Annotated in this window: 51 protein-coding genes and 1 pseudogene (2 of these 52 running past the window's edge); 19 read left to right on the top strand and 33 right to left on the bottom strand. The window is 67.9% G+C overall.

What is annotated here, in order from left to right; genetic code table 11:
• Together ACFPMG_RS34775 and ACFPMG_RS34770 are read right to left on the bottom strand one after the other, a co-directional pair.
• Positions 1-997 carry the 5' portion of an MFS transporter gene (locus tag ACFPMG_RS34775; protein ID WP_377000681.1) on the bottom strand. It extends 350 nt beyond the left edge of the window, so 997 of the gene's 1,347 nt are visible here — the first part of the coding sequence; the start codon lies at positions 995-997; its stop codon lies beyond the left edge, outside the window.
• Between the two features lie 154 nt (positions 998-1,151).
• Complete coding sequence (locus tag ACFPMG_RS34770; RefSeq protein ID WP_377000679.1) at positions 1,152-2,108, bottom strand: dihydrodipicolinate synthase family protein; 957 nt, start codon at positions 2,106-2,108, stop codon at positions 1,152-1,154.
• A gap of 183 nt (positions 2,109-2,291) precedes the next feature.
• On the opposite strand from ACFPMG_RS34770, the gene ACFPMG_RS34765 reads away from it, so the two are divergent.
• Positions 2,292-3,092, top strand: a complete 801-nt coding sequence (locus ACFPMG_RS34765; protein ID WP_377000677.1) for an IclR family transcriptional regulator — start codon at positions 2,292-2,294, stop codon at positions 3,090-3,092.
• Between the two features lie 363 nt (positions 3,093-3,455).
• Here the strand turns inward: ACFPMG_RS34765 and ACFPMG_RS34760 are convergent, their stop codons facing one another.
• From ACFPMG_RS34760 to ACFPMG_RS34750, 3 genes and pseudogenes are all read right to left on the bottom strand, one after another.
• Complete coding sequence (locus ACFPMG_RS34760) at positions 3,456-3,698, bottom strand: helix-turn-helix domain-containing protein (protein ID WP_377000866.1); 243 nt, start codon at positions 3,696-3,698, stop codon at positions 3,456-3,458.
• Positions 3,684-4,115 (bottom strand): annotated as a pseudogene (locus tag ACFPMG_RS34755) (recombinase family protein); the annotation flags it as partial. The gene ACFPMG_RS34760 and the pseudogene ACFPMG_RS34755, both read right to left, overlap by 15 nt.
• 424 nt (positions 4,116-4,539) lie before the next feature.
• On the bottom strand, positions 4,540-5,736 hold the full coding sequence (locus ACFPMG_RS34750) for an MFS transporter (protein WP_377000675.1): 1,197 nt from the start codon (positions 5,734-5,736) through the stop codon (positions 4,540-4,542).
• A 101-nt stretch (positions 5,737-5,837) separates the two neighbouring features.
• Between ACFPMG_RS34750 and ACFPMG_RS34745 the strand changes: the two genes are divergently transcribed.
• Positions 5,838-6,800 carry an AraC family transcriptional regulator gene (locus ACFPMG_RS34745; RefSeq protein WP_377000673.1) on the top strand — a complete coding sequence of 321 codons (963 nt, stop codon included), beginning with the start codon at positions 5,838-5,840 and terminating at the stop codon, positions 6,798-6,800.
• A 180-nt stretch (positions 6,801-6,980) separates the two neighbouring features.
• Here the strand turns inward: ACFPMG_RS34745 and ACFPMG_RS34740 are convergent, their stop codons facing one another.
• From ACFPMG_RS34740 to ftsE, 8 genes are all read right to left on the bottom strand, one after another.
• A complete protein-coding gene (locus tag ACFPMG_RS34740) occupies positions 6,981-7,634 on the bottom strand; it encodes an IS630 family transposase (protein WP_377000671.1) in 654 nt (217 codons plus the stop codon).
• Positions 7,586-7,894 (bottom strand): hypothetical protein, encoded by a 309-nt coding sequence (locus ACFPMG_RS34735; protein WP_377000875.1) that lies wholly within the window; start codon positions 7,892-7,894, stop codon positions 7,586-7,588. Before ACFPMG_RS34735 ends, ACFPMG_RS34740 begins: the two co-directional genes overlap by 49 nt.
• A 238-nt stretch (positions 7,895-8,132) precedes the next feature.
• Positions 8,133-10,406: an adenosylcobalamin-dependent ribonucleoside-diphosphate reductase gene (locus ACFPMG_RS34730; RefSeq protein ID WP_377000669.1), complete on the bottom strand. Its 2,274-nt coding sequence runs from the start codon at positions 10,404-10,406 to the stop codon at positions 8,133-8,135.
• A 118-nt stretch (positions 10,407-10,524) separates the two neighbouring features.
• Complete coding sequence (locus tag ACFPMG_RS34725) at positions 10,525-11,508, bottom strand: alpha/beta hydrolase family protein (protein ID WP_377000667.1); 984 nt, start codon at positions 11,506-11,508, stop codon at positions 10,525-10,527.
• Positions 11,508-12,290 (bottom strand): lysophospholipid acyltransferase family protein, encoded by a 783-nt coding sequence (locus ACFPMG_RS34720; RefSeq protein ID WP_109070317.1) that lies wholly within the window; start codon positions 12,288-12,290, stop codon positions 11,508-11,510. Before ACFPMG_RS34720 ends, ACFPMG_RS34725 begins: the two co-directional genes overlap by 1 nt.
• Positions 12,291-12,303: 13 nt before the next feature.
• Entirely contained in the window at positions 12,304-12,939 is a 636-nt protein-coding gene (locus ACFPMG_RS34715; RefSeq protein ID WP_377000665.1) for a YdcF family protein, read from the bottom strand.
• A gap of 35 nt (positions 12,940-12,974) precedes the next feature.
• Positions 12,975-13,877 (bottom strand): cell division protein FtsX, encoded by a 903-nt coding sequence (locus tag ACFPMG_RS34710; RefSeq protein ID WP_137105488.1) that lies wholly within the window; start codon positions 13,875-13,877, stop codon positions 12,975-12,977.
• 22 nt (positions 13,878-13,899) lie between these two features.
• Positions 13,900-14,580, bottom strand: coding sequence for a cell division ATP-binding protein FtsE (gene ftsE, locus ACFPMG_RS34705; protein ID WP_014198283.1), 681 nt, complete (start codon positions 14,578-14,580; stop codon positions 13,900-13,902).
• A 219-nt stretch (positions 14,581-14,799) separates the two neighbouring features.
• On the opposite strand from ftsE, the gene ACFPMG_RS34700 reads away from it, so the two are divergent.
• Positions 14,800-15,474, top strand: a complete 675-nt coding sequence (locus ACFPMG_RS34700; RefSeq protein WP_377000662.1) for a zinc-ribbon domain-containing protein — start codon at positions 14,800-14,802, stop codon at positions 15,472-15,474.
• 23 nt (positions 15,475-15,497) lie between these two features.
• On the opposite strand, the gene ACFPMG_RS34695 is transcribed toward ACFPMG_RS34700, so the two are convergent.
• The gene (locus ACFPMG_RS34695) at positions 15,498-16,118 is read right to left on the bottom strand and encodes a TetR/AcrR family transcriptional regulator (protein WP_353860343.1); all 621 of its coding nucleotides are present in this window, start codon (positions 16,116-16,118) and stop codon (positions 15,498-15,500) included.
• A gap of 291 nt (positions 16,119-16,409) precedes the next feature.
• Between ACFPMG_RS34695 and ACFPMG_RS34690 the strand changes: the two genes are divergently transcribed.
• The 3 genes from ACFPMG_RS34690 to ACFPMG_RS34680 all read left to right on the top strand — a co-directional run bounded on the left by ACFPMG_RS34690 (position 16,410) and on the right by ACFPMG_RS34680 (position 19,890).
• A complete protein-coding gene (locus ACFPMG_RS34690; protein ID WP_377000660.1) occupies positions 16,410-17,516 on the top strand; it encodes an HlyD family secretion protein in 1,107 nt (368 codons plus the stop codon).
• 63 nt (positions 17,517-17,579) lie between these two features.
• A complete protein-coding gene (locus ACFPMG_RS34685; protein WP_377000658.1) occupies positions 17,580-19,268 on the top strand; it encodes a DHA2 family efflux MFS transporter permease subunit in 1,689 nt (562 codons plus the stop codon).
• Positions 19,269-19,371: 103 nt separating this feature from the next.
• Entirely contained in the window at positions 19,372-19,890 is a 519-nt protein-coding gene (locus tag ACFPMG_RS34680) for a hypothetical protein (protein ID WP_014198289.1), read from the top strand.
• Positions 19,891-19,896: 6 nt separating this feature from the next.
• Here the strand turns inward: ACFPMG_RS34680 and ACFPMG_RS34675 are convergent, their stop codons facing one another.
• Both ACFPMG_RS34675 and ACFPMG_RS34670 read right to left on the bottom strand, forming a co-directional pair.
• Positions 19,897-20,280, bottom strand: a complete 384-nt coding sequence (locus tag ACFPMG_RS34675) for a hypothetical protein (RefSeq protein WP_014198290.1) — start codon at positions 20,278-20,280, stop codon at positions 19,897-19,899.
• Positions 20,281-20,376: 96 nt separating this feature from the next.
• Complete coding sequence (locus ACFPMG_RS34670; RefSeq protein ID WP_377000655.1) at positions 20,377-22,893, bottom strand: sensor domain-containing protein; 2,517 nt, start codon at positions 22,891-22,893, stop codon at positions 20,377-20,379.
• A gap of 204 nt (positions 22,894-23,097) precedes the next feature.
• On the opposite strand from ACFPMG_RS34670, the gene recO reads away from it, so the two are divergent.
• From recO to ACFPMG_RS34655, 3 genes are all read left to right on the top strand, one after another.
• Positions 23,098-23,820 (top strand): DNA repair protein RecO, encoded by a 723-nt coding sequence (gene recO / locus ACFPMG_RS34665; protein ID WP_377000653.1) that lies wholly within the window; start codon positions 23,098-23,100, stop codon positions 23,818-23,820.
• Positions 23,821-23,838: 18 nt separating this feature from the next.
• Positions 23,839-26,109 carry a DNA topoisomerase IV subunit A gene (gene parC / locus ACFPMG_RS34660; protein ID WP_377000651.1) on the top strand — a complete coding sequence of 757 codons (2,271 nt, stop codon included), beginning with the start codon at positions 23,839-23,841 and terminating at the stop codon, positions 26,107-26,109.
• Positions 26,110-26,585: 476 nt separating this feature from the next.
• Positions 26,586-27,683, top strand: a complete 1,098-nt coding sequence (locus ACFPMG_RS34655) for a TRAP transporter substrate-binding protein (RefSeq protein WP_377000649.1) — start codon at positions 26,586-26,588, stop codon at positions 27,681-27,683.
• A gap of 117 nt (positions 27,684-27,800) precedes the next feature.
• On the opposite strand, the gene ACFPMG_RS34650 is transcribed toward ACFPMG_RS34655, so the two are convergent.
• The 6 genes from ACFPMG_RS34650 to ACFPMG_RS34625 form a co-directional block, all read right to left on the bottom strand.
• A complete protein-coding gene (locus ACFPMG_RS34650; RefSeq protein WP_377000647.1) occupies positions 27,801-29,312 on the bottom strand; it encodes a TRAP transporter large permease in 1,512 nt (503 codons plus the stop codon).
• Between the two features lie 20 nt (positions 29,313-29,332).
• Positions 29,333-29,872, bottom strand: a complete 540-nt coding sequence (locus tag ACFPMG_RS34645) for a TRAP transporter small permease subunit (protein WP_377000645.1) — start codon at positions 29,870-29,872, stop codon at positions 29,333-29,335.
• Between the two features lie 224 nt (positions 29,873-30,096).
• The gene (locus tag ACFPMG_RS34640; protein ID WP_377000643.1) at positions 30,097-30,837 is read right to left on the bottom strand and encodes an arginyltransferase; all 741 of its coding nucleotides are present in this window, start codon (positions 30,835-30,837) and stop codon (positions 30,097-30,099) included.
• Positions 30,838-30,931: 94 nt separating this feature from the next.
• Entirely contained in the window at positions 30,932-31,909 is a 978-nt protein-coding gene (locus ACFPMG_RS34635; RefSeq protein WP_377000641.1) for an alpha-E domain-containing protein, read from the bottom strand.
• A complete protein-coding gene (locus tag ACFPMG_RS34630) occupies positions 31,906-33,372 on the bottom strand; it encodes a circularly permuted type 2 ATP-grasp protein (protein WP_377000639.1) in 1,467 nt (488 codons plus the stop codon). The genes ACFPMG_RS34635 and ACFPMG_RS34630 overlap by 4 nt, the downstream gene beginning before the upstream one ends.
• Before the next feature lie 231 nt (positions 33,373-33,603).
• The gene (locus tag ACFPMG_RS34625; protein WP_377000637.1) at positions 33,604-34,665 is read right to left on the bottom strand and encodes a flagellar motor protein MotB; all 1,062 of its coding nucleotides are present in this window, start codon (positions 34,663-34,665) and stop codon (positions 33,604-33,606) included.
• Positions 34,666-34,893: 228 nt separating this feature from the next.
• Between ACFPMG_RS34625 and ACFPMG_RS34620 the strand changes: the two genes are divergently transcribed.
• On the top strand, positions 34,894-35,373 hold the full coding sequence (locus tag ACFPMG_RS34620; RefSeq protein WP_377000635.1) for a flavin reductase family protein: 480 nt from the start codon (positions 34,894-34,896) through the stop codon (positions 35,371-35,373).
• Positions 35,374-35,385: 12 nt separating this feature from the next.
• On the opposite strand, the gene ACFPMG_RS34615 is transcribed toward ACFPMG_RS34620, so the two are convergent.
• From ACFPMG_RS34615 to ACFPMG_RS34600, 4 genes are all read right to left on the bottom strand, one after another.
• Complete coding sequence (locus ACFPMG_RS34615) at positions 35,386-36,627, bottom strand: threonine ammonia-lyase (protein ID WP_377000633.1); 1,242 nt, start codon at positions 36,625-36,627, stop codon at positions 35,386-35,388.
• On the bottom strand, positions 36,624-39,044 hold the full coding sequence (locus ACFPMG_RS34610; RefSeq protein ID WP_377000631.1) for a penicillin acylase family protein: 2,421 nt from the start codon (positions 39,042-39,044) through the stop codon (positions 36,624-36,626). Before ACFPMG_RS34610 ends, ACFPMG_RS34615 begins: the two co-directional genes overlap by 4 nt.
• Before the next feature lie 106 nt (positions 39,045-39,150).
• A complete protein-coding gene (locus ACFPMG_RS34605; RefSeq protein ID WP_377000629.1) occupies positions 39,151-39,537 on the bottom strand; it encodes a c-type cytochrome in 387 nt (128 codons plus the stop codon).
• Positions 39,534-39,716: a DUF3553 domain-containing protein gene (locus tag ACFPMG_RS34600; RefSeq protein WP_014198307.1), complete on the bottom strand. Its 183-nt coding sequence runs from the start codon at positions 39,714-39,716 to the stop codon at positions 39,534-39,536. The genes ACFPMG_RS34605 and ACFPMG_RS34600 overlap by 4 nt, the downstream gene beginning before the upstream one ends.
• Before the next feature lie 244 nt (positions 39,717-39,960).
• Here ACFPMG_RS34600 and ACFPMG_RS34595 point away from each other — a divergent pair, with 244 nt between their 5' ends.
• The 6 genes from ACFPMG_RS34595 to ACFPMG_RS34570 all read left to right on the top strand — a co-directional run bounded on the left by ACFPMG_RS34595 (position 39,961) and on the right by ACFPMG_RS34570 (position 46,693).
• The gene (locus ACFPMG_RS34595; RefSeq protein ID WP_377000627.1) at positions 39,961-40,605 is read left to right on the top strand and encodes a histidine phosphotransferase family protein; all 645 of its coding nucleotides are present in this window, start codon (positions 39,961-39,963) and stop codon (positions 40,603-40,605) included.
• Positions 40,606-40,935: 330 nt separating this feature from the next.
• Positions 40,936-43,701 (top strand): hybrid sensor histidine kinase/response regulator, encoded by a 2,766-nt coding sequence (locus ACFPMG_RS34590; RefSeq protein WP_377000625.1) that lies wholly within the window; start codon positions 40,936-40,938, stop codon positions 43,699-43,701.
• Positions 43,698-44,198 carry a chemotaxis protein CheW gene (locus ACFPMG_RS34585; RefSeq protein WP_014198311.1) on the top strand — a complete coding sequence of 167 codons (501 nt, stop codon included), beginning with the start codon at positions 43,698-43,700 and terminating at the stop codon, positions 44,196-44,198. Before ACFPMG_RS34590 ends, ACFPMG_RS34585 begins: the two co-directional genes overlap by 4 nt.
• Positions 44,199-44,246: 48 nt before the next feature.
• The gene (locus ACFPMG_RS34580) at positions 44,247-44,612 is read left to right on the top strand and encodes a response regulator (RefSeq protein ID WP_109070292.1); all 366 of its coding nucleotides are present in this window, start codon (positions 44,247-44,249) and stop codon (positions 44,610-44,612) included.
• Between the two features lie 138 nt (positions 44,613-44,750).
• Entirely contained in the window at positions 44,751-45,851 is a 1,101-nt protein-coding gene (locus ACFPMG_RS34575; protein WP_377000864.1) for a protein-glutamate methylesterase/protein-glutamine glutaminase, read from the top strand.
• The gene (locus tag ACFPMG_RS34570) at positions 45,848-46,693 is read left to right on the top strand and encodes a CheR family methyltransferase (protein ID WP_377000622.1); all 846 of its coding nucleotides are present in this window, start codon (positions 45,848-45,850) and stop codon (positions 46,691-46,693) included. The genes ACFPMG_RS34575 and ACFPMG_RS34570 overlap by 4 nt, the downstream gene beginning before the upstream one ends.
• 16 nt (positions 46,694-46,709) lie before the next feature.
• Here the strand turns inward: ACFPMG_RS34570 and gcvA are convergent, their stop codons facing one another.
• Positions 46,710-47,615, bottom strand: coding sequence for a transcriptional regulator GcvA (gene gcvA / locus ACFPMG_RS34565; protein ID WP_377000620.1), 906 nt, complete (start codon positions 47,613-47,615; stop codon positions 46,710-46,712).
• 134 nt (positions 47,616-47,749) lie between these two features.
• Here gcvA and ACFPMG_RS34560 point away from each other — a divergent pair, with 134 nt between their 5' ends.
• Positions 47,750-47,989: a DUF1127 domain-containing protein gene (locus ACFPMG_RS34560; RefSeq protein ID WP_377000618.1), complete on the top strand. Its 240-nt coding sequence runs from the start codon at positions 47,750-47,752 to the stop codon at positions 47,987-47,989.
• A gap of 70 nt (positions 47,990-48,059) precedes the next feature.
• Here ACFPMG_RS34560 and ctrA read toward each other — a convergent pair whose 3' ends face one another.
• On the bottom strand, positions 48,060-48,791 hold the full coding sequence (gene ctrA / locus ACFPMG_RS34555) for a response regulator transcription factor CtrA (protein ID WP_377000616.1): 732 nt from the start codon (positions 48,789-48,791) through the stop codon (positions 48,060-48,062).
• Between the two features lie 277 nt (positions 48,792-49,068).
• Between ctrA and fliI the strand changes: the two genes are divergently transcribed.
• The gene (fliI, locus tag ACFPMG_RS34550; RefSeq protein WP_014198319.1) at positions 49,069-50,415 is read left to right on the top strand and encodes a flagellar protein export ATPase FliI; all 1,347 of its coding nucleotides are present in this window, start codon (positions 49,069-49,071) and stop codon (positions 50,413-50,415) included.
• Positions 50,412-50,849: a flagellar FliJ family protein gene (locus ACFPMG_RS34545; RefSeq protein WP_145627200.1), complete on the top strand. Its 438-nt coding sequence runs from the start codon at positions 50,412-50,414 to the stop codon at positions 50,847-50,849. The genes fliI and ACFPMG_RS34545 overlap by 4 nt, the downstream gene beginning before the upstream one ends.
• 13 nt (positions 50,850-50,862) lie before the next feature.
• On the opposite strand, the gene ACFPMG_RS34540 is transcribed toward ACFPMG_RS34545, so the two are convergent.
• The 5 genes from ACFPMG_RS34540 to ACFPMG_RS34520 all read right to left on the bottom strand — a co-directional run.
• Positions 50,863-52,497, bottom strand: a complete 1,635-nt coding sequence (locus ACFPMG_RS34540; RefSeq protein WP_377000613.1) for a diguanylate cyclase domain-containing protein — start codon at positions 52,495-52,497, stop codon at positions 50,863-50,865.
• A 116-nt stretch (positions 52,498-52,613) separates the two neighbouring features.
• Positions 52,614-52,976, bottom strand: a complete 363-nt coding sequence (locus tag ACFPMG_RS34535) for a hypothetical protein (RefSeq protein WP_377000611.1) — start codon at positions 52,974-52,976, stop codon at positions 52,614-52,616.
• A gap of 14 nt (positions 52,977-52,990) precedes the next feature.
• Positions 52,991-55,051, bottom strand: a complete 2,061-nt coding sequence (locus tag ACFPMG_RS34530) for a hypothetical protein (protein ID WP_377000609.1) — start codon at positions 55,049-55,051, stop codon at positions 52,991-52,993.
• 7 nt (positions 55,052-55,058) lie between these two features.
• On the bottom strand, positions 55,059-55,853 hold the full coding sequence (locus tag ACFPMG_RS34525; protein WP_014198325.1) for a MinD/ParA family protein: 795 nt from the start codon (positions 55,851-55,853) through the stop codon (positions 55,059-55,061).
• Positions 55,850-56,110: the 3' end of a flagellar biosynthesis protein FlhF gene (locus tag ACFPMG_RS34520; protein WP_014198326.1), read on the bottom strand. 801 nt of this gene lie beyond the right edge of the window; the window shows 261 of its 1,062 coding nt (coding positions 802-1,062); the start codon falls outside the window, past its right edge; its stop codon occupies positions 55,850-55,852. The genes ACFPMG_RS34525 and ACFPMG_RS34520 overlap by 4 nt, the downstream gene beginning before the upstream one ends.

Raw genomic sequence — 56,110 nt, 5'->3', positions numbered from 1 at the left:
GCGTGGACAGCAGGAAGCAGGCAGCGAAGGCGATGATCGGGATCGCCGTGTAGCGGCGGCGGTTCATCGAGCGGTCGGAGAGTTGGGCGAAGGCATAGAGGCCGAAGATCATGGCGATGTACGGGAACATCGATAGCAGCCCGATGCCGGTCATGCCGGTATTGGTCAACTCCTTCAGCAACGTCGGCAGCCACATGGCGAAGCCGTAAATGCCCACCTGATAGCAGAAGTACAGCAAGATCATCTTCCAGAGATTGACGTCCTTGAATAGCTCAGAGTAGGACGTCTTCGCTGAGTCACTCGATTTGAGGCTCGCCTGCTCTTCCAGCAACCGGGTAACGATGTAATTTTTTTCCTCTTCGGAGATCCACTTGGCCTTTTCCGGGCTGTCGCTGATCAGCGGCCACCAGACGAAGATCAGCAGCAGCGACAGCAGACCCTCGCTGATGAACACCCAGCGCCAACCGAAGCTGCTGATGATCCAGCCCGACAGCGGGCCGGTGATGATCGAGGCGATGGCGATGTTCATGATGAAGTAGGCGTTCGCCCGGCCGCGTTCCTCGTTGGGGAACCAGTGGCTGAGGATCACCAGCATGGCCGGCCAGACGCCGCCTTCGGCGACGCCGATCAGGAAGCGGATGGTCAGCAACTGCCACGCACTCTCCACGAAGCCGCAGAGGATCGACAAGCCACCCCAGATGAAGATGGAGGTGCCGACGAACATCTTAGCGCTGCGATGCTCGGCCCAGTGGCCGGCGGGCGCCTGCAGGATGACGTAACCCACGAAGAAGATGCCGGCGGCCAGCCCCGACATGGAGGCGGTCATCGACAGGCTCTCGTTCATGCCGCCGGCCATCGCAAAGCCGATGTTGGTGCGGTCCATGAAGGAGAAGATGTAGACCAGGATCGCCGGGGGAATGATCCGCCACCAGCGTGCGGCCGGGATGTCCGGCTTTACAGCAGCATTCATGGAAGTATCCTCCTGGCGCCGCACCATCCTTGTGGCGGGGCGCGTGGGTTGCTTTGGCGTGCAGGAGGCTGTCCCGCGTCCGGAAGGGCGCGCGGCAACACTGCAGGAGGCTGTCCCGCGTCCGGAAGGGGGCGCGGCAACACTGCGTTTCAGCGTCTTGCGAAGCGAGAGGGAGCCTCTCCTAGTCGGCGGCCTCGGCCCGTTCCGGCTTCGGCGGTACCGCCAGGGGCGCGGGCAGGACGCCGGAGCGGACCAGGACGTCGGCGAGTCGGTCCTTGATCGCTTGGCCGGGCTTGGTGAAGGGCGGGACCACGCCGGTGGAGATATCCGAGCCGGTCATGCGGATTGCCTCCTTGACGACGCCGGCGAACGGCGTGTCCAGGTTGTAGATCGCCGACAGCACCGCCAACCGCTTCATCAGTTCAGCAGTCCGCCCGTAGTCCTGCGCCAGGAAGGCGTCATACAGGCCACAGGTGATCTCGGGGGCGAAGTTGGAGGTGGCCGGAATGGCGCCGTCGCCGCCCAGCATCAGCGTGTTGATCAGGTACTCGTCGTAGCCGGCGAAGACCAGAAAGTCGGGCCGCGCCGCCTTCACCTCGGTGATCAGCCGCCGGGTGTGGCTGGCGCAATCCACCGTGTCCTTAATGCCAACGATGGTCGGGCAGTCGCGGGCTAGGCGCGCCACCAGTTCGATGGACAGGTCCTGCCCGGTCATGCCCGGGAAATTGTAGAGCAGGACCGGCAGCTCCACGGCCTCAGCCACCGTGCGGTAGTGGGTGTACAGCCGCTCCTCGGTGAGCGGCGCGTAGTAGGGATTGACGACGATCACCCCGTCGGCGCCGATGGCGCCGGCGTGGCGGCCGAGCTCGATCACTTCGGCGGTGCTGCACGCGGCGGTACCGACGATGCACGGCCGGCGCCCGGCAACGCGCGCCACGCAGAAATCAGAGATGGCCTTGCGGGCCTGGGTGGGGAACTGGAAGAACTCGCCGGCGCTGCCGAGGAACAGCAGGCCGTTCACCTTGCTCTGCAAGAGTCGGTCGATCAGCACTGCCATGCCGGCTTGGTCGAACTGGCCATCGTCCTGGACGATCGTCGGGACGGGGGTGATGATGCCGCGAAACACGCCTGAGGACATGACGCTTTCTCCGAAGCACCAAGTTCCACACACAGCGAATTCCATATGAGGAACTTGATTTCTGTATATGGACATGCTACCCATGGTCGGGATGGAGATCAAGGAAGGCTGCGGCAGTGCTCGAGAGCTGCGCCGACTTGTCACAGGGGTCCTCTCAACACGACTCGGCGGCGGAGGTGCGGCATGACGGACATCGACACGGTGAAGGAGGCCGGCCAGGAGAAATCCGCGGCGCCGGCGCTGACCAAGGGCTTTTCTATCCTTGAGCTGGTCGCCAGCGAACCGGGCCTGGGGTTCGCCGCGATCCGCTCACGCCTGGGGCTGCCCAACAGCAGCTGCCACCACCTGATCAGCACGCTGTGCCAACTGGGTGCGCTCCAGCTCCGCTCCGACCGCGGCTACATCCTCGGGCTACGGCTGCTGGAGCTGGGGACCATGGCCGCCGGCCAGCGCCAGATCGATCACCACGCGCTGCCTTTCCTGCGCACACTGGCGCAGGAGACGCAGCTGACCTGCCACCTCGGCGTGCTCGAAGGGCACGCGGCGATCTACCTGATGAAGGTCGAGGGGCAGCGGGAGATCCGCGTCAACACCTGGGTTGGCAAACGGCTGTCGTTGCACAGCTCGTCGCTCGGCAAGGTGTTGCTGGCGTCGCTGCCGGAGCCGGAGTTGGAGGAGATGCTGCGCCACATCGAGTGGCGGGCGAAGTGCCCGAACACGCTGACCGACCCCGAACGCTTCCGTGCGCATCTGCGCGAGGTGCGGCACCGCGGCTGGGCGCTCGACAACGAGGAGGACCTGCTCAATATCCGCTGCGTCGCCGCCCCGGTCAATGATGCGCAAGGCAAGGTGGTTGCTGCGATCAGTGCCGTTGGTACAGTACTGGACATCAGTCCTGAGCGTCTCGATGCGCTGGCTGGGCAAGTTTGCGCCACCGCACAGGACATCTCTCACGAACTCGGGTACCCAGAAAGGGGCAAGTAGGGGCTCTGTTGTCGCGTCGGTGTTGGCGTGATTCCGTCCTGGGCCACTGCCGATGGGGACATCGACGCCGCATTTCGCCAAATAGCCTCTACTCTCATCTGCTGGCGCTTCGTTCAGAGATAATTCAGATAAGGGCTAAGCTAGGAGTTTTCCGTGTCCCGCCCGTCCAGCTCACGCGCGACGCCTTTGAACGTCGTGCCATCGTCTTTGACCTCCATAAACTGGCCGGTGCGTTCATCGCGCTGGAACTGCGTCCGCCCGGTTACCGCGCCCCGGCGGTAACCATTGCTTGTGTTTTTTCGCCATGCCGAGAACTTCATTTAATGGGTTGTAAGCTCTGCGGGATTCAACTAAGGCGGGAATTTAGCGCTTTTTCGAGTCACGCCTTGGTGACGAAACGGCACTTTCACTCCCGGGCCGTGCGAGCGCGTGTTCTCGAAGGGCACGGTACATCGTCGTGCGATCCACCCCGAACTGCTCAGCAATCTGCCGGGCCGTCTGTCCTCTATGGCGGTTCCTGAGCAAGGTCTCGATCATTGCGCACTGCTTGTCGGTCAGCTTTCGAGGCCGCCCAAGGTGAACGCCTCGGGCTCTCGCCGCCTCCATTCCGGCAATGGTTCGCTCGGAGATCATCGTGGCTTCGATCTCAGCGACCGCCGCAAGCACCGCGAAGACCAGAGCCCCGGCCGGGCCACTGGTGTCGATGCCTTGCGTCAAGCTGCGCAGGCCAACGCCCTTCCGCTTGAACTGGTCGGCGATCTTGAGCAACTCCAGGGTCGAACGCGCCAAGCGGTCGAACTTCCACACCACCAGCACGTTGCCTAGCTACACCGCCTTCAGCACGCCAGCCAAGCCAGGGCGCGCGACCGTCAGACCGGACGCGGTATCGCTCCAGATGTCCTCGGACTCCACCCCCGCCCTAGTCAGGGCGTCGATCTGCAGATCCAACCGCTGATCGTCGGTGGACACTCGGGCATATCCAATCAGGTGTGGAGTGGTGCGTGTGGCAGCAGCCTTTCCCATGCCCTTTCAGCACAGAGTTTTGCCACAACTTTCGCAACACACCTCCAGGGGCTCAGGTTCCTAGTCGCCGGCGTGGCAAAAGGCGGCGCCATCGCTGTGACTGGGTCCGCTTTGCGCCAGGAGCTGAAGTTAGTTGGCTTCCATAAAGCGGAGCGAACGGGTCCGCCGACCGCGGAAGGAACCGCGTTCCCGGCAGTACGGAACCACCACCGAGAGCTTGGCACCTAACCCGCGACACTGAACCGAGCCCGATCGTCTAAACTTCCTTGTGTCGACAATCACGAAGGATCGATGTCGCGGGCTATCAATCCGATCGAGGGGTGGTTTTCCGGGTACGATGCGGTGGTGGTGGCATGGGGACCCGCGGTCCCGGAGACGGAGCGCGACAGCGGCCGGTCCATCCGCGGGCGCCTAACGGAGGTGATCAGGGCGCGACAGCGACTGCCCGCGCCCGCACGCCTCCCAGCACGACCAGCGCCGCCAGCAGCAGCACGATGCCGCTGACGCCGAAGACACCACCGGCGCCGGTGATTCCAAAGATGGCGCCCCCCGCTGCCGCGCCGGTGGCGATGGCAAGTTGCACCGCCGCGACGAAGAGGCCGCCGGCGCTTTCCGCCTCGTCCGGTACGGTGCGGGTGATCCAGGTGGACCACGCTACGGGCACGGCGCCGAAGGCGACGCCCCACAGTGCGATCAGCACAGACGCAATGACCGGCGAGCCGCCCAGCGCTGCCAGCCCGAGCCCGAGCAGCCCCATGGTCAGGGGCATGACGGCCAGGGTCAGCCGCATGCTGCGCTCCAGCAGCGCGCCGCCGAGGTAGGTGCCGGCGAAGTTCGCCACGCCAAAGCCCAACAGGATGCCCGAGACGCCGCCGACGCCGACGCCGGTCACCGTCTCCAGGAACGGCCGCACATAGGTGAACAGCGCGAAATGCCCGGTGAAGACGAGGATGATCGACAGCATGCCGAGCCCGACCCCCGGCCGCACCAGCACCTCGCCCAACGTCCGGAGGCTGGTGTGGCCGTTCGGCGCCATGCGCGGCAGCGTGAGGAACTGCGCCGCCAACGCCACCAGCCCCAGCCCGCCGGCCATCAGGAACACCGCGCGCCAGCCGAGCAAGTCGCCGAGGTAGCTCCCGACCGGCGCCGCGAAGACCGTGGCCGCCGACACGCCGCTGAAGATCATCGACAATGCCCGCGGGATCATCGCCTCCGGCACCAGCCGCATGGCGATCGCGGCCGACATGGCCCAGAAGCCGCCGAGCGCCACCCCCAGCAGCACCCGCCCGACCAGTAGGGACAGCAGGTCGGGGGCAAAGGCGACCATCAGGTTGGACACCAGCAGCAACGCCGAAAAGGCGAGCAGCACGTGACGCCGGTCGATTCGGCGCGTCGCGGCGGAGATGAGCAGGCTGGCGACCAGCGCCACCATAGCGGTCGCGGTGACCGCCTGTCCGGCCATCGCCTCGGTCACGTGCAGGTCGGCCGCCATTGGCGTCAGGAGGCTGGCCGGCAGGAACTCCGCCGTCACCAGCCCGAACACGCCGAGCGTCAGGGAGAAGACTGCTCCCCACGCGGGCTCCGTCGGCGCGGCGCTGGCCGGCCTCGCAGGTCCCATCATGTTCTGTCCTCGCTGGAAGATTATGTTGCGACGCAGAATAGGGTGGAGCCGCCGGACGATCCATGCCATATAGTCCGCATGTTTTGATCCATCGTCCGAATATGCCTGACCAGACCCTCCTTCATCCGGGCGCCGACCTCGTCAGCGAGCTTTTGCTCGGGATGCGGCTCACCGGCGTCCAGTACCGCCGCATGCAGGTCGCCCCTCCCTTCGGCATCGGCTTCGGCACGGTGGAGGGGCGGGCGCAATTCCATTTCATCGCCCGTGGGCCGGTCCTTCTGCGGCTGCTCGCCGGCGGCACCTTCACGCTGAACACGGGCGATGCGGTGCTGCTGCCACGCGGCGGCGCACACGAGCTGCTGTCGGCGCCGGAGCTGCCGGCCCGCGACGTCGCCAGCTTCGCGACGGCGCCCTTGTGCGGCAATGTCAGCGCGCTCGAATCCTGCCCGGCCGAAAGCTGCCGCTCGAAGGACGCGGTCATCTTCACCGGCTGCATGGAGTTCGACCTCGGCGCCATGCAGCCGCTGGTCGGCTTGATGCCCGAGGTGATGCAGGTCGGCACCCTGCTCGACCGTTACCCCGAGATGCTGCCGATGCTGGAGGCGATGGAGCGCGAGGCGCGGGCCGAACGCGCCGGCTACGCCGGTATACTGGCCCGACTTGCCGACGTCGTGTCCGCCTCCATCGTGCGCGGCTGGGTGGAATGCGGCTGCGGTGATGCGTGCGGCTGGATCGACGCGCTGCGCGACCCGCGGCTCGGCCGCGTCATCTCCGCGCTGCATCGGGATCCTGGCCACAACTGGACTGTGGCGGAATTGGCTGCGGAGATGGGGGCCTCGCGTTCTGTTTTCGCGGAACGCTTCCTGGCGGTGACCGGCGTGACCCCGGTCCGCTATGTGACGGAACTCCGGATGCGGCTTGCCGCCCATTGGATCGGGCGGGAACGGTTGTCGATCGAAGCCGCCGCGCATCGGCTCGGCTACGGTTCTCAAGCCGCCTTCAGCCGCGCTTTCAAACGCACTATGGGCTACTCGCCCGGTGCTTCGCGCAACGCGGCATCATAGTACCAGCACGATCGGGACCAAGTGGCGGGCAGGTCCTTTCACAAGCCGGTCCCGCACGTCGTCGCGGGTGACCTGACCAACTTTCAGCGCGTAGAGTCCGGCGACACCTTGCCCAACAGCACGAGATCGGTTTGCAAGGCGCCGGACTGTCGACTTTGCGCCGATAAAGCGGATTTCGGCTCAGTTTAGATTCGGGTAGCCGCAGAGCTTGAACCACGCATTGGCGTCGGTGGCGGTGATTGCCTTGAGGGCTGGGCCGAGTTCCTCGTTGAGGGCTTCGACGGTGCGGGCTTCCTTGGCGCGCAGGATTCCTTTGAGCTTGGCCCAGCCCGGCTCGATGGGCGAGGGGTCGGGCGAGTAGCGCGGGAGGAAGCGGACACGGAACCCCGCGGTCTCAAAGGCAGCGAGGATATCGGCCCGCTTGTGAGCGGAGAGGTTGTCCATCACGACCACGGCGCCGGGCTTGTCGCGCCGGAGCACGGGCAGAAGCGCATGCTCGACAATGGCGAGAAACACGGCGGAGGAGGTGGACGCCTCGATGCTCATGGCGGCCAGCATGCCTTCGGCGCTCAGCGCCCCGAGCACCATGACGCGGTGCCAGGAGCCACAGGGCACGGACCCGAGCGCCCACTGTCCGCGCGGCGCCCGGGCGTGGGTCGGGGTCATCCGGGTGTTGATGCCGGTTTCATCGAGGAAAACCAAGCGTGCCGGTTCCTGGACCACGGCATCGCCCTGGTAGGCCGCGCGTTCCGCGGCGATATCCGCGCGCTCTTGCTCGCTGGCTCTCAGCGTCTTTTTTTGCGCGCCAACCCCAGCCGCTTCAAGGTGCGGCACAACACCGCCAAGCTCAGCAACTCGGGGCCGCCTTCGCGGCGCTCATATGCCAGCAGAACCCGTTCGCGCAGATCAGCGGAATATGGCTGGCCCATGGAACGGCCTCCTTCAGCGGTGTCTTCCTCCAACCGCGCAGGCCAGCCAAAATTCCGTCTATACTCAGCGACAATCCGCTTTAACTGCTCGATCAACGCCGCCTGCTCCATAAGCAGGGCGTCCTTCTCGGCATCACTCAAGCGGTGGCGCGGCGGTTTCTCCATCCGGATGTTCACTCATATTCAGCGAGGTGGCGCAACCCATTTCGCCAACCCCGTGAGCAGTTACGGACAACCTTAGCGGCCATTGATCTGCGTTCGGAGTCCGAAAGAGGCCATTCGGCCCCTTTCGCTTCTCTCATCGAATTCCCAGCTTATGGAGTGTCAGTTCCCAGCTTATGGGGCATCATTCGCAGTTTATGCGTAAACCGACACCGGCGAGCCGTCGCGGTGCTGACCGTCCTCAGGCGCATTTGGAATAGCCGCAGTTCAGGCAGCTGTCGCAGCCTTCCTGCCGGATCAGGCCGGGCTGGCCGCATTTCGGGCATTGCCGGAGATTGGCCGACTCGGTTCCGATGACCACCGGTGCGGAACCGGGGGCGGTGTCGGCGGACGGCGGCGCGGTCAGCGCCCCGTCGGCGACCTCGTCGTCCGGCAGCATGCCGATGGCCTTGAGGTGCCGTTCGATCACGTCACCGATGGCCGCCAGAAGGGACGGGACGTAGCGGCCCTGCATCCAGGCACCGCCGCGCGGGTCGAAGACCGCCTTCAACTCCTCCACCACGAAGCCGACCTCGCCGCCGCGGCGGAACACCGCGGAGATCATCCGGGTCAGCGCCACGGTCCAGGCGTAATGCTCCATGTTCTTGGAGTTGATGAAGACCTCGAAGGGCCGGCGGCGGCCATCCTCCACGATGTCGTTGATGGTGATGTACATGGCGTGGTCGCTGTCCGGCCAGCGCACCTTGTAGGTTTCGCCCGGCAGGGTCTCCGGACGGTCGGGCGGCTTGGCCATCGGAACGGGAGGCGATGCCGCGCCCTCCTTCTTCACCGACAGGACGGAGCCGGTGACCGCGTTCGGGCGGTAGGTGGTGCAGCCCTTGCAGCCCAGTTCGTAGGCCTGCCAATAGACGTCCTTGAAGGCGTCGAAGGGCAGATCCTCCGGGCAATTGATCGTCTTGGAGATGGAGCTGTCCACGTGGCGCTGGGCGGCCGCCTGCATCACCACATGCTCCGCCGAGGTCAGGGACTGCGCGTCCACGAAGTAATCGGGCAGAGGCTGCTCGGCCCCGAACCGCGCGCGGAACAGGCGGTGGGCATGGTCGCTCACTTCCTCGGTCCGGCGGGTGCCGTCGGGCATCAGGACGGTGCGCTCATAGCTGTAGGAGAAGACCGGCTCGATCCCCGACGACACGTTGTCGGCGAACAGCGAGATCGTCCCGGTCGGCGCGATGGAGGTCAGAAGCGCGTTGCGGATGCCATGCTCCGCGATCAGGCCGCGCACGTCCTCGTCCAGCCCGCGCACCATCGGGGCGTTCGGATAGGCGTCGCGGTCGTAGAGCGGGAAGGCGCCCTTCTCCGCAGCGAGCAGGGCGGAGGCGCGGTAGGCCTCGTTGCGGATGATCCTCAGCCAGGACTCGGTCAGCGCCACCGCCGCCTCGCCGCCATAGCGCGTGCGGCAGAGGATCAGCGCGTCGGCCAGCCCGGTGACGCCCAGCCCGATGCGGCGCTTGGCGTGGGCTTCCTGCGCCTGTGCCTCCAGCGGGAAGCGTGAGGCGTCCACCACATTGTCCATCATCCGCACGGCGAGCGCCGTCAGTTCCTTCAGCCGGTCGGTGTCGAGCCGGGCCGTCTCCTCGAACGGGTCGATCACCAGGGCGGCGAGGTTGATCGAGCCGAGCAGGCAGGCGCCGTAGGGGGGCAGCGGCTGCTCGCCGCATGGGTTGGTGGCGGAAATGGACTCGCAATAATTCAGGTTGTTCTGCCCGTTCACCCGGTCGATGAAGATGACGCCCGGCTCCGCATAGGCGTAGGTGGCCTGCATGATGCGGTCCCACAGGCCGCGGGCGCGCACCTCGCGGTGGACCCGACCGTCGAAGACCAACGGCCAGGGCCGGTCCTCGCGCACGGCGTCCATGAAGGCGTCAGTGACCAGGACCGACAGGTTGAACATGCGCAGCCGGCCGGGCTCGCGCTTGGCGTCGATGAAATCCTCGATGTCGGGATGGTCGCAGCGCAGGGTCGCCATCATCGCGCCGCGCCGGGCGCCCGCCGACATGATGGTGCGGCACATGCTGTCCCACACGTCCATGAAGGACAGCGGGCCGGAGGCGTCGGCGCCGACTCCCTTCACGAAGGCGCCCTTGGGCCGCAGGGTGGAGAAATCGTAGCCGATGCCGCCGCCCTGCTGCATGGTCAGCGCCGCCTCGCGCAGATGCGCGAAGATGGCTCCGAGGTCGTCCTCGATCTGCCCCATGACAAAGCAGTTGAACAGCGTCACCGCACGGCCCGTGCCGGCGCCGGCCAGGATGCGCCCGGCGGGCAGGAACTCGAAGCGGGACAGCGCCCGTTCGAATCGCGGCGCCCAGACCGCCGGATCGGACTCGGGCGCGGCGAGCGCCATGGCGACGCGGCGCCAAGTGTCGGCGACGGTCTGGTCGATAGGATCGCCCGCGGCGGACTTGAAGCGGTACTTCATGTCCCAGATCCGCTGGGAAATGGCGGCGATCCCCGTCATGCATCCTCCCCTTGCGCGGGCGGCCGGTCTGCAATTCAGGCCTGCCGACAGCATTGCCCGAAGAGTAGGGTGCGCGCTTCCGGGGGTCAACCCGGCCGTTCCGCTTGCGTTCCAGCCGTCAGTTGCTGATGCGGTCCCGCTGTTCCGGCATGGCCTTGAGCGTCGCCAGGATCCGCCCGGTGTCGGCATCGGACCCGCACAGGCCGAGAGCGGTCTCGCCGAAGTCCACGAGGCTGTGATGGCGCGGGGCGGGCGCCCGTTCCAGCGGCACCAGCCACGCCGCGTGCCCGCGCGCCGCCAGGGCGTCGAAATAGCCGCGCTGGGTGTGGAACGGGATGTTGGTCTCGCGCGGGTCGCCGATGACGAAGACGCGGCGTCTGGGATCGGGCGGGATGCGGTCGAGCGATGCGGCGGGGTCGAACCAGCCCTGCGGGCGGGCCAGCAGCGTCCGCAGCCCGCGCGCCTCCAGATAGGCCCGATAGGCCGGCGCGCCGGAGGAGATCACCGCGCAACGCAGATCGTGGCGGCGGGCGAGGAACTCGGCGGTCAGCGTGCCGCCGGCGCTGTGCCCGCCCAGCGCCCATGCCGTCACGCCGTAGCGGGCCTTCAGGACGTCGAGCAGCGCGTTCATCAGGGCCGCCTCGCGCGGCGTGTGGCGCGTCGTCCAGAAACGGCCGGAACTGCCATAGGCGCCGGGCCGGGCGAGGAACAGGAAGGGAATGCCGAACCGCTCAGCCAGGGCGCGTTCCTGGTCGATCATGGCGGCGACGCCCAGCCCCTCCTGGTGGCCGACGGAGGTCGGCTTGGTCCCCATGATGTCGCCGTGCATCCAGGCCGCGGCGATGGGGTTGGGGCCGGGGGCAGGGCGCAGCCCCGCCGCGTAGTAGCGCAGGCATTCCCCGCGCCCATCCACCTCGACCCAGGCCGCGGTTTCCTGCGCTTCCAGCGCGGCGCAGCCCTTGCGGGTGATGGTGACGCCCCCGGTCACCGCGGCGTTGGAAAAGCGTTCCGCGCTCGGCTGCGACTGGGCGTGGCCGTCTGTGGCCATTGCGATCGACAGGGCGAACCCCGCAAGGATGGCGAAGGCCGCGCCCCGGCGCATCAGGACGCGGTTTCGCTCACCGCGGCGGTGGCCGGTTCCGCCGCCTTCGGCCGCACGGTCGCGGGGCCGCCCGCGGCGACGACCAGCCGGTCGGTGGCCGCCTCCAGCCGCTCCTCCAACTCCTGCATGGCCTTGGCGCGGCCCAGGCCCGGCGGGATGGGGGGCAGGAACTCCACGATGATGGTGCCCGGCCGCTTGATGAAGCTGTTGCGCGCCCAGTAGAGGCCGGCGTTCAGCGCCATCGGCACGATGGGGATGTCGAGATGGTCGTAGAGCACGCCGACGCCGATCCGGTAGGGGCGGTAGGCGCCGACGGCGACCCGCGTGCCCTGCGGGAAGATCACGATGGGCCGCCCCTCGTCCCGCACCGGGCGTGCGTTCCGGACCATCGAGGCGACGGCGCGGCCCTTGGCGCCGCGGTCGACGGCGATCATCCGGGATCTGGCGGCGTACCAGCCCCAGATGGGGATCCACAGAAGCTCGCGCTTCAGGATGATCGCCGGATCGTTGACGAGGAAGTGCAGCTTCATCGTCTCCCAGGCCGACTGGTGCTTGGCGGCCAGGAGGAAGGACCCGCTTTTGGGGACGTGCTCGCGCCCGCGCACCTCGTATCGGATGCCGGCGAGCGTGCGCTCCAGCCACGAGACGGTGCCGAAATACCACGTGATCACGCGGATCATGCTGCGTCGCGGCAGCAGCAGCGACCACAGGATGCCGACGCAGATGACCGCCGTCCACACATAGAAGGCGACGTTGAAGGCGAGGGAACGCAGGAAGATCATGGCCGGGAACTTGTCAGGATTCGATCAGCTTCTCAAGCGTGTAGCGAAGGCGCGTCACAATGTACTTGTTGTACTCGGTCATCAGCAGATTCGCCGTGCCCGGCCACAGCCACCAGTCGTTGAGATGCACGTTGGGGGAGGCGACGGGGTGGGGCACCACCTCGACCTCCGGGATCACCATGCGGAATTCCAGCAGGCTGCGCATCATGTGGTAATTGGCGGTGACCAGCCGCATCGAGCCGTAGCCCTGGGCGCGCAGCCAGTCCGCCGTCTCGTAGGCGTTGCCGATCGTGCTGTCCGCCGAATAGCCGAGCGTGATGCAGCATTCCATCTCGCCGGGGAACTGGCGGGAGCGCTTCAGAAGCTCCTGCACCTCCAGCCCCTCGTAGACGCCGGAGACGAACAGCCGGTGCGCCCGCCCGTCAGCCAGCAGCTCCAGCCCGGTGCTCAGCCGGCCGCTGCCGCCGGTCAGCACGACGATGGCGTCGGTGTTGCGGGTGGCCTCGGCGCTGCCGGGCTGCGGCGGGCTGCGGGGGATCGACGCGGCGAACCAGATCAGCCCGCCGAGCCACGCCAGCCCGCCCAGCATCGCCAGCAGCAGCAGCCGTCGCAAAGCCCGCAGGACCCGGGCGCGCCGCGAGTGGGCCATCCCTCAGCCTCCGGACGGACGGATCGGGAGCGCAATCACGGCATCGACTCCAGCGTGCGCAGCACCGTCCAGCGCGCGGTCAGCGCGGCCAGCAGGCAGGCGGCCAGCGGCACGGCAGCCAGCGCGGCGACGGCCCACCAGGGCGAGGTGGCGAGGTCGGGCAGCAGGCTGGCGTGAAGCCCGGCGGCGGCGTGGCCGATCCCGCCCAGCGTGCCGGCGGCCAGCAGCAGCCCGGTCATCCCGCCGCGCAGGGTCAGGCCGATGACGTGCGATTCGAACTGCCGCGCCACGTAGCGGTCGGTGGCTCCCATCAGATGCAGCAGCTCCACCACATGGCGGTGGATGGCGAGGCCGGAGCGCACGGCGAAGATCACCGCCATCACCCCCGCCCCGCCGATCAGCGCCACGATGCCCAGCGCCGCCAGATGCATCGCCCCGGCGAAGCGGCGCAGGTCGGCCAGCCACACCGCGTGGTCGTCCAGCGTGGCGCCGGGGGCGGCGGAGGTCAGGCGCGTCGCCAGCGCCGCCGTGTCCACCGGCCCGTTGGTCATCACGTCGATCAGCCGCGGCATCGGAAGCAGCGGATCGGCGGCCTCCTTGCCCAGCCACGGCTCCAGAAGCCGGCCGACGTCGCCGCTGGACAGGACGCTGGCGGTCGCGATGCCGGGGGTGGCGCGCAGGACGGTCAGCGCGGCCTCCGTCCGCTCCTCCAGCGGGGCGGCCTGGGCGCTGTCGGGAAGCGGCATGATCTGCACGGTAAGCCCGCCGGCCAGACCGCTGTCCCAGCGCCGCGTCATGTCGGAGACGAGCAGGGCCCCGGCGAGCGCCAGCGCGGCCAGATAGACCATCAGCGCGGTCAGCCACATCAGGAAGCGCGAGGTCGGGTCCTTCGCCAGCGGCAGGTCGGAGTTTCGGCGGGTCAGCGGCGGCAGGGCCATGGCGTGTCTCCTTTCCTCCGCGTCAGGCCCAGCGCGAGGCGTGCGCCGGCAGGACGTGCAGGCGCCCGTTCTCCAGCATCAGGCGCGGGTGCTCGAAGCGGCGGATCAGCGCCTCGTTGTGCGAGGCGATGACCACGGTGGTGCCCAGCTTGTGAAGCTCCTCGAACAGGTAGAGCAGGCGCATGCCGATGCCGTCGTCCACATTGCCGGTCGGCTCGTCGGCTAGCAGCAGGCGCGGGCGGTTGATGACCGCGCGGGCGATGGCGACGCGCTGCTGCTGCCCGCCCGACAGGGTGGAGGGCAGGGAGTTCAGATGGTTGCCCAGCCCCACCCAGCGCAGGATCTCCGTGCAGTGCTCCACCACATCGGACTCGCGGGCACCGCCCATGCGCAGCGGCAGCGCCACGTTGTCCAGCGCCGAGAGATGGTCGAGCAGGGCGAAGTCCTGGAACACCACGCCGATCTGGCGGCGCAGCGCCGGCAGGTCGGTGCGCTTGACCCGCGCCATGTCCTTGCCGAACAGGGTGACCAGCCCGCGCGACGGGCGGAGCGCCAGATACATCAGCTTGAGCAGCGACGACTTGCCGGCCCCGCTCGCCCCCGTCATGAAGTGGAACGAGCCGGGCGGCAGGGTGAAGCTGATGTCGCGCAGCACCTCCGGGCCGGTGCCATAGCGCAGTCCCACATTCTCGAAACGGATCACGGTCCCACCAAAGGCGCAACGGAAGGCCCCGGCGGCGTCCCGCCGGGTGCGCGGATGGACAATGCACCGGCAGGGGCCGGCGCGTCCACCGCTGTCCGCCTCACCGCGCCCATTGGCTTGAACGGGGCGGCCACGCGCTGCGCCCGTGCGTTCCTTGCTTCACACCTCATGACTACCTATAAGGACAGTCTGCAAATTCGGTGACAACGATCGGCATCTATGATCATCACCTGCCCGGCCTGCGACACACGGTACACTCTTGCCGATTCGGCGGTCGGTCCGCAGGGCCGGAAGGTGCGTTGCGCCCAATGCGGCCACATGTGGTGGCAGTCGCCGCAGGACGATCCCGTCTTCCATCCCGACGCGGTGACCGAGTTCCACCCGGTCCCGCCATCCTCCGCCAAGACGCCGCCCTCCAGGACGAAGGCGGCTGCCAAGCCTGCGGCCGACCCCGGCGCGCGGCGCCGGGCGCTGGTCGGTTGGGGGGCCTTCGTGGCGGTCCTGCTGGCCATCGGTGCCGCCGGTTATTTCGGCCGCGCCACCCTGGTGCGGCTGTGGCCTCCGGCCGCCCTGTTCTACGAGACGGTCGGCCTGCCGGTGGAGCCGCCGGGCACCGGCCTCCAGCTTCAGAACGTCCGCTCGGAACAGAAGACCGAGGACGGCAAGGCCGCTTTGCTGGTGGAGGGGCAGATCGTCAACGTCTCCGAGACGCTGCGCACGGTGCCGGCGCTGCGGGTCACCGCGCTGGGCGCCGACCGCCAGCCGTTGCGGAACTGGACCGTCGCGCCGGTGCCGCCGCAGATCCTTCCCGGTGAGATCGCCACTTTCCGCGATGTCCAGCCCGACGCCGCCGGGGTTCTGGAGGTCATGATCACCTTCGACGGCGGCCGCTGAGGGGCGCGCCGGGCACCGGCCCGTTATGGCGCGTAGCCCCGGATGATCAGGGAGACCGCGCCGTCGACGATCCGGGTCAGCTGCTCTTCCGTCGGGCGTTCGGACAGGCACAGCATGAAACGCAGATGCGTGTGCGACTTGACGAGTCCGACGAACTGCTCCGCCGCCAACTGCGGGTCGGGGATGCGCAGCAGGCCGCGGCGGTCGAGGTCGGTCATGAAGGCGCTGATGTGCTCCATGGTGCGGGCCGGGCCCGCCTCGTAGAAGGCGCTCGCCAGCTCGGGGAAGCGGTGCGCCTCGCCGACGACCACGCGGTAGCCGGCCAGCGCCTGCGGCGACAGGATCATCGTCACGAATTGGCGGGCGATCAGGCGCAGCCCGTCGGCCATGTCGAGCGCGCGCGCCTCCTCGCAGACGGCGGCCATCGCGTGACCCTTGCACTCGCGGGCGACCATGACGCGGAACAGCTCATCCTTGCTGCCGAAATGGGCGTAGAGCGTCGCCTTGGACACGTTGGCGGTCTTGGCGATGGCGTCCATGCTGACGGCGCCGTAGCCATGGTCCAGGAACAGCTTTCCGGCGGCCTCCAGGATCTGCGCGGGCTTCGATCCTGCCTCCGGGGTGGGGGCGACCAGCGTGCTCATGCGTTCCTCATGTCCTGAAGCCGGGTGTCCTGAAACCGGCCTTGCGTCCTGTTCTACCACGGTGCCGGCGGTGCTTGCGGGACTTCGTGCGCCGAGTCCCCGCTGCCGTAACGCGTTCCGCATTCAACCACAATCCCAAACGTTAAAACTAGACCGTTCAGTTCACTCTTGACAACAGGTAGGCCCGCGATCATGTTTTCGCAAGACTAAACTGAACGGTTCAGTTCCGGCGAGGCGGCGGTCAAGCCGGCCCAGGCCAGGGACGAACCGAAACGGGTGGGCTGGATTGCGATGGTCAAGGCCGTGCGGAAGATCGTTCTGTCGGGTGTGGCGGTGGCGGCGCTGGCCGGTGGCGGCTACGCCGGCTGGGAGTGGTGGACCGAGGGACGCTTCTTCGAGTCGACCGACAACGCCTATGTTCACAGCGACATCACGGTGGTGAGCCCCAAGGTCTCCGCCTATGTGCGGGACGTCCGGGTGGCGGAGAATCAGCAGGTCGCCGCGGGCGACGTGCTTGCGGTGCTGGACGACCAGGACTTCCGCGCCAAGGTCGCGGAGGCCGAGGCCAACGTCGCCGCGCAGAAGGCGGCGCTCGGCACCATCGACAGCAAGCTGCAGCTCCAGAAGGCGATCATCGACCAGGCCGCCGCCTCGGTCTCCAGCGCCGAGGCCGAGCAGCGCCGCGCCCAGCAGGATTTCGACCGCACCCGCGCGCTCGCCAGCGACAGCTGGGCCAGCCGCCAGAAGTTCGAGACGGCGGACGCCGACCTGCGCAAGGCGACGGCGGAGACCGCCCGCAGCCGCGCCGCGCTGGTCGCGGAACAGGATCAGGTCGGCGTGCTGAACGCCAGCCGCAGCGAGACCGACGCCCGCCTGCGTCAGGCGGAGGCCGCCCTGCAGACCGCGCGCAACGATCTGAACAACACGGTCATCCGCGCCCCGGTGGACGGGGTGGTCGGCAACCGCGGCGTCCAGGTCGGCCAGTACGCGCGTCCGGGCGTGCAGCTTCTCTCGCTGGTGCCGCTGCCCGACGTCTATGTGGTCGCCAATTTCAAGGAGACGCAGCTCGCCCGCATGCGCCCCGGCCAGCCGGTGACGGTGGAGGTGGACGCCTATCCGGACAGACATCTGCTCGGCCGGGTGGAGAGCTTCGCCCCGGCGTCGGGCTCGCAGTTCAGCCTGCTGCCGCCGGAGAACGCGACCGGCAACTTCACCAAGATCGTCCAGCGCGTGCCCGTGCGCATCGCCCTGCCGCGCGACAGCGTGCTGTCCGGCCTGCTGCGCCCCGGCCTGTCGGTGGTCGCCGAGGTGGACACCCGCGGCGCCGAGGACCAGCCGCACAACGCCGGCACCGTCATGGGCGCGCTGGTCCCCGGCCGGACGGTCGCGTCGAAGTAACCGCACCCCCGCGCGCCGACAACCGCTTCTGCATCAACCGATTTCGTCCTGGAGAGGGCGACCATGACCGCCATCACCAACGACGACACGCCCACCGCCCGCACCGCCAATCCCCCGGCGGACGCGGGCGGCGAGACCGCCGCGTCCCGGCTCCAAACTCCCCCGCCCCCCGCGGGCCGGGGCGCGGCGGCTCCTTCTTCCGCACCCGCGGCGGGGCCGCGCCCGGTGACCACCCGCGACTGGTTGGGCTTCCTGTCCATGGTCGTCGGCATGTTCATGGCGATCCTGGACATCCAGATCGTCTCCAGCTCCCTGTCAGAGATCCAGGCGGGCCTCGCGGCCAGCGCCGACGAGATCTCGTGGGTGCAGACCTCCTACCTCATTGCCGAGGTGGTGATGATCCCGCTGTCCGGCATGCTGGCGCGGATTCTCTCCACCCGCGTGCTGTTCACCATCGCCGCCGCCGGCTTCACCTTGACCAGCGTCGCCTGCGCCTTCACCTCCAGCATCGAATCGATGATCGTGTGGCGGGCGCTCCAGGGCTTCATCGGCGGCGCGATGATCCCGACCGTCTTCGCCACCAGCTTCTCCCTGTTCCCGCCGGAAAAGCGGGCCGGCGTGTCGGTGATGATCGGTCTGGTCGCCACCATGGCGCCGACCCTCGGACCCACGCTGGGCGGCTGGCTGACCCAGAGCTTCTCCTGGCACTGGCTGTTCCTGGCCAACGTGCTGCCGGGCATCGCCGTGACCTCGCTGGTCTGGACGCTGGTCGACGTGGACAAGCCCAACCCGGCGCTGCGCAAGGGCTTCGACTTCATCGGTCTGGGGCTGATGGCCGCCTTCCTCGGCAGCCTGGAGTTCGTGGTCGAGGAAGGCCCGCGGCAGGACTGGTTCGAGGACGAGTATGTGGCGGTCTTCGCCGTGGTCGCCGCGGTGTCCGCCATCGGCTTCTTCTGGCGGGTCCTGACCTACCGCAACCCGATCGTCGAGCTGCGCGCCTTCCTGGACCGCAACTTCGCCATCGGCTCGCTCTACAGCTTCATCATCGGCATCGGGCTTTACGGGGCGGTCTATCTGCAGCCGCTGTTCCTGGCGCGCGTGCGCGGGCTGAACAGTTTGCAGATCGGCACGATCATGTTCGTGACCGGCGCCTTCCAGTTCCTGTCCGCGCCGATTGCCGGCGTGCTGTCGAAGAAGCTCGACCTGCGGGTGATGCTGGCGATGGGGCTGTGCCTGTTCGGGACCGGCGTCTGGCTGAACGCCCACCTGACCAATCAGTCCGGCTTCTGGGAGCTGTTCCTGCCGCAGGCGGTGCGCGGCCTGTCGCTGATGCTGTGCTTCATCCCGGTGAACACCATCGCGCTCGGCACCCTGCCGCCGGAGCAGCTCAAGAACGCGTCGGGCCTCTACAACCTGATGCGCAACCTGGGCGGCGCCATCGGTCTGGCGGCGATCAACACCGTGCTGCTGGAGCGGGCGTCCCTGCACATGAACCGGCTGGGCGACAACCTGAACCTCGCCCGCCCGCTGGTGCAGGAGACGCTGGACGGGCTGGCGACCAAGTTCGACGGGCTGGTCGCCGACCCGCAGGCCGCCGCCATGAAGACGCTGGCCCGCATGGTCGAGCGCGAGGCGATGGTGCTGACCTTCAACGACTGCCTGCTGCTGATGGCCGGTGTGTTCTTCGGCGGGCTTCTGCTGATGCCGCTGGTGCGGCGCCCGGGCGGCAAACCGGCGGCGGCGGATCACTGATCCTTCGGCCTCCCACTCGTCGCGCCGGTGAAGCGTCCCGGTGACCGGCGCCCGTCTTCGTGCTATAGGGCAGGCCGTCGCGTCGAAGGGTCTTTCCGCCGTCATGAGCAAGCGCCAATACACCCGCGCCGAGGTCAAGGAACTGCTGTCCGCGCTGGAGCGCCAGTGCCGGGAGGCGTCGAAGCTCGCCCAGCTGGCCGAGCATGAGGCGAGCAAGCACAGCTTCGGCGCCTACCGCGAATTCCGCGACAAGGTGGGCGAGTTCCAGGCGCTGGTCATCCTGATCGAGCAGCGGCTGCGCAACCTCGTGGACACCCGCTCCGACGACCTGCGCGACCAGTTCGAGCGGCTGGACACGGTGATGCTGGCCCTTCTGGTGCGGGCCAGCATGCGCTTCTTCTTCGTGCTGTCGGCCAACCCGATCCTGCCGATGGGCGCCCGCGAGATCTTCGTGGCGGAGCTGCGCAGCCTGCACGACGCCCACGAGAAGCTGAAGCGCCCCAACTACGCCGGCAAGCTGGGCCAGGACCTGGAACGCGATCTGGAGACCGCCTCCCTGATCCTGGAGGAGATCATCGACAAGGCGCCGAGCCTGCTCAACTTCCGCGGTGGCGCGGCGTAACCGGACTCAGCGCTGGATCAGCGCGCTTTCCTTGCCGGACAGCACGAACACCTTGGCGTAGCTCTTGAGAAGCGCGTCGATCAGGGCGTTGACCTTCGGGCTGGACATGGCGCGCGGCTTGGCCGGATCGACGTGGAGGACGCAGCTGTCCTTGACGTCGTTGAAGGCGGCCAGGGCGTGGATGCGGTCGGGCCGGAACTCGTCGGGGAAATTCTCGTCCATCAGCCAGAAGCATTGGAAGTTCCGGCAGGACTGCGGACGCTCCTCATAGACGGTGCAGCCCTTCCCCTGGTCGCAGGACACGCACCACTTGGCCGAAGGCTTCTTCAGCTCGGGCACGCCCATCAGCTTGCAGCACAGCGTGCATTCTCCGCAGTTGCGGTCGGCCATAACGCAGAATCCTGATCTGTCCCGGTGAAAGAGCGCGGACACTCGCACAAAGGGCGGGGCCGGGGAAAGTGTCCGTTGGATGGGTGGGGAGAGGCCTTACGCCAGGCTGGGCACGACCAGCGGTTCCTCCGCCTCGCGGACCAGCAACGCCTCGATGGCGTCGGCGGGGGCCGGGCGGGCGTAGAGGTAGCCCTGCGCGTACTTGCACAGGATGTCGCGCAGAAATTCAGATTCCAACTCGGTCTCCACGCCTTCGGCCACCGCCTCCATGCCCAGGATGGCGGCCAGCGTGGCGATCACCTGCACGATGGCGGCGTTGCCCTCGCCCGACGAGATGGCCTGGACGAAGCTGCGGTCGATCTTCAGCGTGTCCGCCGGGAACTTGTGCAGATAGGATAGCGACGAGTAGCCGGTGCCGAAATCGTCGATCGAAAGGCGCACGTCCATGTCGCGGATACCCTGCATCAGCACCCGGCACTTGGCGGGGTCCTTCATCAGCAGGCTTTCCGTGATCTCCAGCTTCAGGCTCGATGGCGGAACCCGGCTTTCCTGCAGCACCTCGCTCACCAGCCCGATCAGGTCGTCGTCGCTGAACTGGCGGGAGGAGACGTTCACGCTCATGAACAGCGGGGTGGGGCGGGGGAAGCGGGCCTGCCATTGGCCGAGCTGGCGCGCCGCCTCGCGCAGCGCCCAGCGGCCCATCGGCACGATCAGGCCCGATTCCTCGGCCAGCGGGATGAACTCGCCCGGCGGGACCAGCCCGCGCTCGGGATGCTTCCAGCGCATCAGCGCCTCGAACCCGGCGATGTGTCCCGAGGACAGGGCGACGATCGGCTGGTAGTAGAGGACGAGCTGGTTCTGCTCCAGAGCCATGCGCAGGTCGGTTTCCGTGCGCATCTGGGCCATCGCCTGACGGCGCAGGTTGCTGTCGAACACGTCGATGCGCGCCCGCCCGCCCGACTTGGCGCGGTACATGGCGAGGCTGGCGTCGCGCAGCATCTCCTCCGCCCGGTCGTAGCCGGAGACGCTGAGGGCGATGCCGATGGAGGCGGACAGCACCAGCTCGTGGCCGTCCAGCGCCAGCGGCCGTGCGACGGCTTCGCCCATGCGCTCCGCCGCGGACAGGGCGTCGCCCACGTCGTCGATGCCGTCCAGCAGAACGGCGAATTCGTCCGCCGACAGGCGGGCCAGCGTGTCGCCCATGCGGCGGGTCTCGTCCAGCCGCTCGGCGATGGTCTTCAGCAGCCGGTCGCCGACGCTGGACCCCAGCGCGTCGTTGATCGACTTGAAGCGGTCGAGATCGACGAAGATGACGGCGAAGGCCTTGCCGCCGGCCCGCCGGTTGCGGTCGAGCGCCTGCCCGATGCGGTCCAGCAGCAGGGTGCGGTTGGGCAACCCGGTCATGCCGTCGTGGAAGGCGTCGAACAGGAGCTGCTGCTCGGCGCGCTTCTGGGCGGTGATGTCGGTCATCGAGCCGGCGATTCGCACCGCCCGGCCCGACCCGTCCCGCACGGCGAGCCCGCGGACCAGCATCCACAGCTCGTCCCCGTCGGCGGCCTGGATGCGGAAGACGTGCTGGAGATGTTCGCGCTCGCCCGTCAGATGCAGGTCGAAGGCGGTGCGCAGCCCGGCCAGATCGTCGGGATGCACGCGGTCGAACCATTCGCCGATGCGGTTGGACAGGCTGTCCACGACGAAGCCGAGCATGGCCGCCCAGCGGGGGGAATAGTAGACCTCGTCCGTGTCCAGCCGCCAATCCCACAGCCCGTCGTTGGCCCCGGCGGCGGCCAGCGCGTAGCGCTCCTCGCTCTGCAGCAGGCGTTGTTCGGCGGACTTGCGGTCGGTGACGTCGGCCTGGCTGCCGACCAGCCGCACCGGGCGGCCCTGCGCGTCCGGCACCGCGATGCCGCGGCAGGCCATCCAGCGGGTGCCGCCATCGGCGTGACGCACGCGGTACTCGATCTGGAAAACGGTATCGTCGCCGCCCAACGCGCCGAGCGTTTCGCGCAACGACTGTCGGTCGTCGGGATGGACGCGGTCCATCCATTCGTCCGGGCTGCTGCCGACGCTGCCTTCCTCCAGCCCGAGGAGCGACAGCCAGCGCGGCGAGTAGTAGACGGTTCCGGCGTCGAGGTCCCAGTCCCACAGACCGTCGTTGCTGGCCGCGGCGGCGAGCGCGTAGCGCTCTTCGCTTTTGCGCAGTTGGCGTTCGGCGTGCTTGCGGTCGGTGATGTCGGCGACCGACCCGACGAGGCGGACCGGATCGCCCGATTCGTCGGGGACCGCCATGCCGCGGCAGACCAGCCAGCGCCAGTTGGAGTCGCCATCGTCCGGCGATAAGCCGGCTCCGGCACGACGGACGCGGTGTTCGATCTGGAAAGGCAGCGAAACGCCGACCATCTGGCCTTCGAAGGAGGCGTAGAGCCAGTCGATGTCGTCGGGGTGAACGCGGTCGAGCCAATCTTCCGGGCGATTGACGTCGCCCGGCGGCAGGTCGAGAAACTCCTTGAAGCGGGGAGACAGGAACATCGTATCGTTGCGAAGGTCCCAGTCCCAGACGCCTTCGGAGCCGGCTTTCTCGGCCAGCAGATATCGCTCGATCGTGCTGCTCAAAGCCCCCTCACCGCCGCGGTGCGCCCGCATCTCGTAACTCGCAACATAGTGCCCGAATGGTGAATGAGAAATGAAGCCCCGTTGCGAAGGATTTGCGCCATGCTGGTGGTAAGGACGACCAAACCCGCTTTGCGGGCGCCCGGAGGCGTCCCGGGACGTTATCGGCGAGTCGAACGCAGGCCGTCACTGTGAGGAAGCAGAAGCATGGAATGGTCCGATCAGGGCATCGTGCTGTCGGCCCGGCCGCATGGCGAGACCTCGGCGGTCGTCACCCTGCTGACGCGGGACCACGGGCGGCACGCCGGCATGGTGATGGGCGGGCGGTCCAGCCGCATGCGGGCGGCGCTGGAGCCCGGCACGCTGGTGTCGGCGCGCTGGCGCGGGCGCTTGCCGGAGCATCTCGGCACCCTGGCGCTGGAGGCGGTGCAGGGCTATTCCGCCGCCTTTCTCGATGATCCGTTGCGACTCGCGACCCTGACCGCGGCCTGCGCGCTGGCCGAGGCCGCTTTGCCGGAGCATCAGCCGCACCCGGCCCTGTTCGACGGGCTGTTGGCGCTGTTCGGCCTGCTGAGCGGCGACGCCTGGGCCGAGTCCTACGTGCGGTGGGAGGTCGGGCTGCTCGCCGAACTCGGCTTCGGGCTGGATCTCGACCGTTGTGCGGTCACCGGGGCCAACGACTACCTCGCCTATGTCAGTCCGCGCACCGGACGCGCGGTGTCGGCGTCGGCCGGCGAACCCTACCGCGACCGGCTGCTGCCGCTGCCCGGATTCCTGATCGGGCTGGGCGGCGGCGGGCCGCAGGCGGTGGAGGAGGGGCTGCGCCTGACCGGCCATTTCCTGGAGCGCCATCTGCTCAACGGCCCGTTGCCGCCCGCAAGGCTGCGATTAAGAGAACGTTACGAGAACGCGGTAGCGCGCCGCCGCTAGATTTGGTATCCACACGCCATGACGCCCCGAGACCCTGCCCAAGACCCCGTCCTCGACATCCAGGAGAAGCCGCTCCGCGACGCGCTGAGCGAGCGGTATCTGAGCTACGCGCTGTCCACCATCATGGCGCGGTCGCTGCCCGACGTGCGCGATGGGCTGAAGCCGGTGCACCGGCGTCTGCTCTACGCCATGAGCCAACTGCGGCTCGACCCCTCGACTCCGCCGAAGAAGTCGGCCCGCGTGGTCGGTGACGTGATCGGCAAGTTCCACCCGCACGGCGACACCTCCGTCTACGACGCGCTGGTCCGTCTGGCGCAGGACTTCGCGGTGCGCTACCCGCTGGTGGACGGGCAGGGGAACTTCGGCAACATCGACGGCGACAACGCCGCGGCCATGCGATACACCGAGGCGCGCCTGACCGACGTTGCCAAGGCCCTGCTGGAAGGCATCGACGAGGACGCGGTCGATTTCCGCCCGACCTACGACGGCGACGGGGACGAGCCGGCGGTCCTGCCGGCCAACTTCCCCAACCTGCTGGCCAACGGCTCCAGCGGCATCGCCGTCGGCATGGCGACCAACATCCCGCCGCACAACGCCGCCCAGCTCTGCTCCGCCCTGAGGCTGGTGCTGAAGCACAAGCAGGACTGCGTGAAGGCCCTGCTGGCCGGCAAGGAGAAGCCGGCCCCGACGAAGATCGAGGATCTGGTCACCCTGATCTCCGGCCCCGACTTCCCGACCGGCGGCGTGCTGGTCGAGCCGCGGGCCAACGTGGTCGAGGCCTACCGCACCGGCCGCGGTTCCTTCCGCCTGCGCGCCAAGTGGGAGGTGGAAAAGCTGGGGCAGGGCACTTGGCAGGTCGTCGTCACCGAGATGCCCTATCAGGTGCAGAAGGCCCGGCTGGTCGAGAAGATCGCCGAGCTTCTGACCAACCGCAAGCTGCTGCTTCTGGAGGACGTGCGCGACGAGTCGGCGGAGGACGTGCGCCTCGTCCTGGTGCCGAAGAGCCGCAACGTCGATCCCGAGGTCCTGATGGCCTCGCTGTTCCAGACGACCGATCTGGAAATCCGCTTCGCCATGAACATGAACGTGCTGGACAAGGACAACGTCCCGCGCGTCATGAACCTGTTCGAGGTGCTGGACGCCTTCCTCGACCACCGGATGGAGGTGCTGGAGCGGCGGTCCCGCCACCGGCTGGCCAAGATCGACCACCGGCTGGAGGTTCTGGGCGGCTACCTGATCGCCTATCTGAACCTGGACGAGGTGATCCGCATCATCCGCGAGGAGGACGAGCCCAAGCAGGAACTGATGCGTGCCTTCTCCCTGACCGAGGTGCAGGCCGAGGCCATCCTCAACATGCGGCTGCGCAACCTGCGCAAGCTGGAGGAGATGGAGATCCAGCGCGAGAACGACGCGCTGACCGCCGAGCGGGCCGGCCTGAGCGAGCTGCTGGCGGACGAGAGCCTGCGCTGGAAGACCATCGGCAAGGAGACGGAGGAGACGCGCAAGCGCTTCGGCGAGGACCGCCGCACGCAGGTCGCCGAGGCCACGGCCGTCATCGACATCCCTGTCGACGCCATGGTGGAGCGCGAGCCGCTGACCGTGCTGTGCTCGCAGAAGGGTTGGATCCGCGCGGTGCGCGGTCATCTGACCGACGCCGAGCGCCTCGACGTGAAGTACAAGGAAGGCGACAAGGAAGGCTTCTGGGTCCATTGCGAGACCACCGACAAGCTCCTCGTCTTCGGCACCAACGGCAAATTCTACACGCTGTCTGCCGACAAGCTGCCGCGCGGGCGCGGCTTCGGCGAGCCGGTGCGGCTGATGATCGACCTTGGCAACGAGGCGGACATCATCACCCTGTTCAAGCACCAGCCCGACCGCCGCCTGCTGGTCGCGTCGGAGGATGGCCGCGGTTTCCAGGTGGAGGAGAACGAGGTCGTCGCCCACACCCGCTCCGGCAAGCAGGTTCTCAACCCCGACGACAACAAGGACGCCAAGATCTGCATCCCGGCGGAAGGCGACCACGTGGCCGTTATCGGCAACAACCGCCTGCTTCTGGTCTTCCCGTTGGAGCAGGTGCCGGTGATGGCCCGCGGCAAGGGTGTGCAGCTTCAGAAGTACAAGGACGGCAGCCTGTCCGACCTGAAGGTCTTCACCATCGCCGAGGGGCTGAGCTGGAAGCACGGCGAGCGGCAGTTCAACGTCACCAACCTGACCGGCTGGCTGGGCAACCGCGCCGGCGTGGGCAAAATGCCGCCCAACGGCTTCCCCAAGGTCAACCGCTTTACGTGATCCGGCGGTTCACCTGAACCCCTATTACCTAACGTTGCACGCAAACGGGGGGGCTTTTGGCCCCCCGTTTCACTTTTGGCGGAATTTCCGACGGAAAATTCCCGAATTGGTAGGGTCGAGCCATGCTCGGGCTTGAAGTCTGCCCCGCGATTCCGGCATAGTGATCGTATCAAAATGAACTCGGTACCACCGACCGAAGGAGTGCCCCGAAGGGGGCGCCAGGGGCCGGAGGAACACCGGGCGAAAGGGAGGCACGCGCATGGTCACCACAGATCCGTGTGAAGGCACAGCGGCGGCACGGGGGCTCATCGGCTCCGGCAGTTCCGGTCCGTGACCCGCACGGTGACGTCGATCCGGCGTTGCCAGACAACTTCCAACAAACAACAGCCTTTCGGTTTGCACGCCGCGCCCCCTTTGCGGGGGCGGGAACGGCGGTGTGCGCCCACGCCGGGACGAGAGGACCCAAGGAGACCGCCATGAAACGCCGTACCTTCATCACCAGCGCCGGTGTCGGTGTCGCCGCCAGCACGCTGGCCGCCCCCGCCATCGCGCAGAGCAACCCCGAGATCAAGTGGCGTTGCGCGTCGAGCTTTCCCAAGAGCCTGGACACCATCTACGGCGGGGCCGAGCGGGTGGCCAAGCGCGTCGCCGAGATGACCGAGGGCAAGTTCCAGATCCGCACCTTCGCCGGTGGTGAGATCGTTCCCGGCCTGCAGGTGCTGGACGCCGTGAAGGACGGCACCGTGGAATGCGGCCACACCGTCTCCTACTACTATGTCGGCAAGGACCCGACCTTCGCCTTCGACGCGGCGATGCCCTTCGGGTTGAACGCCCGCCAGCAGAACGCCTGGATGACCCACGGCGGCGGCATGGACCTGATGCGCGAGTTCTTCAAGGGCTACAACATCATCCAGTTCGCGGCGGGCAACACCGGGACCCAGATGGGCGGCTGGTTCCGCAACGAGCTGAAGTCCGTCGAGGACCTGAAGGGCCTGAAGTTCCGCATCGGCGGCTACGCCGGCACCATCCTGCAGCGCCTGGGCGTCGTGCCGCAGCAGATCGCCGGCGGTGACATCTACCCGGCGCTGGAAAAGGGCACCATCGACGCGGCGGAGTGGGTCGGCCCCTACGACGACGAGAAGCTGGGCTTCAACAAGGTCGCCAAATACTACTACTACCCGGGCTGGTGGGAAGGCGGTCCGCAGGTGTCCTTCCTCGTCAACCTGCCGCAGTGGGAGCAGCTTCCCAAGCACTACCAGTCGGTTCTGGAGGCGGCCTGCGCCGACGCGACCGCCGACATGGTCGGCAAGTACGACGTGGTGAACATGCACGCGCTGAAGCGTCTGGTCGGCGCCGGGACCATTCTGAAGCCCTACCCGCGCGACATCCTTCAGGCCTGCTACCAGGCGACCTTCGACGTCTATGAAGAGGAAGCCGCCAAGAACGAGAAGTTCCGCAAGGTCTACGAGCCGTGGCGCAAGTTTCGCGACGAGGAGTATCTGTGGTTCCGCGTTGCCGAGAACACCTTCGATAACTTCGTGTACTCGGCCCCGACGCCGAAGAAGAAGTCCTGACAAAGCCGGACACGGAAAAGCCCCGCGGAAGCGGGGCTTTTTTGTTGCCGGTGATCCGGTGAACATCCCGCTCCCCGGTCCTCTCCCGCAGAGCGGGAGAGGAGGCGGTCGCGCCGGCTACTTGCCCTGCAACTGCCGCATGAGGTCGGCGTTGGGGTCTTCGGTGGGCTGTTCCGGCGCGCCGAAGGGCGGCGGCGGCTCGCCCGAATCGAAGGCCGGGATCTCGATCTTCACGTCGTCCAGATTGATCGGCTCGCCGCGGTCCAGGCCGGAGAAGACCATCTCCGGGAACATGATGACCAGCGCCACCATGATCAGCTGGATGCAGACGAACGGCACGGCGCCCCAGTAGATCTGGCCGGTGGTGATCTTCTTGATGATCTTTCCGGTGATCTTGTCCTTGTAATCCTCCCGTGGAGCGACGCTTCGCAGGAAGAACAGGGCGAAACCGAAGGGCGGATGCATGAAGGAGGTCTGCATGTTGACGCCGAGCAGGACGCCGAACCAGATCAGGTCGATGCCCAGCTTTTCCGCGACCGGGGCGAGCAGCGGCACGATGATGAAGGCCAGCTCGAAGAAGTCGAGGAAGAAGGCGAGCAGGAACACCATGATGTTGACGACGATCAGGAAGCCCAGTTCGCCGCCCGGCAGGCTGGTCAGCAGATGCTCCACCCACAGGTCGCCGTTCACGGCGCGGAACACCAGACCGAAGACCGTCGAGCCGATCAGGATGAAGATGACGAAGGAGGACAGCTTGGCCGTCGTGTCCATCGCCTGACGCATCAGCGCCCAGCTCAGCTGCCGCTTCATGAGCGCCAGGATCATGGCGCCCGCGGCACCCATGGCGCCGCCTTCCGTCGGCGTCGCGATGCCGAGGAAGATGGTGCCCAGCACCAGGAAAATCAGGACCAACGGCGGCACCAGCGAGGTCAGCACCCGGAACAGCAGCTGGAAACCGCGCAGGCTGCGCGCTTCCGGCGGCAGGGCTGGAGCGAACTCCGGGCGGACGATGCTGACGACCAGGATGTAGCCGGCGTAGAGGCCAGTCAGAACCAGCCCGGGGACCAGGGCGCCGGCGTACATGTCGCCGACCGAACGGCCGAGCTGGTCGGCCAGGATGATCAGCACCAGCGACGGCGGGATGATCTGGGCCAGCGTGCCCGACGCCGCGATGACGCCCGACGCCAGCCGCCGGTCATAGCCGTAGCGCATCATGATCGGCAGCGAGATCAGGCCCATCGAGATCACCGACGCGGCGACCACGCCGGTCGTCGCGGCGAGCAGCGCGCCGACGAAAATCACCGCGTAGGCCAGACCGCCGCGCAGCGGGCCGAAGAGCTGCCCGACCGTGTCGAGCAAGTCCTCGGCCATGCCGGATCGTTCGAGGATCAGGCCCATGAAGGTGAAGAAGGGAATGGCCAGCAGCGTGTCGTTGCGCATGATGCCGAAGACGCGCTCCGGCAGCGCCTGGAACAGCGCCGGGGTCAGCAGACCCAGCTCGATGCCGATCAGACCGAAGAGCAGGCCGTTCGCGGCGAGCGCGAAGGCGACCGGGAAACCCATCAAAAGGAAAAGAACAAGCGCCGCGAACATCAGCGGCGCCATGTTCTCAATGAGGAAGGCGGCCATCGTGTGTGGTTCCCGGTCTCTTAGGAGTGGCTGTGCATCTTCTCGCCGGGCTGGTCAATGAGACCGGCCAGGAAGGCGATGCGTTTGATCAGCTCGGACACCGCCTGCAGGGTCAGCAGGAAGAAGCCGACGGGAACCAGGATCTTGGCCGGCCAGCGGATCAGGCCGCCGGCGTCGCTCGACATCTCCTTGGTGATGAAGCTGTCCCAGAACATCGGCCAGGAGAGCCACATGATCAGGATGGCCATCGGGAACAGGAAGAAGAGGATCCCGAAGATGTCCACCATGCACTGGACGCGCCTGGAGAAACGGCCCAGCACGATGTCGATGCGGATGTGTTCGTTGCGCAGGAACGTGTAGCCCGAGCACAACAGGAACACTGCGGAGAACAGGTACCATTGCAGCTCAAGCCAGGCGTTGGAGCTGTAATGCAGGCTGTAGCGGATGACCGCGTTGGCGGAACTGACGATCACGGCGACCAGCACCAGCCAATAGACGAGCTTGCCGATGCCGTCGTTGACAGCATCGATCAGCCCGCTGATTCGGAGCAGGAACCTCAACGGAGAGCCTCCCTGTTGGTTTGGGACGGGTGTATCCCCGTCCGTTCCTTTTGTTGCCCTGTGAACGATGGCGCTGGGCGCCGGTTCAATCTTTTATGGTAACACCATGGGGTGTTTGCTGCGGCAATATTCCGCAGGAGGCCCCGGCAGCGCAAGAGCTTGAAAGCCTTTATACGTGATTGCCCCAATAGTCACTGATCAGAGGCAATCCGGCGAGCGGTCGGTCAGTCGGTCGGATCGTTCGGCAGGCGGAACCAGCCGTCGCGGCCCAGCGCCTCCAGCGGGCGGAACTTGGCCTTGTAGGCCATCTTGCGGCTTTGGGCGATCCAATAGCCGAGATAGACGTAGGGCAGGCCGTCCGCCTGGGCGCGCTCCAGCAGGCTGAGGATCATGAAGCTGCCCAGGCTGCGGCGGTCCTGGCGGGGATCGTAGAAGCTGTAGACCGCGGAATAGCCGTCGGTCAGTCGGTCGGTCAGCATGCAGCCGACCAGCCGTCCGTCCGCGTCGCGGGCTTCGAACAGGCTGGTGTCGGCCCGGCCCTCGTCGATCATGGCGGCGAAATCGGCCATCGCCATGCGCGCCATGTCGGACTCGCCGTGGCGGGAGTTCTGGTAGAGCGAGAACAGCCGGTACTGCTCCGTCGTGGCGGCGGCCGGCGCCTCCGCCAGGGTCAGGTCGCCGTTGGCCCGGCGGACGCGCTTTTGCGACCGGGTGGGGACGAAGGAGCCCACCGGGATGCGGACCGGGACACAGGCCTGGCAGTTCGGGCAGACGGGACGGTAGACGATGTCGTGGCTGCGTCGGAAGCCGGCGCGCGACAGGGTGGAATTGACCTCCGCCGAATAGGGACCCAACAGCCGGGTGAACAGCTTGCGCTCCACCCGCCCCGGCAGATAGGGGCAGGGCATCGGCCCGGACCGGAAGAACTGCTGGAGCGGACGGAGTTGCGGCTGGATGACCGACATCGGGCTGGCTGACTTCTGGATCACCGGCCCGTGGGCCGGCTGTTGGGGTTCGACGGTTGGAGAGTGTGCTGAACGGAGCTTACTTCAACTGGGGCTATTGGGACTGGCTCTGGGTCACGGTGACGGTGTCCTGGCCGAAGAAGGCGCGTCCGATCTCGTTGGTGATGCCGCAGAGCTGGGCCTGCACGCCGTCCAGATACTCGTGCAAACCTTCCTGGATCACAACCTCGATCGGGCGGGCCAGAAGCGCGCCAAGCAGCTCGTCCACCTTCTCCATCGCGTCACTGCCGTTGCGCAGGGTGTAACGGGACTTCAGGCGGGTCAAGAGGCCGTCGATCTGTCGCACACACATCACAACCGACCGGGGGAATCCCTCGTTGAACATCATGAAGCCGGCGACCGTGGTGGGCGACATGCCGCGCGGGTAGACGCGCCGGAAGGCGTGGTACCCGGCGGCGGAGCGCAGCACCGTCGTCCACTGGCTCATGTCGAGCGTGGAGCCGACCGCGACGGGGGAGGGCAGCAGCGTGTGGTACTTGATGTCGAGCAGGCGGGTGGTCTGGTCCGCCCGCTCGATGTATTTGCCGAGCTGGTAGAAATACCAGCCCTGGTCGCGGTAGAAGGTGCCCTCGGTGATGCCGGTGTGGGTCTGGCACTCCTCCTTGATCCAGGTGCAGACCTTGGACAGGTTGGGCAGGGCCACGTCCTTGCCGTTCATCTCCACCAGCTTGTTGTGGAACACGTTGATCTGCGTCCACATCTCGGTGGAGATCCAGGGGCGCAGCACGCGGGCGTTCTCCCGCGCCATGCGCAGCATGGAGACCAGCGAGTTCGTGTGCTGGGTGTCGAACATGTAGTAATGGACCACCGCCTCCGCCGTGGGGCGGTCGTGGCGGCTGAAGAAGTCCTTCTCGTCGGCGTTGAGCTGGACGATGGAGAACCAGTTGGTCATCCCCCGCGTGTCGCGCGCGAAGGTTTCATGCACGTCCAGGATGCGGGCGAGGTTCTCGGCGCGCTCCATGTAGCGCGCCATCCAGAAAATGCATTCGGCGTAACGGGCCAGCAGATTCACGACGCGCTCCCTTCCTGTGCCCCATCCTGGAGCACCCCGTCCTGAAGAACCCAGGTGTCCTTGGACCCGCCGCCCTGCGACGAGTTGACGATCAGCGTGCCCTTCTTCAGCGCCACGCGGGTCAGGCCGCCGGGCAGCACCCAGGTGTTCTTGCCCGTGATGGCGAAGGGCCGCAGATCGACGTGGCGGGGATCGATGCCGTCGTCGGTCACGGTGGGGCAGACCGACAGGTCGACCACCGGCTGGCTGATGTAGTTGGACGGATCGGCCAGCAGCTTGGCCCGGCAATCCGCCAACTCCTCCTTGCTGGCGCGCGGGCCGATGGTGATGCCGTAGCCGCCGGCCTCGCCGACCGGCTTCACCACCAGCTTGTCCAGGTTGTCCAGCGTGTACCGCAGCGCGTCGGCCTCGCGGCAGATGCGCGTGTCCACGTTGGGGATGATCGCCTCCTGGTCCAGGTAGTATTTGATCATCCGCGGGACGTAGCAGTAGATCGCCTTGTCGTCCGCCACGCCGGTGCCGATGGCGTTGGCCAGCGCCACATTGCCCTTGCGGTAGGCCTCCAGAAGGCCCGGCACGCCCAGCATGCTGTCCGGGTTGAAGGCCTTGGGGTCGAGGAAGGCGTCGTCGATGCGGCGGTAGATCGAGTCGACGCGCGCCAGACCGTTGGTGGTCTTCATGTAGACGCGGTCGTTCTCCACCACCAGATCGCGGCCCTCGACCAGCGGCACGCCCATCTCGCGCGCCAGGAAGATGTGCTCGAAATAGGCGGAGTTGTAGGAGCCGGGCGACAGCAGCACGACCTGCGGGTCGGCCACGTCCTGCGGCGCGATCTCCATCATCGCGTCGAGCAGCTTGTGCCCGTAATTGTCCACCGGGCGGATGCCGATGTCCTGCATCAGGTCGGGGAACACGCGCTGCATCATGTGGCGGTTCTCGACCACGTAGGACACGCCGGACGGCACGCGTCCGTTGTCCTCCAGCACGCGGAAGGTCCCCTCGCGGTCGCGGACGAGGTCCGTGCCCATGATGTGGATGTAGGTGTCGAACGGCACGTCCAGCCCGACCATCTGCGGCCGGAAGCAGCTGTTGCCCAGCACGAGGTCGGCGGGGATCACCCCGTCCTTCAGGATCTTCTGGTCGTGGTAGATGTCGTGGAGGAACAGGTTCAGCGCCGTGACGCGCTGGGTGATTCCGGCCTCCAGATGCGCCCATTCCTTGGCCGAGATGACCCGGGGAATGATGTCGAAGGGAAGAATCCGGTCCACCGCGTCCTTGTTCGAGTAAACGAGGAAGGTGATGCCCAGATTGTACAGTTCACGTTCGGCGTCCTGCGACCGCCGCAACAGATCCCCGAAGTTCAGACCGGCCAGTCTCTGCCGGATCAGCGCCGAGTGCTCGGCTGGATAATCACGGCCTCCGAACAATTCGTCGTAGTAAAGGCCGGGATCATAGTTCGTCAAAAGGTCAGTCGCCTTGCCTTCGGGTACGCTCACAGACTCCCCCGCAGCTAACGCCCTTGATTGACCGATGCCGTGTGGCAATGGTGTCTGCCGCGAAGTATGAACCATCGCTTCGCCTTTTGAACAGGGCAAACATTCCCCGCGTTGTGCGGCGCATCGACAAAACAAGAAGGGGTATGTTCAAAGGCAAGGAACTAACGCCTTGGTACCAACTCATCATCGGCTTTGGTATCAATTCGTGGCGGCGGGTGCGGCGGCGGTCTTGCTTTCGCGCAGCAGCACCATGCTGATGCGGCGGTTGCGCGGGCTGCCCGGCTGGTCGGGCACCAGCAGATCGCGGTCGGCGCGGCCGATCACGTCCTGGACGCGCTCCTCCGGGATGCCGCCGGCGATCAGGGCGCGGCGGGTGGCGTTGGCGCGTTCGGTGGACAGGTCCCAGTTGTCGCGCCCGGCCCCGGAGGTGAAGGGGATGCCGTCGGTGTGGCCGCTGATCGACAGCTTGTTGGGCAGCTTGGCGAGCGCCTTGGCCACCTGCATGACGAGCTGGCGGGTCTGCGGGTACATCTGGCCCGACCCGCCGGGGAACATCGAGACGCGGTCCTGGTCGACGATCTGGATTCGCAGGCCTTCCGGCGTCTGGTCGATCATCAGGTTCTGGGCCAGCGGCTCCAGCTCCGGCACGGATTGGATGGCTTGGCGGATCTCGGTGGCGGCCTGCTGGAACTGGCGGGCCTCCTTCTGGGCGTCCTGCAGCTTCTCGCCGCCCTCCTTCACGCGCTCCGCGAAGTCGGACAGCCGCTCGCCCGGCTTCTGGCCGGGAATGCCGAGCTGCTTGGCCTGCTCCTCCAGCCGCTTCTGGTAGTCGAGCCGCGACTCGTTGGACTTCTGTTCGGCGGTCGAGGCGGGCGGCGGCGGGGCGGCGTCGGTCGGGTCGTTCGCCTCGTCGTCCTCCTGGGCCGAGTGGCCGGGCGGGCCGGAGACCGGGACGTCGGCGGACATCGGGGAGGAGGGGGACATCTGGGCGCCGGGTGCTGTGATGGTGCGCCCGCCCAGCATGCCGCCGGACCCGGAGGTTTCGCGGCTGACAGAGCTGGGCGAGAAATAGTCCGCGATGCCCTTTCGCTGATCCGACGTGGTGACGTTGAGCAGCCACAGCAGCAGGAAGAAGGCCATCATCGCCGTCACGAAGTCGGCGTAGGCGACTTTCCACGCGCCGCCATGGTGACCGCCATGGCCACCCTTCTTCTTCTTGATGATGATCGGCTGTTCGCCGCCGGACGGGTTCGCTGACATGAAGCCTTGCTGAGTGGGGCCCTGTGGTCGGGAATTCGCGGTCCGTGCGGACACCCGAAGGGTGGGGTGTTATCCTTAAGATCCATTTAATGCGGCGGAGGGCGGCTTCCGCCCGCTTCCTGACGGTCTGGGACAGATGCGGCTTGCACCGAGGGTCTGGCTGGGTTAATCCCGCTGTTTCGCCGCCGCACCCTCGCCCCAATAACCGACGAGCCCACACAGGCCGCCATGACCATCGACTCTCGGGCCTTCCGCAACGCCCTCGGATGCTTCGCCACCGGCATCGCCGTGGTCACCACCATCGCACCGGACGGCGAGCCGATCGGCGTGACCGTGAACTCCTTCTCGTCGGTGTCGCTCGACCCGCCGCTGGTGCAGTTCTGCCTGGGCCGGGCGGCCATGTCCTTCGAAGCCTTCACCACCGCGACGTCCTTCGCGGTGAACATCCTGGCCGAAGGGCAGGCGGAGCTGTCCAACCGCTTCTCCCGCCGCGACCTCCAGGAGCGCTGGGACGGGGTGGGGGTCGAGCGCTGGGACAGCGGGGTACCGATCCTCACCGGCTGCCTCGCCAGCCTGGAGTGCGACCGCGCGCATGTCTATGACGGCGGCGACCACGTCATCATCGTCGGCCGCGTCCGCCGCCTGTCGGGCAGCGAGGACGGGAAGCCGCTGCTCTACTTCCGCGGGGCTTATGCGCAGCTTTCCTGAGCCAGGGCCGGGTCAGGAAATATCCGTCATCAGTTCCGTCGGGAAGCCCGCGTCCTCCATGTGGGCGACGAGGCGCTGGACATGGCTGCGACCGCGGGTTTCGAGCACCACGTCGATCTCGGCCATGCGCACCGGCACGTCGTGGAACAGACGCTGGTGATGCACCTCGACAATGTTCGCGCCGGCCTCGCCGAGCAGGCGGGCGACGCGGGCGAGCGCGCCGGGGGCGTCGGTGATGCCGATGCGCAGCCGCACCATGCGCCCCTCGTAGACCAGCCCGCGCGTCAGCACCTGCGCCAGGATGCGCGCGTCGATGTTGCCGCCGGACACCACGATGCCCACCCGCTTGCCGCGGAACCGCTCCGGATCGTCGAGCACCGCGGCCAGACCCGCCGCCCCGGCCCCTTCCGCGACCAGCTTCTGCACGGTGGCGAGGCGGTAGACGGCCTCCTCCAGCCGCGGCTCGCCCACCTCGACCACCGCGTCCACATGCCGGCGGACCAGCGGCAGCGTGACGGCGCCGGGGGCCTTGACGGCGATGCCGTCGGCGATGGTGGCGCCGCCGCAGGTGATGGGTTGCCCGGCCAGCGCCTGGCGCATCGACGGGAACATGGCGCACTCCACCCCGATCACCGCGATGTCCGGCTTCAACGCTTTGGCCGCCACCGCCATGCCGCCGATCAGCCCGCCGCCGCCCACCGGCACCACCAGCATCTCCAGGTCCGGCGCGGCGTCGAGCAGTTCCAGGGCGGCGGTGCCCTGGCCGGCGGCGATCAGCGGGTCGTCGTAGGGGTGCACGAAGGTCAGCCCCTCGCGCGCCGCCAACTCCTGCGCGTGGGCCGCGGCGTCGCTCAGCGTCTCGCCGTGCAGTTCGACCCGTGCGCCGAGGCTTTCCGTGCGCTCCACCTTGGTGAAGGGGGTGAAGGAGGGCATCACGATGACCGAGCGGATGCCCAGCCGCGTGGCGTGGCAGGCCACCGCCTGGGCGTGGTTGCCCGCCGACATGGCGATCACCCCGGCCCGCCGCTCCGCTTCGCCCAGCGACAGCAGCTTGTTGAGCGCCCCGCGCTCCTTGAAGGAGCCGGTGAGATGCTGGTTCTCCAGCTTCAGCACCACCGAGCAGCCGGTAATCTCCGACAGGCGGGGCGAGGCTTCGGTGGGGGTGACGGGGAGGTGGCTGCCGATCCGGGCGGCGGCGGCGCGGACGTCGTCCAGGGTCAGGGGCAGGGGCAGAGACGGTGTAGCCTCGGTCATGGCGAACTCCCTGGACGGGTGGGGGAAAGCGTCAGCAGCGTGGCGCCGTCGCGGGCCAGCGTGCCGCGGTCGCCGGCCAGCCCCAGCCCCACCCCGTCGCGCCAGCTCTGCACCAGATCCCCCCAATGGGGCGACAGCGGGTTGCCCGACTGGCCGGTGGCGATGGAGAAGCGGGAGTTGCCGAGATCCGCCAGATCATAGACCGCGCGCAGCCCCGGACCATGAACGTGGGAGAAGGGGGCCTGCGGGTCGCGCACGCGGGTGGTGCCGCGGTTGACGGTGAAGGCGCCGCCGCCGGTCGGGATCGACAGGTCGAACATTGAACCGAGCAGAGGCACTTGGCCCAGCAGCCGGTGATTCAAGGCGGCCTTGTGCTCCGCCCCCCAGCGCCAGCCGCTCATGTCCGCGCCGTGGCGCCGCTCGATCTCCTCCAGCGCCGATTTCAGGGACCCCGCCAGCATGACGGTGCAGTCCTCGCGGGCCGGCGTCGTCCGGTCGTCGCACCAGTGCGGCGCCTGGGTCAGCACGCGGTGCAGGGCGCGGGGGCGCAAGTCCCAGTAGCTCTGGAACAGCGGCCCCAGCTCGTCGGCGAAGACGCTGCGCACCAGCTCCCGCTCCCACCAGGAGAAGATCAGCGGCTCGGCCCGGTCGCGGTCCATCCGCCCGTCCCAGCCGGCCAGACGGTCCAGCGCGGCGCGGGCCTGTCCATTGAGATCGGGCACGCTGCGCAGCGGCTCCAGCATCAGCGGCAGCAAGTCGCGCGCCGGCAGGGACAGCTCGTCCATCTGCTGGGCGGCGACCTCCTCCACCGTGTGCGGGCCGTCGCCGAGCATTTGCACGATCCGCTCCGCGCGGGCGGGGTCCGGCCATTCGGTCGCCAGGGCATAGGGGTAGCCGGGGCCGACCACCGCGTTGTTGGCGTTGACGAACTGGCCCGACGGCGGATCGACCGCCTGGGGCAGCGCGTCGAAGGGGATGTAGCCGATCCAGTCGTACTCGCCGGTCCAGCCCGGCACCGGAACGCGCCCGTCGCCGCCGCGCCGCACCGGGACCAGCGCCGGCGACAGGAAGCCCAACGTTCCCTCCGTGTCGGCGTAGACGACGTTCTGCTGCGGCGCCACGTGGAGGAACAGCGCTTCGCGCACCGCGGCGGCGTCGGCGGCGTGGTTGAGGCGGTACAGGGCCTCCCCCGTGGTGTCGGCGGCGGACAGGCCGGGGAAGGCCAGCGCCAGCACATGGCCCTCCGGCGCCGCGTCGGCGGCCTCCGGCGTGGTCAGCACCGGACCGTGCCGCGTCTCGCGCACCGTCAGCGTCTCGTCCGGCTGGCCGGCGACGCGGATCGTCTCCCGTCGCGCCTCGAAGGCCATGCTGCCGTCCGGCGTCAGGTAGCGGTCGGGATCCTGCGGGTCGAGCTTCTCGATGAAAAGATCCTGGGTGTCGCTGTGGGTGGTGGTGAAGCCCCAGGCGACGCGCCCGTTGTGCCCCAGGATGTGAAGCGGCACGCCGGGGATGGTCGCCCCGGCGATGCGGTGTCCCGGAGTCACGATGCGCGCCAGATACCACAGGACCGGCGCCTCCAGTCCGAGATGGGGGTCGTTGGCGATGATCGGCTTGCCGGTCGCGCTGCGCGCCCCGGTCAGCGCCCATTCGTTGGACGCGGTGTCGAAGCCGAGGTCGGGCAGGGCGGCCAGCGCGCCTTGCAGGTCCATGCCGTCGAGCGCCGCCGCCAGGGTCACCGGGGCGGTGGGGTCCGAGTCCGGGAACAGGTCGCGCATCTGCTCCGGCGTCAGGCTTTTCAGGGCGCTGGCGCGGAACAGCTCGTCCCGCGAATCGCCGGAGAGTTGGAGCGCCATCAGCTTGCCCCAGACGAGGCTGTCGGCGGGCCGCCAGGGCTCCGGCGTGTGGCGCAGGAGTTGGAACTCGATGGGCAGCGCCTCGCGGCGCGTCTCCATCCAGGCGTTGACCCCGGCGGCGTAGGCGTCGAAGGCCGTGCGGGCCTCCGGCGACAACTCCTCATAGGCCTCCTCGGCCCGGCGGTAGACGCCCAGCGTGCGCATGGAGCGGTCGAGCCGCAGCGCCCAGTCGCCGAAGCGCGTGCCGACCAGCTCGGCCAGCCGCCCGGCGGCGCCGCGCCGCATCGTCTCCATCTGCCACAGCCGGTCCTGCGCGTGGACGTAGCCGAGCGCGAAATAGGCGTCCCGCTCGGTGGCGGCAAAGATGTGCGGGATGGCGTTGCGGTCGCGCAGGATCTCCACCGGGCCTTCGATCCCCGGGACGGTGGCCGCGCCCTCATAGGCCGGCGTCTGCTGGCGAAGCCACAGCAGGAACCCGCCCGCCCCCAGCACCGGCACCACGATCACCAGGGCGAGAACGGCGACCAGGATGGCCAGGGGCTTGCGGACGGCGTGGGGGATCATCGGGTGACCAAAACTCGGAGAGGGGGCTCGACAGACAGAGATGGGGACGGGGGCGGCCCGCGGCCATGCCCGCCGAATTTGTTCGCGGCCACCCGTGATCCCGCGTTTACGGCGCTGTGGCGCCCTTCAGATACTCGACCAGATCCCGGCGGTCGGACGCGCTGGTGATGGTTTGCATCGGCATCCTGCTGCCGGGGGTCATCACGTCGGGGCCGATCTCGAACAGGCGGGCCACCGCCGCCTCGTCCCAGACGATGCCGCTGCCCTTCAGCGCCGGGGAGTAGTGATAGCCCGCCACCGCCCCGGCGGGCCGCCCGAACAAGCCCCACAGCGTCGGCCCCGCGCGGTTGCCGCCGTCCGGAGTCAGCGTGTGGCAGAAGGCGCAGGCGCGGAACAGCGCCTTGCCGCGCTCCGGATCGGGCGCGTCGTCGCCCAGCGCGGGGGTGCCGGCGGCCAGCAGGAGGAGGGCGGCCAGCGGCAGTTTCCCGCTCATGGCGCGTCGTCTGGATCGGTGACGGTCAGCGCGACCACGGACGTGTTGATGAGCAGCTTCCCGGCATTCTCGAAATTCACGGTGACGCGGTCGCCGATGGCCGACTGCACCTGGCCCAACCCCCAGTCGGGACGGGCGGGGTGGCGCACCCAGGCGCCGGGAACCAATGAATCGTCCATGCCGCGCCTCCTGCATCCGCTGGAATTGGTTATCGCTTTCGCGGGATGACCGTTGAAAAGCGGCGGCATCCGCGCTTCTGGAATGATACAAACGAACGTCGCCGCCGGCCATCCCCATGGGGCGCCGGCATGCAACAGAATGCCGCCCGGCCGGGGGAAGTTCCTGGACGACGTTCCCTGGGCTGCGGCCATGGTCGCCAACCGGTTCGCCGACGGTCGGCCATCAACGATCTGGAGACCCCCCGTGCCGCTGGACATCCGCGTGATCGAGCTTGTCGCTTCCCGCATCTGCCACGACCTCGTGAGCCCGGTGGGAGCGATCCGCAACGGGTTGGAGCTGATCGAGGAGATGGAGGACGAGCCCGCCGGCGGCTTCCTGGGCGAGGCGGTGAAGCTGATCGAGCATTCCTCCGGGCAGGCCGACCGGCGGCTGCGCGTCTTCCGGCTGGCCTACGGCCTCGCCGGGCGGGAGCAGAAGGGCTTCGGCGACACCCGCTCCTCCGCGCAGGGGTTGCTGGAGGGCGGGCGCACCACGCTGGACTGGCCGACGGGGGTGCCGAACGACCAGCTCGCCTTCAAGCGCGGGGCATCGAAGGTGCTGCTCAACGTCATCATCCTGGCCGACGAGGCGCTGACCCACGGCGGCACCATCACCGTCGCGGCGGAGGGGGACGAGCAGGCGGGCCGTTTCACCATCACCGCCGCCGGGCGTCCGGGCGCACTGAAGGACGAGTCCGCGGCGGCGCTGGCCGGCACGGTGGCCGCCGCCGACCTGACCCCGCGCAGCATCCACGCCTACATGACCGGGCGTTTCGCGGAGGACGACGGCTACCGCGTCGCCGCCACCCCGGCCGGGCCGGACCGGCTGGTCTTCACCGTCGAGTGGTGACGCGGCCCCCGCCGGGGGCGTGACCCGCGCATCGACGTGTTTCAAACCGCCGCCGGTCCGGCGCGCGGCGCTTCGTCATGGCTGCGTGGAGCGCGCTCGGCGGTCATAGGTCGCCGCGCCGGCACCGGCCTTGCCGGCTGTGACCTTGGGCCGGGTGGCTCGGCATGACGGCGGAGCCCGAGAGTGGTATCGAAGGAGGTAAGGTTCTCTTAATCAGTGTTTGACAGGCTCCCACCGTAGCTGGAAAGGCCCGTACCGGCGGCGTCGCGCACGCCGCCCTCCGGACGGCCGGCCGGAAACGGATACAATTGCGGGCGTGGGGATCGCGACATGGATGATCTGCTCTCCGAATTCCTGACGGAAACCAACGAGAACCTGTCGGTTCTCGACGTGGAACTGGTCCGTCTGGAGCAGAATCCCAACAATCCGGAACTTCTGTCGAACATCTTCCGTCTGGTGCACACCATCAAGGGCACCTGCGGCTTCCTCGGCCTGCCGCGCCTGGAAAAGGTCGCGCACGCCTCGGAAAACGTTCTGGGCAAGTTCCGCGACGGGGAACTGACCATCAACCCCGAAGCGGTCTCGCTGATCCTTCAGGCGCTGGACACCATCAAGAGCCTGCTGGCGGTGCTGGAAGCGACGGAGGCGGAGCCGCCGGGCGACGACCTGCCGCTGATCGAGCGGCTGAACCTGTGCGCCGAAGGCAAGCTGGGTGCCGCCGCCGCTCCGGCCAAGCCCGCCGCGGCCCCGGTGCCGCCGGCCCCCGCGGTCGCGGCAGCGGAGGAGGTCCCGGTCTCCTCCTCGGGGAACCTCACGCTCGACGAGCTTGAGGCGATCTGGAACGCCACCCCCGGCCCGACCAGCACCGCGCTGGCCCCGGTCGCCGCGGAGCCGGCGGAAGAGCCCGCCCCCTCGCACGATCTGGTGGTGCCGGACCCCGATCCGGTCCCCGCCGCCGCCAAGATGCCCGCTCCCGCCGCGGAGGCCGCGTCGGGCGCCGGTGCGGGCGGCGAGGCCGCGACCAAGGAATCGGCGGTCGCCGCGCAGACCATCCGCGTCAACGTGGATCTGCTCGAAAACCTGATGACCATGGTGTCGGAGCTGGTGCTGACCCGCAACCAGCTGCTCCAGATCCTGCGGTCGCAGAAGGAGAGCGAGTTCGCCGCCCCGCTGCAGCGCCTGAACCACGTGACGTCGGAGCTGCAGGAAGGCGTCATGAAGACGCGCATGCAGCCCATTGGCAACGCCTGGGCCAAGCTGCCGCGTCTGGTGCGCGACCTGTCGCACGAACTGGGCAAGAAGATCGACCTCCAGATGCTCGGCGCCGACACCGAGCTGGACCGCCAGGTGCTGGAGCTGATCAAGGACCCGCTGACGCACATGGTGCGCAACTCCGCCGACCACGGCCTGGAGGTGCCCGCCGACCGCGTGCGCGCGGGCAAGTCGGAGACCGGCCGCATTACGCTGAACGCCTATCATGAGGGCGGCCACATCATCATCGAGATCCAGGACGACGGTAAGGGCCTGGCGATCGACCGGATCAAGCAGAAGGCGATCCAGAACGGGATGGCCTCGGAAGGCGAGCTGGCGGCGATGTCCGACCAGCAGATCATCCAGTTCATCATGAAGCCCGGCTTCTCGACCGCGGCGAAGGTCACCAACGTGTCGGGCCGCGGCGTCGGCATGGACGTGGTCAAGACCAACATCGAGAAGATCGGCGGCACGATCGAGATCAAGTCCCAGCAGGGCAAGGGCTCGACCTTCGTCATCAAGATTCCGCTGACGCTGGCCATCGTCTCCGCCCTGATCGTGGAATGCGCCGGCGAGCGCTTCGCCATCCCGCAGATCAGCGTGGTCGAGCTGGTGCGCGCCGCCGCCGACAGCGAGCACACGATCGAGCGGCTGAAGGGCACGCCGGTCCTGCGCCTGCGCAACCGCCTGCTGCCGCTGGTCTCGCTGCAGGAGCTGCTGCGGCTGGACGACCAGGAGGGTGGCGAGAAGAAGACCGACGAGACCTTCATCGTGGTCACGCAGGTCGGCACCTACACCTTCGGCATCATGGTCGACCGCGTGTTCGACACCGAGGAAATCGTGGTGAAGCCGGTGGCGCCGATCCTGCGCCACATCGAGATGTTCTCGGGCAACACCATCCTCGGCGACGGGTCGGTCATCATGATCCTCGATCCCAACGGCATCGCGTCGGCGACCGGCGAGATGGCCATGGGTGAGACCGCGTCGAAGGAGGCGACCTCCGTCCAGGCGACCCGCCAGGAGGACAAGATGGCCCTCCTGCTGTTCCGTGCCGGGGCCGGCGCGCCGAAGGCGGTGCCGCTGTCGCTGGTCGCCCGTCTGGAGGATGTGGACCTCGCCAGCGTCGAATCGTCCAACGGCATGCCGGTGGTCCAGTACCGCGGCAAGCTGATGCCGCTGGTGCCGATCGATCCGGGCTTCATGATCGGCCAGGAAGGCCGCCAGCCGGTTCTGGTCTTCGCCGACGGCGACCGGTCGATGGGCCTGATCGTCGACGAGATCGTCGACATCGTGGAGGAGCGTCTGGTGGTGCAGCTCACCGCCGACCGTCCGGGCCTGATGGGCTCGGCGATCATCGCCGGCAAGGCGACGGACGTGCTCGACGCGGGCTTCTTCCTGACCCAGGCCTACAAGGATTGGTTCGGCTCGTCTTCGACCGACGCGTACGAGGAGGAGAGGGCGCTCCAGCGCGTGCTGCTGGTCGACGACAGCCCCTTCTTCCGCAACCTGCTGACCCCGCTGCTGTCGGTCGCCGGCTACGACGTCACCGCCGTGGAGAACGCCAACGAAGCGCTGGCGCTGTGCGAGGCGGGCGAGGACTTCGACGTCATCGTCTCCGACATCGAGATGCCGGGGATGAGCGGCTTCGACTTCGCCGAGGCGGTCCGCCAGGGCGGCACCCGCTGGAGCGGCACGCCGATGGTCGCCCTGTCCAGCCACGCCTCCCCGCGCGACCTCGACCGCGGCCGTCAGGCCGGGTTCACCGACTATGTCGCCAAGTTCGACCGTGACGCTCTGCTGTACGCGCTGCAGCAGACCCTGTCCGAGCAGAAAGGTGCCGCATGAGCAACGCCAAGCTGCCCGCCACCACCAAGAAGTCCAAGGGTGACGAGATCACCTCCGGTGGCAGCCAGGACTATGTGACCATGACGATCGCCGACCAGCTGTTCGGCATCCCGGTCCTGCAGGTCCAGGACGTGCTGGGGCACCAGCGGATCACCCGCATCCCGCTGGCCCCGCCGGAGGTCGCCGGTTCGCTGAACCTGCGCGGGCGCATCGTCACCGCCATCGACGTGCGCCTGCGGCTCGGCCTGACGTCGCGCCCGAAGGACAAGCCGGGCATGTCCATCGTGGTGGACCTGCGCGGCGAACTCTACAGCCTGATGGTCGATTCGGTGGGGGAGGTGCTGAGCCTCTCCAACGACGACTTCGAGCGCAACCCGGCCACCCTCGACCCGCGCTGGCGCGAAGTGTCCACGGGCATCTATCGCCTGAACGGCCAGCTCATGGTGGTCCTGGACGTGCCGCGTCTGCTGAACTTCACCACGATGGAAGCGGCCTGAGGCGAACCCCCGGTCGGTGTGCAAAGCGAAGCCTGAGGCCCGTTCCCCATGAAAGTTTGTCTGGTCGTCGATGACAGCCGCGTGGTCCGCAAGGTCGCGCGGAAGATCCTGGAAGAGCTGCACTTCGCCTGCACCGAGGCGGAGGACGGCAAGCAGGCCATGGAGGCCTGCGCGCAGAAGATGCCGGACGCGATCCTGCTGGACTGGAACATGCCGGTGATGACCGGCATCGAGTTCCTGCGCCGACTGCGCAAGATGAGCGGCGGGGACTTTCCCAAGGTCGTGTTCTGCACCACGGAGAACGACCTCGCCCACATCCAGGAGGCGCTGTCCGCCGGGGCGAACGAGTACATCATGAAGCCGTTCGACAGCGACATCATCCAGACCAAGTTCCAGCAGGTCGGGCTGCTGTGACGGGCGGGACCACCGCACCGCGCACCGCTCCGACCCTGAAAGGCTGATTGCGTTATGTCCGATCGTTTCGGCAGACCTCCTCCCCCCGCGCCGGCGGGGCATCCGACCGGCGCGGCCGGCGGCGATCCCGTCCGGGTGATGGTGGTCGATGATTCCGCCGTGATCCGCGGCCTTCTGACCCGTGCGTTGGAAGGCGATACCGAAATCCGCGTGGTCGCGTCGGTCGGCGACGGCCAGATGGCGGTCAACGCCCTGCAGCGCAACTCGCTCGACGTCATCGTCCTCGACATCGAGATGCCGGTGATGGACGGGCTGACCGCCATCCCGAAGCTGCTGGCGGTGGCGCCGCAGGTGAAGATCATCATGGCCTCCACGCTGACTTTGCGCGGGGCCGACATCTCCATGCGCTGCCTGTCCGCGGGGGCCGCCGACTACATCCCCAAGCCGACCTCCACCCGCGAGATCGGCGGGGCGGACGCCTTCAAGCGCGAGCTGGTGTCGAAGGTCAAGGCGCTGGGCGCCGCCGCGCGCCGCGCCGGCTCCCGCACCCGCGGCGAGCTGCGCCCGCTGACCCCGGTGCCCGCCGCCTTCCTGAAGCGCGAGCCGCCGCCCGTCACGCTGCGTCCGGCCCCCGCCGTCGGCTCCGTCGGCCAGGTCAAGCCGGACGTGATCGCCATCGGCAGTTCCACGGGCGGCCCGCAGGCGCTGTTCGAGGTGCTGGCCCATCTGAAGACCGGCATCACCCAGCCGATCCTGATCACCCAGCACATGCCGGCGACCTTCACCACCATCCTGGCCGAGCACATCACCCGCCAGTGCGGGCTGAACGCCCAGGAGGCGAAGGACGGCGAGCCGGTCGTGCCGGGGCGCTGCTACATCGCGCCGGGCGACTTCCACATGCTGGTGACCCAGCGCGCGGGCGCCAACGTGATTTCGCTGACCAAGGACCCGCCGGAGAATTTCTGCCGCCCGGCGGTGGACCCGATGATGCGGTCCATCCTCCGCGCCTTCGGCGGACGGAAGGTGCTGGCCTGCATCCTGACCGGCATGGGGCAGGACGGGCTGAAGGGCTGCACCGAGGTGGTGAACGCCGGCGGCACCCTGATCGCGCAGGACGAGGCGTCCAGCGTGGTGTGGGGCATGCCGGGCGCCGTCGCCCAGGCGGGCATCTGCTCGGCGGTGCTGCCGCTCAAGGAAATCGGTCCCTACATCCGCAAGTTCGCATCGAGGGCAGCATGAGAGTCGAAGATTTCGACATGTTCTCCACGCTGCTCAAGCAGCGTTCCGGTCTGGTCCTGACCCGGGACAAGGCCTACCTGCTCGAATCCCGGCTGATGCCGGTGGCGCGCAAGTGGAACATGAAGGGGCTGGAGGAGCTGGCCTCCACCGTGCGGACGCGCAAGGACGAAGCGCTGCTGCGCGACATCACGGAGGCGATGACGACCAACGAATCGTCCTTCTTCCGCGATCAGAAGCCCTTCGACCAGTTCAAGCAGATCGTCCTGCCGAAGCTGCTGGAAGCGCGGTCGGCGAAGCGGTCGATCCGCATCTGGTCGGCGGCCTGCTCGTCCGGGCAGGAGGCCTACTCGCTGGCCATGCTGCTGAACGAGGATGCGGCGAAGCTGGCCGGCTGGCGGATCGAGATCGTCGGCACCGATATCTCGGCGGAGATGGTGGAGCGCTCCAAGTCGGGCATCTACACCCAGTTCGAGGTGCAGCGTGGTCTGCCGATTCAGATGCTTGTGAAGCATTTCAAGCAGCAGGGCGACAAGTGGCAGATCAGCCAGCAGCTTCGCCAGATGGTCTCGTTCCGCGAGTTCAACCTGCTGGGCGACCTGTCCGGACTGGGGCAGTTCGACATCGTGTTCTGCCGCAACGTGCTGATCTATTTCGACCAGCCGACCAAGACCAAGGTGCTGGAGGCGATTGCCCGCCAGATGCCGCAGGACGGCGTGCTCTATCTCGGCGGCGCGGAAACCGTGCTGGGCATCACCGACCGCTTCAAGCCGGTGGATGGCCAGCGCGGCCTCTACAGCCTGGGTGGTTTCCAGGTGCCGAGCGGGCTCAAGGCGGCCGTATGACGGAAGACGGTGTGATTTAAGGTGGTGCAACGGTGAGGCGGTCGGCGGCGCCTTCCTCCATGATCCAACGGCGGAAGGCGGCGATCTTGGGCCGGTCGGCGGTCACTTCCGGGCAGACGAGGTAGTAACCGAAGTCACCCGGCAGGGCGAGGTCGAACAGACGGGTCAGCCGCCCGCTCGCCAGCTCTTCCAGCACCAGGGTGCCGCGCGCCATCGCGATGCCCTGGCCGTTCTCCGCCGCTTCGATGGCGATGCCGATCTCGTCGAAGACCATTTCGGAGCTTGGCTTCAGGTCGCCGAGCCCGGCCATGGCCAGCCACGTCGCCCAATAGCTGTGGCCCGTCTCCTCGACCAGAACATGATGGCGCAGGTCGGCCGGCTGCCGCAGCGGCGTCGGTCCCTGCAGCAGGGCCGGGCTGCACACCGGGAACACCGCGTCGTCGAGGAAGCGGTCGGCCCGCAAGCCCTCCCACACCCCGAGGCCATGGCGAAGCCCGATGTCGATGTCGGCTTCGCGTTCAAAATCGATCTCGTGCTGGCTGACGCTGATGCGCAGATGGATTTCCGGATGGCGGGCGCGGAAACGGCCGATGCGGCTCATCAGCCAGCGGCTGGCGAAAGAGGGCGAAACGCTCATCGTCAGCACGCCGGATCGCTCGTGTTCCATCACCCGCTCCAGACCGGTGGCCAGCCGCGCAAAAGCGTCACGCACGCTGGGCAGCAGGAGCTGGCCGGCGTCGGTCAGAACCAGCGCCTGATTCAGCCGGCGGAACAGCCGGATGCCCAGCCGATCCTCCAGCGTGCGGATCTGGTGGCTGATCGCGCTCTGGGTGACGTTCAACTCTTCCGCCGCCCGTGTGAAGCTGAGATGGCGCGCTGCCGCTTCGAAGGCGCGCAGGCCGTTGAGGGGAGGGATCTGCATGGGTCCGCATCCGCCGGATTGTTGCCCGGCCACATGAAATTCTCTCATGCAGGTTAGAGAAACCATCCTTTGCGGACAAGCCGCTTCCGGGTGCATTCCTAGGGAACGGAATTCATCAAGCGGAGTGTCGGATCATGAGCAGGAGAGCGCTGGGCGCCGTTTCCACAGACCGGGGCATGGTGTCTCTTGGCGGCATGTCTCTCGTCGGCGCGCGGCGGTTTGCCAAGCGGGCGCTCGGGGAGGTGCTGGGAATGATCGAGCGCCACCGGCAGCGCCGCTCCCTGGCGGCGCTGGACGACCATCTGCTGCGCGACGTCGGGCTGAGCCGCACGGACGCCCGCCGCGAAGCCGACAAGGCGTTCTGGCAGGAATGATCGTCGATGACGGCGGGCCTGAGCCCGCCGCTTGCCGATGTGAAAAATGGGTTCGATGGGCGGTCGGCGGTCAGCCGGCCGCCTGGGCCTGCTGGTGCGGGACGCGCGGGACCGGCGACGCGTCCTCGTGCGGGTCGCGCAGCACGTAGCCGCGGCCCCACACCGTCTCGATGTAGTTGTCGCCCTGGGTCGCCGCGGCCAACTTCTTGCGCAGCTTGCAGACGAAGACGTCGATGATCTTCAGCTCCGGCTCGTCCATGCCGCCGTAAAGATGGTTCAGGAACATCTCCTTGGTCAGGGTCGTGCCCTTGCGCAGCGACAGCAGTTCCAGGATGCCGTATTCCTTGCCGGTCAGGTGGAGCGGCTGATTGTCCACCTCCACCGTGCGGGTGTCCAGGTTCACGGTCAGGCGGCCGGTGCGGATGATGCTGTCGGAATGGCCCTTGGAGCGGCGGACGATGGCCTGGATGCGGGCGATCAGCTCGCGCTTGTCGAAGGGCTTGGTCAGGTAGTCGTCGGCGCCGAAGCCCAGACCCTTGATCTTGTGGTCCAGTTCCGACAGGCCGGAAAGAATGAGGATCGGCGTGGTCACACGGGCGGCGCGCAGGCGGCGCAGCACCTCGTAGCCGTCGATGTCCGGCAGCATCAGATCGAGGATGATGATGTCGTAATCGTACAGCTTGCCGATTTCGAGCCCATCCTCACCGAGGTCGGTAGAATCGACGATGTAGCCTTCCGACTGGAGCATCAGCTCGATGCTCTTGGCCGTGGAGGAGTCGTCTTCGACCAGCAGAACCCTCATGGCGGTATCCCGATGTTAGATGGCGCGTTTCTGGCTTCCGATGCGGCGTTGCTTTCCCGCAGTTCCTTAACCAATTCCCTTAACAGATCGGCACGTCTGTTTACACAAGTTAACAGACGATTCAGCTTAACGCCAGAGGCATAGCACTTCATTTAACGTTAATGTTTTTGGACGAGCATGACGCGGGCGGCATGGCGGCGGACTTCGAGCCCACCGCAAATTGCGCCGTCCGCACCCGGCTCACCCGTCCCAATTCCGTCCGCTGATCCGCAAGACCGTGCCCGCCGACGTCGCCCGCATTCTTCAGGAAATCGAGTCCGTGTCCGGCTGCAGCCGGTTCGGGCGGGTCACCGCCGTGCTCGGCCTGCTGGTCGAGGTCGGGGGGATCGAGAAGGAACTGTCGGTGGGCGGCCGCTGCATCGTCGAATCCCGCGACGGCCGGCAGGTCCCCTGCGAGGTGGTCGGCTTCCGCCAGGGCCGCGCGCTGCTGATGCCCTTCGGCTCCATCGACGGGGTCGGGCTGGGCTGCCGCGCGCTGGTGTCGGACAGCCAGCCCATGGTCTTCCCAACGGAGGCGTGGCTCGGCCGCGTCATCAACGCGCTGGGCGAGCCGGTGGACGGCAAGGGGCCGCTGCCCAAGGGGACGCATGGCGTTCCCATCCGCAACAACCCGCCGCCCGCCCATTCCCGCGCCCGCGTGGGCGAGAAGCTGGACCTGGGCATCCGCGCCATCAACGCCTTCCTCACCTGCTGCCGCGGCCAGCGCATGGGCATCTTCGCCGGCTCCGGCGTCGGCAAGTCATCGGTGATGTCGATGCTCGCCCGCTTCTCCGGCGCGGAGGTCGCGGTGATCGGGCTGATCGGCGAACGTGGGCGCGAGCTTCAGGAATTCATCACCGAGGATCTCGGGGAGGAGGGGTTGGCGCGCAGCGTCGTGGTGTGCGCCACCTCCGACGAGGCGCCGCTGATGCGCCGCCAGGCCGCCTACATGACTCTGGCCGTGGCGGAGGCCTTCCGCGACGCCGGCTGCAACGTGCTGTGCATGATGGACAGCGTGACCCGCTTCGCCATGGCCCAGCGCGAGATCGGCCTGTCCGCCGGCGAACCGCCGACGACCAAGGGCTATCCCCCGACCGTCTTCGCCGAACTGCCGCGCCTGCTGGAACGCGCCGGGCCGGGCCTCAGCGGGTCGGGCTCCATCACCGGCCTGTTCACCGTGCTGGTCGAAGGTGACGATCACAACGAACCCATCGCCGACGCCGTGCGCGGCATCCTGGACGGCCACATCGTCCTGGAGCGCCAGATCGGCGAGCGTGGGCGCTATCCGGCCATCAACATCCTGCGCAGCGTGTCGCGCACCATGCCCGGCTGCAACTCCCCCATGGAGAACGAGCTGGTGAACCACGCGCGGCGGCTGATGTCGTCCTACGACAACATGGCGGAGATGATCCGTCTGGGCGCCTACCGCAAGGGCACCGACCCGCAGGTGGACGAGGCCATCCATTTCCAGCCGGCCTTGGAGGCCTTCCTGAAGCAGGGCAAGCGCGAGGCGACCGACCTCGACAACAGCTACGCCCAGCTTGCCGCCATTTTCGGCATTGAACAGTGGCCGCCGCAAGAATGAGCAGTCTGAAGACCATCATCCGCCTCCAGAAATGGAAACTCGACGAGAAGCGCCGGGCGCTGGCGGAACTGCAGAGCCTCGCCGACCGGCTCCAGGCCGAGATCGAGCGGCTGAAGGAAGAGATCGCGGCGGAGCGCGACACCGCCCGCGGCAACGTCGAATACGCCTTCACCTACAGCAACTACATCCAGGCGGCGATGGAGCGCGGCAAGCGGCTGACCCAGTCCATGGGGCAGGTGGAGGCCCAGATCGCCGTCGCCACCGACGAGATGGCGGAGGCCTTCCAGGAGCTGAAGCGCTATGAGCTGGCGGAGGAAGAGCGGTTGAAGCGCGAGAAGGAAAAGCTCAAGCGCAAGGAAGCCAACATGCTGGACGAAACCGCGCTGGTCGGCTTCCGCCGCCGCCAGCAGGAGGAGAGCGGCGTCGAATCCTGACGTGTCCGCTTGTTCAGATCGGTGAGGCGTCGGTGGCGGAAAGCTCCGAATAGGCGACGATGCGACCACGGCCGGACCGTTTGGCGGCGTACAACGCCTGATCGGCATTCTGGAGCGCCAGGGCAAGGTCCTCCGCGTCCGACGGCCAAAGCGCGATACCGATGCTGCACCCGATCTGGACATCGAGCCCGTCGGCGATGATCGGCGCGGATACGCTGTCGATGATCCGTCTGGCGACATCGCGGATGTAACGCTCCGGCTGGCCATCCGGCAGGGAGAGCAGCACCGCGAACTCGTCGCCGCCGAGGCGTGCGGCGAAATCCCCATGGCGAACGCAATGCGCCAGCCGGGTGCCGATCTGCTTCAACGCGGCATCGCCGGTGTGGTGTCCATGCTGGTCGTTGACCGGCTTGAAACCGTCGAGGTCGATGTAGAGGATGGCGATCGCGCTTTGATCTTCAGCCGGTTGCTCCTTGAGGCGCTCCACGTGAGCCTCGAAGAAGCGGCGATTGGCGAGCCCGGTCAGGCGATCCTCGAAGGCAATGGTGCTCAACGTCCGCCCCATCGTCCGCATCGCGTGGGCGACTTGGCCGATTTCGGACGGATGGACCGGCACTGGGGTGCAGAGGGCGTAGGGATCGAAAAGGTCCGACGAGAGGAACGCCGCCGATGCCTTGAGGTCCCGCAGGCCGCGCAGGACCATGACTTCCATCAGCACCCAGACCCCACCGACGATGAGAAGCACCACGCCGGTGATCACGCCGGTTCCCAAAAGCAAATTCCGGTCGGCCGCGGCCAGGATGTCATCGCGCGCGACCGCGACGACGATCTTGGCACCGGTTTCCTCCAGGGTCGAGAAGCCGCTGATCCGGGGAATGCCGTCCAGACCGTCGTCCTCGATGATCCCGGCCTCCTCCACCATGATTTTTCGAACCATCGGGTGTTCGGCCATCGATCGCCCGACAATCCCCTGCGGGTCCGGCACGCGCGCGAGGATCGTCCCTTCGGAATCGAACAGCGATACGGTTCCACCGGACTCATGAGCGATTTCGACGGACAGCTCCGCAAGCCAGTTCAAGTCCACTCCGGCCAGCAGGACGCGGATGACCGAACCATCGTCACCGAGAATCGGCAGGGCCGCGACCACGCGGGGTTTCTTGCTGTTCTGCCCGATCAGGAAGTTGCTGACCGTGAAGCCGTGCGTCGCCAGCGCTTCGCGGAAATAGTCACGGTCGGCCACGTTCATGGGCCGGCTCCTGTTGCTGCTGCACAACAGATTGCCATCGGGGTTGAACACCCCGAAGCCGGTGCTCCAAGGATAAAGGTCGGTCGCCTGTTTCAACATCGTTGCGCAACGGTCGGGGCTCGCCTCCCGGATGTCAGGGACCAGGGTGAGAAGCTGGAGGACGCTGCGGGCCTGCTGAACGATCTGCGCCTGCTGCTGCGCCCCCCGGTCGGCGAGCAGGCGGGTGGCATCGCGCGCCCGCTCGATGTCCTGGTTGCGCTCTTGAAGCAGAAGGACGACGACCAAGCCCACCATCGGAAGAAGGGCGAGCAGGATGAAGGCCTCGAGGCGCGCGCGAAGCCCAACACGCGCCCAGAGGGTTTGGACGCGCCTTAATATTCCTGTACGTTTCAACAGACTCATCCACGCACCAGCCGACCCGCTTTATTCTCATGCGGGTTGAGGAAATCAAGCGGCGAAAGCTGTGACTTGGCGCGGTGCAGCCATGCCGGACGACGGACGAGGCGGGGATCGGAGGGTCAGACGCGCCGCATCCGGGCGAAAAGATGCGGGTTGTCCCAACCGGGCTGGCGGTCCTCGATGACCACACGCTGGGGGACGGGCAGGGTCCGCTCCACCGTGACCTCCACCCAGCGGGGAATCAGCTCGTTGTTCAGATCGTCGAGCACGGCGATGGCCAGGGATTCCGGACCGGCCGCCGCCGCGGTGCCGGACAGGGCGCCGAAATAGGCGGCGACGCCGTCCGGCGTGGCAACCGCGCGGTCGGGGACGTAGCGCAGGGTCAGGCGGGTGCCGGGCGCCGGTTCCCCGTGCAGCTCCACCAGATAGTCGTGGCGGGCGTCCGGGTTGGCGGCGGTGATCAGAAGTTCGCGGCGGTGCATGGCGTCCAGGCTCGTCAGGCGGTGTAGCTGCTGCCGCCCGCTCCGGTCCGGGTCAGCTTGACCCAGCATTTGGCGCCGGACTGGAAGGACAGGCCGCCGATGTAGCCCACGGCGCGGATGCTGTCCGCGAAAATCTGGATCAGGTCCAGGCGGATCTCCGGCGCGAGCGGGGTGTGGCTGCGCAGGATCAGGTCGAACCGGTTGGGCTGCACCAGCCCGTCGAGCTGCATCGGGCCGAGACGGCTGAGATCCAGGTCGAGCAGGAAGCGGCTGCCCTTGTCGCCGCCCTTGCGGCCCGTCTTGCCGTCCTCTTCCGAATTTATGGGATGGATGTGCAGCTTGATCGGCAGCAGCCCATTGGCGTCCATCATCGGCAGGGTGTAGGGACGCCAGTCGCCGGGCAGGGGATCGCCCGCCTGCTGCTGAAGGCTGCGGAACTCGCGCTCCAGCTGGGACAGCAGGCTTCCCTGGCCGGATTTCTCCAGAGCGGAGGCGGCGTCCTCGCCCAGCCAGCCGCGGGCGTCGCCGCCGCGGATCGCCGACAGGAAGAAACTCATCGCCGCGCCCAGCTTGCGGTTCGGCTGCGGCAGGACCGTGCCGATCAGCGCCTGAGCGGCGGAGCGGTCCACCCCGGCGAGCGCGCTCAAGAGCTGGCGCATGGCGGGCCAGTCCCGCTCGCTCAGCGGCCCCGGCTCCGCGGTGAGCGGGGGTGGCGCGGTCTGGAGCGCCTTGGCGGGGTCGGTCAGGGCGGCGGTGACGGTGCTGCCCTGCGGCAGGCTCGCCTGGACGTTCAGCGCCAGCATGCCCTGCGGCGTGGCGAGGATCGGCTGGCCCTGCGGCGTGCTGCCGGCCACCGTGCCCTTCAGAACCGGCCCGTCGGGCGTCTCCGGTGTTGCCGGGGAGGCGCCGGGGTCCGCACTGGGCATCGTGGGCGCTGCGGTGGGGATTGCGGTGCCGCGGGGCGGGGCAGGGGCCGATTGCGGTGCCGCCGGAGGTGGAGAAGCGGGTTGGAGCGGGGCGCCGTCCTTGCGGGGCGGGTTGCCTGCGCTCTGGCCGTCCGATGGCGGAGACCCATCGTCCGGCGGGGCGGCCGGCGGCTGGTCCGGCGGGGGCGTGACGGTCAGGATCTTCAGGGCAACGGTGCCGCCCTGGGGCAGGACCGGTTGGCCGGCTGGCTTCGTGGGGGTCGGTTTCGTGGGCGAGGCGGCTTCCGGGAGGTCCCCGCCGGGATGCGCCGCGTCGCCGCCGAGTTCCACCGTGGTGTCGAGCATCGGCTTGCCGGGAAGCGGCGATGTGCCCGAAGGCGTGGGCGGCGCCTGCGGAGGAGTGAGGGCTGCGTTGGGCTGGCCGGCTTGTGTCGGTGCCGGGGCTTGGCCGCCGCCGCTGTCCGTGACGGGAAGGGGCGCCGCCACCACCGGCGCGGCGGTGGGCTGACCGGGCAGGGCCGGGGCCGCACCGGGCGGGGCCGGCGGCTTCGCCGCCGCGGCGATGACCAGCGCGGGAACGATGGTGCCCGGCAGCAGCAGGGGAAGCGGCTGGCCCGCCGGTCCCACCGTCGGCGTGGCGGACGCCGGGCTGGGCAGGATCACCACCGGTGTCGCCGAACCCTGAGGGGCCGAACCCTGAGGGGACGTCGCTCCGGTCTGGCCGGGACTGGCCGGCGCCGGCCCACCTGCGGTCGGCAAGGATGGGACACCCGGGGGGGTGCCCTGGGTCAGCACCAGAACCTTCGCCGCGAGGCTCAGTGCGGGGGAGGCCGCGGCGGGGTCGGTCGACGCGGCCTGAGCCTGTTCCAGAAGCACCTGCGCCGGGGTGATCTGGAGCGTCACCGGCTTGTCGGCGGGCAGCGGCGTCGGGGTTTGCACAAGCACCTCGCCGGCCTGGGTGCGCACGCGGGCCAAGCCCTCCGGCGTGGTGCCGACGACGGTGCCGGTCAGCACCACCGGGCGGGCGATGTCCTGCAAGCGCTCCGGCAGGGCCTTGACCGTGCCCTCGGCGACCGCCACCGGCGCGGGGGTGGTCGCCGCCGGGGCGGCGGGCGCGCCGGCGGCTGGGGGAGGAAGGGCGCCCCCCATCCCGGTCTTACTGGCCGTTGAGAAGCCGCTGGGCGATGGCCAGCACGTCCCGCGCAGCGTCGGAGCTGGGGGAGCGGGTCAGCAGCGGCGACTGGTTGCGGATGGCGTCGCGCACCTTCAGGTCGCGGCGGATGATGCCGGCCAGTGCGGGCTTGTATTTCAGGAAGTTCTGGCAGGCCTTCAGGATGGTGCCGTAGGTGCGCTCGCCGTCCTTCACGCTCTGCGCCATGTTCACCACGACGCGCAGGTCGGCGGTGGGGTTGGTGGCGTGGGTCAGCTTGATGAAGGCGTAGGCGTCGGTCAGCGAGGTCGGCTCGTCCGTCGTCACCACCAGCGTCGTCCCGGCGGGGCCGGACAGGGTGCGGACCGTGCGGTCGACGCCGGCGCCCATGTCCATGATGACGCAGTCGTAGCGCCGTGCCAGTTCCATCAGGTCGTTGCGCAGGCCGGACAGGCGCTGGCTCGGCAGCTGAGCGAGCGTCCCGGAGCCGGAGCGGCCGGCGATGATGTCGAAGCCGCCCTCGGTGTAGCGCTGGGCCGCGCGGCCCAGCGTCACGTCGCCGTTGATCACCGCGCCGAGATCGTTCTTGGGCTGGAAGCCGAGCTGGATGTCGACGTTGGCGAGGCCGAGGTCGCCGTCGAACAGCAGCGAGTTCTTGCCCATCTTCGTCAGCGCGTGGGCGAGCGTGATCGAGAACCACGTCTTGCCGACGCCGCCCTTTCCGCTGGCCACGGCGATGACGTTGGCACCGCGCAGCGGGTGAACGTTCTTGAGGGCGGCCGGAAACACCGGATCGGTCATGGGATGGTCCTCGACGAAGAACGAACGGCTTTGGTCTTGGCAGGGGCCGCCGGTTTGGGCCGGTTGCGCGCCGCCTTGTCCTCGGCGGGCATCATCAGGCGGGCGAAGGCCACCGGGTTCAGCGGTGTCAGCCCTTCGGCCACCTTGGAGGAAACGCTGGCGTTGCAGAAGGCCATGCGTGAACGGTGCGCCGTGCCGAGCAGGCTGCCCAGCCGACGCGCCATGTCAAGCCGGGTGATCAGCATCCGCCGCACGCC

It is taken from the genome of Azospirillum himalayense (assembly GCF_042657465.1).
Taxonomy (GTDB): Bacteria; Pseudomonadota; Alphaproteobacteria; order Azospirillales; family Azospirillaceae; genus Azospirillum; species Azospirillum himalayense.
This window is presented reverse-complemented; position numbering and strand designations above follow the sequence as displayed.

Excerpts from the sequence above, each read along its gene's own strand:
- ACFPMG_RS34640 (WP_377000643.1), bottom strand. The coding sequence starts at position 30,837 with ATGTCGGTCATCCAGCCGCAACTCCGTCCGCTCCAGCAGTTCTTCCGG.
- ACFPMG_RS34605 (WP_377000629.1), bottom strand. The coding sequence starts at position 39,537 with ATGAGCGGGAAACTGCCGCTGGCCGCCCTCCTCCTGCTGGCCGCCGGC.
- ACFPMG_RS34675 (WP_014198290.1), bottom strand. The coding sequence starts at position 20,280 with ATGGCCGACCGCAACTGCGGAGAATGCACGCTGTGCTGCAAGCTGATG.
- parC (WP_377000651.1), top strand. The coding sequence starts at position 23,839 with ATGACGCCCCGAGACCCTGCCCAAGACCCCGTCCTCGACATCCAGGAG.
- recO (WP_377000653.1), top strand. The coding sequence starts at position 23,098 with ATGGAATGGTCCGATCAGGGCATCGTGCTGTCGGCCCGGCCGCATGGC.
- ACFPMG_RS34570 (WP_377000622.1), top strand. The coding sequence starts at position 45,848 with ATGAGAGTCGAAGATTTCGACATGTTCTCCACGCTGCTCAAGCAGCGT.
- ACFPMG_RS34715 (WP_377000665.1), bottom strand. The coding sequence starts at position 12,939 with ATGGCCCACTCGCGGCGCGCCCGGGTCCTGCGGGCTTTGCGACGGCTG.
- ACFPMG_RS34655 (WP_377000649.1), top strand. The coding sequence starts at position 26,586 with ATGAAACGCCGTACCTTCATCACCAGCGCCGGTGTCGGTGTCGCCGCC.
- ACFPMG_RS34770 (WP_377000679.1), bottom strand. The coding sequence starts at position 2,108 with ATGTCCTCAGGCGTGTTTCGCGGCATCATCACCCCCGTCCCGACGATC.
- ACFPMG_RS34585 (WP_014198311.1), top strand. The coding sequence starts at position 43,698 with ATGAGCAACGCCAAGCTGCCCGCCACCACCAAGAAGTCCAAGGGTGAC.
- ACFPMG_RS34600 (WP_014198307.1), bottom strand. The coding sequence starts at position 39,716 with ATGGACGATTCATTGGTTCCCGGCGCCTGGGTGCGCCACCCCGCCCGT.
- ACFPMG_RS34650 (WP_377000647.1), bottom strand. The coding sequence starts at position 29,312 with ATGGCCGCCTTCCTCATTGAGAACATGGCGCCGCTGATGTTCGCGGCG.
- ACFPMG_RS34695 (WP_353860343.1), bottom strand. The coding sequence starts at position 16,118 with ATGAGCACGCTGGTCGCCCCCACCCCGGAGGCAGGATCGAAGCCCGCG.
- ACFPMG_RS34620 (WP_377000635.1), top strand. The coding sequence starts at position 34,894 with ATGACCATCGACTCTCGGGCCTTCCGCAACGCCCTCGGATGCTTCGCC.
- ACFPMG_RS34680 (WP_014198289.1), top strand. The coding sequence starts at position 19,372 with ATGAGCAAGCGCCAATACACCCGCGCCGAGGTCAAGGAACTGCTGTCC.
- ACFPMG_RS34760 (WP_377000866.1), bottom strand. The coding sequence starts at position 3,698 with ATGGAGGCGGCGAGAGCCCGAGGCGTTCACCTTGGGCGGCCTCGAAAG.
- ACFPMG_RS34560 (WP_377000618.1), top strand. The coding sequence starts at position 47,750 with ATGAGCAGGAGAGCGCTGGGCGCCGTTTCCACAGACCGGGGCATGGTG.
- ACFPMG_RS34545 (WP_145627200.1), top strand. The coding sequence starts at position 50,412 with ATGAGCAGTCTGAAGACCATCATCCGCCTCCAGAAATGGAAACTCGAC.
- ACFPMG_RS34700 (WP_377000662.1), top strand. The coding sequence starts at position 14,800 with ATGATCATCACCTGCCCGGCCTGCGACACACGGTACACTCTTGCCGAT.
- ACFPMG_RS34735 (WP_377000875.1), bottom strand. The coding sequence starts at position 7,894 with ATGGAGAAACCGCCGCGCCACCGCTTGAGTGATGCCGAGAAGGACGCC.
- ACFPMG_RS34535 (WP_377000611.1), bottom strand. The coding sequence starts at position 52,976 with ATGCACCGCCGCGAACTTCTGATCACCGCCGCCAACCCGGACGCCCGC.
- ACFPMG_RS34690 (WP_377000660.1), top strand. The coding sequence starts at position 16,410 with ATGGTCAAGGCCGTGCGGAAGATCGTTCTGTCGGGTGTGGCGGTGGCG.
- ACFPMG_RS34725 (WP_377000667.1), bottom strand. The coding sequence starts at position 11,508 with ATGCGCCGGGGCGCGGCCTTCGCCATCCTTGCGGGGTTCGCCCTGTCG.
- ACFPMG_RS34730 (WP_377000669.1), bottom strand. The coding sequence starts at position 10,406 with ATGACGGGGATCGCCGCCATTTCCCAGCGGATCTGGGACATGAAGTAC.
- ACFPMG_RS34685 (WP_377000658.1), top strand. The coding sequence starts at position 17,580 with ATGACCGCCATCACCAACGACGACACGCCCACCGCCCGCACCGCCAAT.
- ACFPMG_RS34580 (WP_109070292.1), top strand. The coding sequence starts at position 44,247 with ATGAAAGTTTGTCTGGTCGTCGATGACAGCCGCGTGGTCCGCAAGGTC.
- ACFPMG_RS34720 (WP_109070317.1), bottom strand. The coding sequence starts at position 12,290 with ATGATCTTCCTGCGTTCCCTCGCCTTCAACGTCGCCTTCTATGTGTGG.
- ACFPMG_RS34750 (WP_377000675.1), bottom strand. The coding sequence starts at position 5,736 with ATGATGGGACCTGCGAGGCCGGCCAGCGCCGCGCCGACGGAGCCCGCG.
- ACFPMG_RS34590 (WP_377000625.1), top strand. The coding sequence starts at position 40,936 with ATGGATGATCTGCTCTCCGAATTCCTGACGGAAACCAACGAGAACCTG.
- gcvA (WP_377000620.1), bottom strand. The coding sequence starts at position 47,615 with ATGCAGATCCCTCCCCTCAACGGCCTGCGCGCCTTCGAAGCGGCAGCG.
- ACFPMG_RS34525 (WP_014198325.1), bottom strand. The coding sequence starts at position 55,853 with ATGACCGATCCGGTGTTTCCGGCCGCCCTCAAGAACGTTCACCCGCTG.
- ACFPMG_RS34745 (WP_377000673.1), top strand. The coding sequence starts at position 5,838 with ATGCCTGACCAGACCCTCCTTCATCCGGGCGCCGACCTCGTCAGCGAG.
- ACFPMG_RS34625 (WP_377000637.1), bottom strand. The coding sequence starts at position 34,665 with ATGTCAGCGAACCCGTCCGGCGGCGAACAGCCGATCATCATCAAGAAG.
- ACFPMG_RS34610 (WP_377000631.1), bottom strand. The coding sequence starts at position 39,044 with ATGATCCCCCACGCCGTCCGCAAGCCCCTGGCCATCCTGGTCGCCGTT.
- ACFPMG_RS34710 (WP_137105488.1), bottom strand. The coding sequence starts at position 13,877 with ATGGCCCTGCCGCCGCTGACCCGCCGAAACTCCGACCTGCCGCTGGCG.
- ctrA (WP_377000616.1), bottom strand. The coding sequence starts at position 48,791 with ATGAGGGTTCTGCTGGTCGAAGACGACTCCTCCACGGCCAAGAGCATC.
- ACFPMG_RS34615 (WP_377000633.1), bottom strand. The coding sequence starts at position 36,627 with ATGACCGAGGCTACACCGTCTCTGCCCCTGCCCCTGACCCTGGACGAC.
- ACFPMG_RS34765 (WP_377000677.1), top strand. The coding sequence starts at position 2,292 with ATGACGGACATCGACACGGTGAAGGAGGCCGGCCAGGAGAAATCCGCG.
- ACFPMG_RS34530 (WP_377000609.1), bottom strand. The coding sequence starts at position 55,051 with ATGGGGGGCGCCCTTCCTCCCCCAGCCGCCGGCGCGCCCGCCGCCCCG.
- ACFPMG_RS34575 (WP_377000864.1), top strand. The coding sequence starts at position 44,751 with ATGGTGGTCGATGATTCCGCCGTGATCCGCGGCCTTCTGACCCGTGCG.
- ACFPMG_RS34540 (WP_377000613.1), bottom strand. The coding sequence starts at position 52,497 with ATGAGTCTGTTGAAACGTACAGGAATATTAAGGCGCGTCCAAACCCTC.